Below are 57,039 nucleotides of genomic sequence, written 5' to 3' on the forward strand. Positions count from 1 at the left end.
TCGCGAAGATCATTGGAAAGAGGTCGGGTCATCAGATGCTGGCCTCCACTCCAGCCAGCATCTTGAATCACAAAACCGACAAATCGGGAATCCCCTTCGATTCCATCAAGTCGTGAACCGCTCTAGGATACCGAAAGACAGTTCGTGGTTGGCCTGCCGCAACGACCTCGGAAAAGCCTCAGGTGCCTGGCAAGGCGGCCACCATCGTCGCTCCGTCCCAACCTTCACCCGCCATGATGACGCAACTCTGACCTTGCGTGTCGGTGGCAAGGATCGTCCAGGTGCCCTGTTCGGAAACGAAGACCTCAAGAATGACACTCGGATTGACCAGGCCGCGCGCTGTTTCGCTTTCGCGGAACTTCTCGCCGAGCGCCTTGATTATGTCAGTCCGAGCTGCGCATTGGCTGGCCGCTTCGGCTTGAACTGCCGAGACCAGGATCGCAATCGCCGCACCGAACATTGTCGACACAAGATGTCGTGCCATCTGACACCTCCTCGCGCCAGACGAGAACCCCGGCTGCCACCGGCGCTGTTTGGTTGGCCTGCACTCGGCAGGAATACAATCTAAGGCGGATGGTCCCCTCTTGGTTCCATCCCTCGGCGATTGGCGAATGCCCATTCCGCAAAAAGGAAGGCCCGGCGCTGGAGCCGGGCCTTTCATTGTCGGTCCTTCGAGACTCGGTTAGTTCATCGTCGGAATGACGAACTCGGCGCCGTCCTTGATGCCGGACGGCCAACGCGAGGTCACTGTCTTGGTCTTGGTGTAGAAGCGGAACGCGTCCGGACCATGCTGATTGAGGTCGCCGAAGGAAGACGCCTTCCAGCCGCCGAAGGTGTAGTAGGCGATCGGCACCGGGATCGGCACGTTGATGCCAACCATGCCGACCTGGACACGGGAAGCGAAGTCACGCGCGGCATCGCCGTCGCGGGTGAAGATGGCGACGCCATTGCCCATTTCGTGGTCATTGGCGAACTTGATGGCGTTCTCATAGGTCGGCGCGCGCACCACCGAAAGCACCGGGCCAAAAATCTCTTCCTTGTAGATCCGCATATCGGCGGTGACGTTGTCGAACAGGCAGCCGCCCATATAGTAGCCGTCCTCGTAGCCCTGCATCTTGAAGCCGCGGCCGTCGACGACCAGCTTGGCGCCTTCCTTGACGCCAATGTCGACATAGCCCTTGACCCGCTCCAGCGCCTGCGCCGTCACCAGCGGGCCGAAATCGGCGGACGAATCCGTCGACGGGCCGACTTTGAGGCTTTCGACCCGCGGGATCAGCTTTTCCATCAGCCGGTTGGCGGTGTCGTTGCCGACCGGAACCGCCACCGAGATCGCCATGCAGCGCTCGCCGGCCGAGCCGTAGCCGGCGCCGATCAGCGCATCGACCGTCTGGTCCATGTCGGCGTCGGGCATGATGATCATGTGGTTCTTGGCGCCGCCGAAGCACTGCACGCGCTTGCCGGCGGCCGTGCCGCGCGAATAGATGTAATGCGCGATCGGCGTCGAACCGACAAAGCCGATGGCCTTGATGTCGGCATCGTCGAGAATGGCGTCGACGACATCCTTGTCGCCATTGACGACGTTGAGGATGCCGGCAGGCAGGCCGGCCTCGATGAACAGTTCGGCGATGCGCATCGGCACGCCCGGGTCACGCTCCGAAGGCTTCAGGATGAACGCGTTGCCGCAAGCGATTGCCGGCGCGATCTTCCACAGCGGGATCATTGCCGGGAAATTGAACGGGGTGATACCGGCGACGACGCCGAGCGGCTGGCGCATCGAATAGACGTCGATGCCGGGGCCGGCGCCGTCGGTGAATTCGCCTTTCATCATGTGCGGAGCGCCGATGCAGACTTCGACCACTTCGAGGCCGCGCTGGATGTCGCCCTTGGCGTCGGCAATGGTCTTGCCATGCTCGCGCGCCAGTATGTCGGCCAGTTCGTCATAGTCGCGAGCGACCAGTTCGAGGAATTTCATCAAAACGCGCACGCGGCGCTGCGGGTTGGTCGCAGCCCATTTGATCTGTGCTTCCTTGGCGTTGAGAACCGCCGCGCGTAGTTCCGCCGGCGAAGCCAGCGCCACCGTGCCGCGCACCGTGCCGTCCATCGGCTGCATGACGTCCTGCTTGCGCCCGCTGGTCCCGGCGACATGCTTGCCGCCGATGAAATGACCGTATTCGATCATGGTTTCTCTCCCTGAGTTTGTGATGCTGCAGTGAACGCCTTTGCGGGGGCGAAAGCAACGCGAGGGAGAACGCAACCGTTGTGCAGGAAATAGACAACGGTGGTCGAGTGTGCATTAATTGCCGCAAATAGCGATGTCACGAATTATCTGCTTAAGGACACCGGTTGAGTTCCTTCGCGCCCCCCTCTGTCCTGCCGGACAACTCCCCCAAGAGGGGGGAGATTGCTTGGTCATCCCCGCTTTCGCCAATCGCAACCGCTGTTACAGGAGAGCGGTCAGCGGAGCTGCCAATCTCCCCCCTCGTGGGGGAGATGTGCGGCAGGACAGAGGGGGGCGCCACAGGACGCAACGTTGACCATCATCATCCGGACCACCCCCATGAACTGGGATGACGTCCGCATCTTCCTCGCCGTGGCCCGCGCCGGGCAGATTCTTGGCGCCGCCAAACGCCTCGAGCTCAACCACGCCACGGTCTCGCGCCGCATCGCGGCACTTGAGGATGCACTGCGGACAAAACTGTTTCGCCGGCTTACCACCGGCAGCGAGCTGACGCCGGCCGGTGAGCGCTTTCTCGACATTGCCGAGCGCATGGAGAGCGACATGATTGCCGCGCGCTCGACCGTGTCGGGCGAAGGCGACGATATTTCCGGCACGGTGCGTATCGGCGCGCCCGACGGGTTCGGCGTCGCATTCCTGGCCACGCGCCTCGGCGCACTGACGGCGCTGCACCGCGAACTGACCATCCAGCTGGTGCCGGTGCCGCGTTCCTTCTCGCTGTCGCGGCGCGAGGCCGACATCGCCATCACTGTCGAACGGCCGAGCGAAGGCAGGCTGGTGGCGGGAAAGCTGGTCGACTACACGCTCGGCCTGTTTGCCTCGCGCGGCTATGTCGAGGCGCATGGCCTGCCGCGGACATCAGCGGACCTTAGCCAGCATACATTGATCGGCTATGTGCCGGACCTCATCGTCAGCCCATCGCTCGACTATGCGGCCGAGTTCAGCCCGGACTGGCGCACAAACTTCGCCATTTCCTCAGCCCTTGGCCAGGCGGAAGCAGTGCGTTCAGGCGCCGGCATCGGCATCCTGCACACCTTCGTCGCCCGCTCGATGCCCGAGCTGATCCCCGTCGACATCGTGGCGCCGATCCGCCGCGCCTACTGGCTGGTCTATCACGAATCGGTCAGGCCCCTGCGCCGCGTGCAGATCGTCGCCAACTTCATCACCAAGGCGGTGGAACGCGAACGCGGGCTGTTCGTGTAAGTGCCGCCTTTCCCCTGCCATAAAATCCCCTTCCCTTGCCCCGGAATCAATGCGTGTGGCATCAGGTGCAGGATTTTGCCGCTGATACGGTGGAGCGCCGGGGTGACACATTTTTCGGAAAGCTGACGCGGATAACAATGCGAGCCGTTCTTGCCATCCTGCTGCTGGCCTGGCTTTCGGCCTGCGCCAATCCATGGACCCAAGTTCCGGAAGCCGAATTACCAAAGCCGGTCCGCACCGCGATGGCCCGCCCCTCGCCTTTCGTCTTCGGCAATTATTGCGGCCCCGGCACCCGCACCGGCGACCTCTCGGCCCGTCCGGTCAACCGGCTCGACAGTGCCTGCCAGATCCACGACGCCTGCTACATCGCACGCCGCAACCATTGCGACTGCGACAGCGCTCTCGTCGCCTCGGCGAAGGCGATCCGCGACGACAGGACGGCGCCGAAAAAGATGCGCGGCGAGGCCGAGCTTTTGATCGCCACTTTTGCGCTTCCCGTCTGCAAGGTCTTTCCGCAAGGCCTCCTGCCACCGCGCGATCCGGCTGAGCTGAAGACGATGAACAGGGCGACGGGATGAACCGCGCCTTCCGCCTGGCCCTTGCCGGGCTGGCGCTCGCAGCCCTTGCCGCCTGCGCCGGTCCGCTCAGACACAGCTGCGATTTCTTCCCCGACGCGACGGATTGCAAACGGCCGTCGTTGTCAGCCGCCACGCCCGGGCCGCGGACTGCGGCCGCCGCGTTTTTCGGCGACGCCGGCACCAGCGATTACGAAAGGCAGTTTCTGGCGCTGCTCGCCTACAACCAAATCGGCGCCATGGACAGGACGAACGGCACCGGTCCGTTCGGCCACGACCGCCACGCCATCGCCAACAGCAATTTCCAGGCCACCTACCGGACGCTGGAACAGCTGGCAAAACCGGTTAGCGCGGAACAGATGCCGGCGGTGAGCGGCAAGTCCGGCGAAGGCCATTTCGACGGCCGGTGGCGGGTGTCGCGGCAGACACTCTATATCGACGCCGCCGCTCGCCCCTCCGCGCCAAAGACGTTCAGCTTTTCCGGCCTGCAGGCGCGCTCGGTCGAAATCGTGCTGTGCCAGTCGGGCCAGCAGCCGGTCGACCTGTCGGGCGCCTGCGACGGCACGCTGGCGATCCGCGCCGGTGGCAGCTCGCGCACCATCACCGCCGGCGCGCCATTTCGCTTTCACCTGTCGCGAGAAGAAGCCGCCACCGCTAGCCTGTTTCCCGGTGACAGTCTGAATCGCTGCGATCTCAAGCTCAGCTCCAACCTGGCCCCGGCGGGAACGCAGCTCACCATCCTGCGCGAAGAGGTCGCGTATCCGGCGATCGCAGCACTCGACAGCCGCTACGAGCGCTGTCCGGTGCCCGATCCATCCGGGCTGGAAGAGCTTGACCGCGTCTTCTACGCCGGCCGCTGGCTTTCGCAGACCTGCTCGCTGCCGCTCGGCCAACCACGCCTGCTGCGCAAATCGCGCGACGGCTTCAACGCCAAGGTCGAAGCGCTGCTCGGTGCGTCGCTGCCCGACAGCGCCTTCGACAAGGCCGATCCCGAACTGCCGCTCGACTTCTCGCACGCGCCGAAACTCAAGCTGATCTACCTGTCGTCGCTGGAGTTCAAGGCCGACTTTTCCGGCCGCATCCTCGAACGGCTGATCCGCCATCACGCCGCCCTCGGCACCAAGGTGCGCATCATGGTCACCGACGTGCTGGAGCGCGACAAGGACGACACCCTGCTGCACCGGCTGGCCGCCGACTACCCCAATGTCGAACTGCAGGAATACCGCTGGCGGGCCGACCAGGGCGCGCCGATCGACGAGCAGCTGTCTCAGCTGCACAAGACCCATCACGTCAAGATGCTGGCGACGCTTGGCGACGATCCCGCCCGCTCGCGCGTCATCATCGGCGGCCGCAACATCCATGACGGCTTCCTGTTCCACAAGCCGATCGACCTGTCGCGCTATCCGAACCTGGAGCAATACGGCAAGACCGACGGCTTCTCGCTGAACTACTATTCGAACTGGAGCGATTTCGACATCGAGTTCGCCGACCCGGCCACGGTCGAGATGTTGGCCGCGCATCTCTCGACATTGTGGCTGCGCGACGCCGACACCAACATCATCAGGCCCTTCTCCATTCCGGTGCGCTCCGACGGCCGGCGCCCGCCAGGCACGGTGCGCCATTTCATCTCCGTGCCCTATGAGGACAACCATGCGCTGGAGACCTATTTCGTCGAACTGATCGACACCGCAGAGCATCATATCGAGATCGTCAATCCCTATCTCAATCTGACGCCGAAGCTCAGCCTTGCCATCGAGCGGGCGCTGGCGCGCGGCGTCAGGATCGACATAGTCGGCCGCATCGACCTCAAGGGCGACATTGGCGGCAGGTTGCTGACCGCCCTCAACAAGCTGTTCGTCGAGAAATATGGCGACCGCATCAACATCCGCGAATTCAAGGCGCCCGATGTCGTGCTGCATTCCAAGATCATGATGATCGACGAAAGGCTGGTGACGATCTCGTCGGTCAACCTCAACAACCGCAGCTTCTTCCACGACCTGGAGAACGGCATGATGGTGCTCGACCCCGCCTTCTACGCCAGGATGCAGCCGGTCTATGACGACTATGTCGCCCATTCGAACCCGGTCTCGACCAAGGTGACGATACCGTGGGCCTATCGGTGGCTTTCTCGAAGGGCTGGGTGAAGGAGGCGTTCTAGCTTCCTACCTCAAATACCGCTCCGGTCCCAGCTCCCGCACATCGATATCCGGCACTTTGCTGGAGATGATATCGGACAGCACCTTGGCCGAGCCGCAGGCCATGGTCCAGCCAAGCGTGCCGTGCCCGGTGTTGAGATAGAGGTTGGAGAACTCGGTGCGGCCGATCAGCGGCGGCCCGTCCGGCGTCATCGGCCGCAAGCCGCACCAGAACGACGCCGCCTTGAGGTCGCCGCCGTCAGGGAACAGGTCGCCGACCGAATGTTCGAGCGTGCGCCGGCGCGATTCGTGCAGCCTGAGATCGAAGCCGGAAATCTCCGCCGTGCCGCCGACGCGGATGCGGTCGCCGAGCCGGGTGATCGCCACCTTGTAGGTTTCGTCCATCACCGTCGATTCCGGTGCTGCCGCGGCATCCTTGATCGGCACGGTGATCGAATAGCCCTTGACCGGATAGACCGGGATCGGACGCCTGAGCAGTCGCATGAAGCGCGCCGAATAGCTGCCCAGTGCCAGCACATAGGCGTCGGCCGCGCGCGAGCGCTGGTCGGTGCCGACGCTGACGATGCGATTGCGGTTCTTGGTAAAGCGCCTGATCTGCGTGCCGTATTCGAACGTGACGCCGCGCGCCACGCAGAGCTCGGCCAATCTGTCGGTGAACATCTTGCAGTCGCCGGTTTCGTCGCCGGGCAATCTCAGCCCGCCGACAAACTTTTCCCGCACGCCCGCCAGTGCCGGCTCGGCCCCAATGCAGCCATCGGGATCGAGCAACTCGTAGGGCACGCCGTATTTCTTCAGCACCTCGACGTCGCCACCGGTGCCGTCGAGCTGCTTTTGCGTGCGAAACAGCTGCAGCGTGCCTTTGGTCCGTTCGTCATAGGCGATGCCGGTCGCCTCCCGCAGCGCCTTCAGCGTGTCGCGGCTGTATTCGGCGAGCGGCACCATGCGCGCCTTGTTGATGGCGTAGCGATCCGCCGTGCAGTTGCGCAGCATCTTGAGCAGCCACGTCCACATATGCGGATCGAAGGCCGGGCGCACCACCAGCGGACCATGCTTCATCAGCAGCCATTTGATTGCCTTCAGCGGAATGCCGGGACCGGCCCAGGGCGACGCATAGCCCGGCGAGACCTCGCCGGCATTGGCGAAGCTGGTTTCCAGCGCCGGCCCTTTCTGGCGGTCGAAAACCGTGACCTCGTGGCCGGCCTCGGCAAGATAGTAGGCGGTGGTGACCCCGATCACGCCGCCGCCCAACACGAAGATCTTCATCGCATCACTCTCCACGACGACATCTGTCAGAAGGCCGCCGCCTCCTGTCTGCCGGATTTTGCGGCGTCCGCCAAGGGGGCGCGTCTCGTCCTATCCGCCGACATAGCGGCGATGGAAGCGGGGGCCGAGGCTGGTCAGGATTTCATAACCGATGGTGCCGGCATGGCCGGCTGCGTCATCGACGCTCTGCGAGGGACCCAGCAGTTCGACAAGGTCGCCTTCGCGCAGTCGGCCTGCCGGCAGCGCCGAGATGTCGAGGATGATCGAATCCATCGACACCCGCCCGACAAAGGGCAGCCGCACGCCGTCGAACCAGGCGGCGGACGCGGCGCGCCGGTGCCAGCCGTCGGCATAGCCGAGCGAGATCGTCGCCGCGCGCAAGGGACCGCTGGCCAGAAACGCATGGCCGTAGCCGACGCCGGCCCCCTTATCGATGCTGCGCGTCTGGATGATCTTTGCCTCGAGCCGCACCACCGGCAGCATCGGGTTCGCCTCTCCTGGCGTTGGGTTGATGCCATAGAGCGCGGCGCCCGGGCGGGCGAGATCGAAACGATAGGGCAAGCCCAGAAAGATGCCGGAGGAATTGTCGAGCGACGCCGGCGCCTTGGGCAGCATGGCGCGCAGCCGTTCGAATTCGCTGAGCTGTGCGGCATTGGCTGGATTGCCCGGTTCGTCGGCACGCGCCAGGTGGCTCATGACGAGGGCGACATCGACGCCGGCGAAAGCATCGCCCGCAAGGGCTTCGACCTCTGACGGCGCCATGCCCAGCCGCGACATACCGCTATCGACCTGGATGGCCGCCTTGAGCTTGCGGCCGGCCGTTTGGCCCGCCTCGCTCCACGCCTTCAGTTGCCCGGCGCTGTTGATGACGGGCACAAGATCCGCCGCAACCGCTTCCAGCTCGGAGCCCGGCGGCAGGCCGTTCAGCACATGGATCTCCGGTCGCGACCCAATTGCGTCGCGCAGCGCGACACCCTCGGCGAGATGCGCGACAAAGAAGATATCGCAGCCCTCGGCAACCAATGCCGCCGCGACTTGCGCAGCGCCGAGCCCGTAGCCGTCGGCCTTGACGACGCCGGCGCAGCGCACGCCGCCGAGCTTCGCCTTCAGCCGTCGGTAATTCTCTCTGACAGCGCCGAGATCGATGGTCAGGATCGCGCCGGCCGCCGCTTCGCTGATCGGCTGCGAGCCGGTTTCCGGCTCTGAACGCGATGACTTCCCCAGGGCGCTGCTCATCCCGGCTCCTGACCAGAGCACCAAACAAACCCTATCAGTAAGGACAGATCATGGACGCCGCAACAGCCCAGCCCTTGCGGGGCCTACGCTAAGTGGCGGAACGCCGCCACCACATCCTCATAGACCTTGCGCTTGAACGGCACGATCAGATCGGGCAGGTCCCGCATCGGTCGCCAGGCCCATTCATCGAATTCGGCCGTATGGCCGCCGGGCGGCGGATTGATCTGGATTTCGCTGGCCTCGCCGTGAAAGCGGTAGGCGAACCATTTCTGCGTCTGGCCGCGATAGCGCCCCTTGAAGGCGATCCCGACCAGATCCGCCGGCAGGTCGTAGTTGATCCAGTGCGGCGCTTCGGCCAGCAGCGTGACCGAGCGCATGCCGGTCTCCTCATAGAGCTCGCGCCCGGCCGCCTGCAGCGGCTCCTCGCCCTTGTCGATACCGCCTTGCGGCATCTGCCAGAGCTGCGTGGTGCCGGCAAATTCGCTATCCGGCTCGGCGATGCGATGCCCGACCCAGACCAGCCCGTCGCCATTGAGGATCATCAGACCGACGCAGGGCCGGTAAGGCAGTGTCTCTGGATCGATCTTTTTAGCCATCTGTCAGGTCCAGCCGTTTCGAAAGTTCGCGTCGGTCCGGCAGATAGCGCTAATTCTTTTGCGGGTCGATGGCCACTGCCGAGATCGGCACGATTTCGATGCCGCGCTTTTTCGCCTCCACGATCCAGGAGGTAACAGTGTCGACGGTGAGATCGAAGGCCGAGCCGATGCCGACGGCGGAGCCTTTGGCGCGCGCGGTGGCTTCCAGCGCGTCGAGCTTTTTCAGGATGGCGCCACGGTCCTGCACGGCGTCGATCGCCATATCGCCGGCGACGAACGGCACGCCGTCCTTCAAGGCAAGGTCGGGCGCCAGGCTCCGCGCGGACGAGCCGTCGTCGATATAGGCAAGGCCGCGCTTGCCGAGCTCGGCCATGAACGGTTCCATCGCCGTCGCGTCGGCCGAAAAGCGCGCACCCATATAGTTCATGACGCCGGTATAGTTGGTGGTCCGCGACAGCGCCCAGCGCAAATTCTTCAGATTCTCATCCGGGCTCGCCGCCACCGTCAGCGTGTTGCGGCCGGGATTGACGTTGGGATAGTCGAACGGTTCGAGCGGCACCTGCATGACGACTTCATGCCCGCTCTGCCGCGCCGCCTGCATCCAGCGTCCGATGCTGTTGCCTTGCGGCGCAAAGGCCAGGGTCACTTCCGCCGGCAGCTTGGCGATCGCCGCCTGCGTGCCGGTCTGCGACACGGCAAGCCCTCCAATGACGATCGCCACGCGGGCGCCGCGCGAGCCCGACCATGGCCTGGCATAGACATCGAACGGCCGCCGGCCGTCGGCGCCGCGGACCGGCAGCGGGCCGGTGTCGCTGGCCTCGATCAGGGCCTTGTCGGGGATATGCGCGATCTTCAGATTCTGGCCGATCGTCGACGGGTCATGGATGACGATGGCTGCATTGGGTGGACCATCGCCCTCCTGGGTCTGCACATGGATGATCTGCGGCCCACTGGCCTTGGGCGGCGTTTCCGCCTTTGGCGCCACGGGCGCGGCAGTTGGTGCCGCCGCGGCAGGCTCGGCCGCCGCTGTCACCTTCGGCGTCGAAACCACCGCCTGTTCGGGCTTGCGGAACGGCTTTTCGCGCAGCGCGATCGCGCCGGAGATGCCGACCGCGGCCAGCACGACCAGTGTCGTCGCGACAGCACGGGCGCTCAACCCGCGCGACGCAGGGCGCGGCCGGGCGGTCTGTCCGAGCGGGCGTTCGATGTCCTTGCCGATGTCAGCCAAGCCGCATCCCCGGGCGCACGATCAGCGAATCCTTTTCGCCATGCGCAGATCAACAACAGACGGCGCCCCCTCGGCGCCCTTTTGAGGGCGGCGCTCCAGCCGCTTCCCCGAATCAAACTGCCGGAACCTCGCGGTCCCGGCAGCATTGCATTGCTTCGATCAGGCAGCCAGAGCCGCCGGTCGACTTTACTGGTTGAGCACGGCCTTCTCCGGATTCGGCGGGAACGCCGGATCGGTCTTCTGGCCACGCAGCAGCTGTTCTGCATAGATAAGCTGCAGATCGTCCTTCGGATCCGGCGGCACATAGGCAGCCGAGCCCGAACCGGTATCGCTCTCGTCGGCACCCTTGATGTGGCCCTTGAGGTCCGATTCGCCCCGCGTCAGGTCCTTGCCCTGCAGTTCGGGCGGCAGCGGCTGGTCGACCTTGATGTCGGGCGTGATGCCCTTGCCCTGGATCGACTTGCCGGACGGCGTGTAATAGAGCGCCGTCGTCAGGCGCAGCGCGCCGTTCTCGCCGAGCGGGATGATGGTCTGCACCGAGCCCTTGCCGAAGGACTGCGTGCCAACCACGGTGGCGCGGCGCAGGTCCTGCAGCGCGCCGGCAACGATTTCCGAAGCACTGGCCGAACCGCCATTGACCAGCACGATCAGCGGCTTGGCGCCGATGTCGTCGCCCGCCTTGGCGTCGAAGCGGGTGACATCCTTCGGGTCGCGGCCGCGTGTCGAGACAATCTCGCCACGGTCGAGGAAGGCGTCGGACACGCTCACCGCCTGGTCGAGCAGGCCGCCCGGGTTGAGGCGCAGATCGAGCACATAGCCCTTGAGCTTGTCGTTCGGCACCTGCTTCTTGATGGTGTCGATGGCATTCTCGAGGTCGTCATAGGTCTTTTCGGTGAAGGAGGTGATCTTCATGTAACCGATGTCATTCTCGACCCGGAACTTGACCGCCTTGACCTTGATGATGTCGCGCACGACCGTCAGCTCGATCGGCTTGTCGGCGCCCTGGCGCAGGATGGTGAGCTTGATCGGGGTGTTGACCAGGCCGCGCATCTTTTCGACCGCGTCGTTGAGCGTCAGGCCGCGAACCTCTTGGCCGTCGATCTTGGCGATATAGTCGCCGGCCAGCACACCTGCCTTGGCGGCCGGGGTGTCGTCGATCGGCGTGATCACCTTGACCAGGTCGTTCTCCATGGTGACCTCGATGCCGAGGCCGCCGAACTCACCTTTGGTCTGCACGCGCATGTCCTGCGCCTGCTCCGCATTCATGTAGGACGAGTGCGGGTCGAGCGAGGCCAACATGCCGTTGATGGCGTTTTCCACCAGCGACTTGTCGTCCGGCGGCGTCACATACTGCGCCCGCACGCGCTCGAAGATATCGCCGAAGATCGCCAGTTGCTTGTAGGTTTCGGAGCCTGCAGCGTTCGCCGTCGAGCCGGGCGCGCCATAGACCAGGCTCATCGCTGACGCGCCCATCAGCGCACCTGCAATAAGAAGCGACAGTTTCCGCATCATTTCACGTCCTTCCAGAGAAGCGGTCCGCCCACCATGGGGTCGGATCGACGGGTTTTCCATCCTTGCGGAACTCGACATAGAGTTCCGGCGTGGCATTTTCATTCTTCGAGGCCGAGGTGCTTGCTACCCGGGCCTCTCCCATCGCGCCGACCGGCTCTCCTGCGAGCACCGACTGGCCAGACGCGACGCTGATTCTGCTCATCCCTGCCAGGACGACATGATAGCCGTCTCCCGCATTGAGGATCAAGAGTTGACCATAGGAGCGAAAAGGCCCCGCATAAAGCACATTTCCGTCCGCCGGAGCCGTGACGATGGCTCCCGATTGTGTCGCAACCATGTCGCCAAGCATCACCGCGCCGTTACCGTCATCGGCCCCGAAACGGCGCTTGATCTTGCCGGTGACGGGCAGCGCGACCTGGCCCTGAAGCGCCGAAAACGGCGCCGCCGCGGTGAGACGATTGCCTTCCGGCACCGGCAGTGACGCCAGTTCCGTCGACGCGGTTGTATCGGCGTCGGTCTTGTCTGCGTCAGCCGCCTTCTGCTCGCCAGCTTTCGCAGCATCCGCCGCCTTGCGGCTCTTGTCGGCCTCGAGCGAGGCAATCAGCTCCTTCAGGCTGCCGGCCTTGGCCGCAAGCGCCTGGGATCGCTGCTTTTCCGCCGCCATCGCGGTCCAGGTGTCCGCCTCAAGCTTCTGCTTGGCTTCGAGCAGCATGGTGAGGCGTTTCTTTTCCGCAGTCTGCTCGCCGACCGCCGCCGTCAGCCGGGTCCGCTCGGCCTCGATCGAGGCCGTTACCCGCGACTGTTCCCTAAGGTCGGCCAGCAATTTTTCGGTCTGTTGACGCAGTTCCGGCACCACGGCGCCGAGCAGAATAGCGCTGCGCACCGATGACAGCGCGTCTTCCGGCTTGACCAGGATCGCCGGCGGTGGATTGAGCCCCATGCGCTGCAACGCGCCCAGCACCTCGGCCAGAACGTCGCGCCGCGCTGCCAGCGAGACGCGGATCTTCTGTTCCTCGGCCTTCAGCCCTTCGAGCCTGGCGCCGATATCCTCGATATCCTGGCCGAGCTTCTGCTCGGTCATCGCCGACTGGATCAACGCCGCGGTGATCGAGGCATGGTCCTTCTTGACCGCCGCTATATCCGCGGCAAGCTTGGCCAGCCGTTCGGACGACAAAGTGATCTCGGCCGAAACTTTCTCATATTCAGCGCGGCTCTGGTCCGGGTCCGGCGCCACGTCGAGCGTGTTTTCGGCCCGCGCAAGCCCGAGCGACAGCAAAACCACTGCCGCAGCGATGCCGCAGCGCGCGTGCCGGAAGCCCGTTCCTGATTTCGCGTTTTCAGACATTGAAGCCCGACTCTATGCGTGGCTTCGTTAACGAACCATCAACCATGCTCGCGCGGAAGCGTAGCATAAAACAGCGGCGCATTGGGGCGGAAATCCGTACGGCGGGCGTCAGTCCACCGGTTTACGAACGATGGTACGGATGTCCTGAAAGAATCGTCGCCGCCCGGTAAAGCTGTTCGCCCAACATGACGCGCACCAGTTGGTGCGGCCAGGTCGCCGCGCCGAACGACAGCACCAGATCGGCCTGGTCGCGCAGCGGCTGGTCGTGCCCGTCGGCGCCGCCAATGGCGATGACCAGCGCCTTGCGGCCACCGTCGCGCAGCTGGCCGATGCGGGTGGCAAAATCGTCCGAGGTCAGGTTCTTGCCACGTTCGTCGAGCAGGAACAGCGCCGTGCCCGGCTGTAGCTGCGCCTGCAGTCTCTGGCCTTCCTCGCGGCGGCGCTCATTGGCGTTCTGGGCGCGGCCTTCGGGAATCTCGGCGACACCAGAGAATTCGAGCCCGATCGCCGGGCCACTTTTGGCGAAACGCTCGAAATAGCGGTCGGCCAACTCTCTCTCGGGGCCGGTCTTCATCCGGCCCACGGCATGAACTGATATCTTCATCCCTGCCTCGCCGAGCTTTCAATCCATGTCGCACCCACGACGGTTACGACATGAGACGGAGCTCAGTGCAAGGTCTCTTCCTCGAGATCCGGCGCCTGCCACATCTTTTCAAGATTGTAGAATTCGCGGACTTCGGGGCGGAAGACATGGACGATAATGTCGCCAGAATCGATCAGGACCCAGTCGGCACCGGACAGACCCTCGACGCGCGCCATGCCGAGCCCGGCATCCTTGAGCGCCTTGAGGAGATGGTCGGCAACAGCCGAGACATGACGGTGCGATCGGCCCGACGCGATGACCATATAGTCGCCGAGGCTCGATTTCCGCTGAATGTCGATTGAGACAATGTTTTCGGCCTTGGAGTCTTCCAGACTGGCAAGGACTGTCGTGATGGCGCGGGACACGGCGTCGTTTACGCTGATCCCGGCCGGCGAAGGCACGATGTCGGCCTTCTTCCGCAGTGCTGTTCTCAGTGTATTTCCTTTCGCAGCAAGAACAACCAAATCACCCATGAAATCAGGTGACACCCCATAGATAGGCAGAGTTCCGTTGCAGTTTCAAGACGCAGGCCCTGCAGCGCGAACATGGCGGCCGCGTTGCGGTTCCGTCGAGCTTCAAAAAAATCGGAACCCATGGCGTCCGCGGGGGTTATCGACCCATCCCCCAACCGGATTCTCCTGATGCCTATCGACCCCCAGAACACGCTTCTCACCGTGCAGGCAGGGCTTGCGCAACTCAGCACGCTGATCGTCTCCTATTCCTTCTCCGCCATCGGCGCCATCATCCTGCTGGTCGTCGGCTATATCGTCGCCGGCCTCGCCGAACGCGCAATCTTTACCGGGCTCGGCCATATTCACGGCTTCGACGCGACGCTGCGTCATTTCTTCTCGAAGATCGTGCGCTACGCCATCCTGATCCTCGTCGTTATCATGGTGTTGGGCCAGTTCGGTGTGCAGACGGCCTCGATCATCGCGGCCATCGGCGCCATAGGCCTTGCCATCGGACTGGCGCTGCAAGGCACGCTGCAGAACATTGCCGCCGGCATCATGCTTCTGGCGCTCAGGCCATTCCGCATCGGCGAATATGTCGAGGTCGGCGCAATTGCCGGCACCATCGAGGAGATCGGCCTGTTCGCCACCAAGCTTCGCACGACAGACGGCGTCTACGTCTTGGCGCCCAATTCGACGCTGTGGAACCAACCGGTGCGCAATTTTACCCGCAACGGCATGCGCCGCAGCGACATCACGCTGACCATCGGCTCGTGGAATGACATCGACCTGGCGCAGAAGACCATGCTGGGCGTCGCCGGTGGCGAGCGCCGCGTCAAGCGCGAGCCGGCGCCGATTGCCTTTGTCGCCACTGTCGGCGATGCCAGTGTCGCCATCACCTTGCGCTACTGGACGTCGGCGGCGGATTTTTTCGCCACCCAGACCGATCTCACCAAACGCGTCAAGCAGGCCTTCGACGCCGAGGCCATCTCGGTTCCGGCACCACCGCCGGAAGCCCGGCAGCAGGCTTCCGCTACCAGGCAGTAGGTCGGTGGAATTGCTCCTTTGTTTTCGCAATTTCCAAGGGAAAGCGCTACGCGCTTTTCCCGGGAAAACCGCTTCACACTTTTCCTGTAATTGCTCTAGCGCTGCTCTTCCGGGGCGTAAGCGAGTTCTACCGGCAACGGCGCCTGCGCCGACATCGGCGCGAAACTGCCGGTCTCGGTGGCGGGCACGGCGCGCGTCGTCGCCACCCGCCACAGCACGAACAGGCAGAAGACGGTGGCGATGACGATGGCCACATAGATGAAGGCCTGGGTTCCATAGACAGCCGACAGGGCCGTCACGATGCCCGGCACGATGAAACCCGACAGCGACCAGGCAAACAGCAGCGAACTCGACAACGCCACCATGTCGTCCTTGCCGGCGCGGTCGGCCGCATGCGCGCTGGCCAGCGAATAGATCGATTCCGAGGCGCCGTCCCAAATCACATAGATCACCACGAGAGCCATCAGCGCCCCGCCGTCGAAGCCGATGGCGAGCAGGCCGGCGACGGTGGCGAGTGCCGCGGCACCTGCCAGCACGTAGCGGCGGTCGGTGCGGTCCGAGATCCAGCCGAGCGGGATCTGCAGGATCAGCGTGCCGACCGGCATCGCCGAGAGCAGCAGCGCCACATCGGCCTGGCTGTAGCCCTTGGCCGTGGCATGGATCGGCGCAAAGCCGGCGATCGCCATCGACAGGCCACCGACGGCAAGCATTCCGGCCACGCCCACCGGTGAGATCCGCCAGGCGCGGCCGAGCGCCACGGACGCGGCCCGCGGTGGCGGCGGCTGGGCGAGCCGTGTCATCCCGACCGGCAGGATCGACACCGCAGTGAACGCAATGCCGATCAGCGGCGCCTGCGCCGACGCGATGTCGACCGCCGCCAGCAGGGCATAGCCGACGCCGAGGCCGGCGACATAGGCGACGTAAAACACCGCCATCACCCGGCCTCTGATAGCATTGGCGACGGCGTCGTTGAGCCAGCTCTGGGCGACGATGAACAAGCCGCATATGGCAAAACCATAGAGCGCGCGCGCCGCGATCCACAGCAGCGGGTAGGTTCCGGCGCCGATGGCGGCGTTGGACAGCGCAATCAGCGCCGACAGCACCATGAAGGCGCGGGCGTGCCCTACGCGGCGCACCAGCGGCCCGGTCAGGATGCAGCCGGCAAGCCCGCCCGCCGAAAGCCCGGTGATGATCAGCCCGGCCCAGGTCGGATCGAAATGCTCGACGCCAAGGCGGACCGGGATATAGGCAAACATCAACCCATTGCCGACCGCGATCAGCGCCATCGACATGACGACGCTGGCAATGGCAATCACCGGCGCCGGTGGGGCGCCATGATCGTCAGAGTCGGTCTTGGTATTACTGAGAGTGGCCATATTCCGGAGAGCATCGCCTACCCGCCTGCGAAAGGCCGCTGCAAAAGCGACATGTGCAGGTCTTCCCTTCTCCCACAAGGGGAGAAAGGGAAGTCTGCGCCCTACCCCTTCGCAGCGCTGCGAATGGCGCTTGACGACAGTGACGAGCGCGGGCCGTGGATGAAGGTCCAGGCCGGCGCCTTCATGCGGGCGAGCCTGGGCGCATCACCCTCGTCGACGCGGGCGTAGTCGAAGGTCTTGGCGACCACCGACGACAGGAAAGACAGCGTCGCGCCCGGGCGATCGATGACGGCGATCGGGAAGGTCATGACGATCTGGCGCCAGCGCTGCCAGCGGTGGAAATCGCGAAGTGAGTCAGCGCCCATGATCCAGACGAAATCGACGCCCGGATTGCGCGCCTTGACCAGCGCCAGCGTGTCGGCGGTGAAGCGGATATGGTGCGCCGCCTCGAAGGCGATGACCTTGATCTTCGGGTTCTTGGCGATCTGCTCCGACTGAAGCAGCCGGTCGCTCAGCGGCGCCAGCTCACGCGTGCTCTTCAGCGGATTGCCTGGCGTCACCATCCACCACAGCTGGTCAAGCGCCAGCCGCCGCAGTGCGATTTCGGCCACCAGCGCATGGCCGGCATGCGGCGGGTTGAACGAACCGCCGAACAGGCCGACGGCGAGGCCTTTTTCGGCATGCGGCATGCGGAGGTAGCGGGAAGGGATGGCGGGCTGAGGGGACGACAGCATGGTGCTAGGCACCCCCCTCTGCCCTGCCGGGCATCTCCCCCTCAAGGGGGGAGATCAGCGGTTTCGGCGATGGCGACCATTTTCCAACGGCGACGATTGGCGAAATCACAGATGACGGCCAATCTCCCCCCTTGAGGGGGGTGAGGCGTGGTCCGCGAAGCGGACGGAAAGCCAATTGCTTGACTTTCCGAACGGCGAACGCCCGGAGCGACAGCGAAGGGCCGCAGCCGGTAGGACAGAGGGGGGTGCCTGGGCGCAACGGTTCACGCTCTAACGACGAACTGCGTCAAGGCCTCACCTGTCCCGACCCGCGCACGCGGTATTTGAACGAGGTCAGCTGCTCGACGCCGACCGGCCCGCGCGCATGCATCTTGCCGGTGGCGATGCCAATCTCTGCGCCCATGCCGAACTCGCCGCCATCGGCGAACTGCGTCGAGGCATTGTGCAAAAGGATTGCGGAATCGATCTCGTTGAAGAAGCGCTCCACCGCCTTTGCGTCCTCGGCGATGATCGCCTCGGTATGGTGCGAGGAAAACGTCTCGATATGGTCGATGGCGCCGGCAACCCCGTCGACCAGTTTTACCGCGATGATGGCGTCGAGATATTCGGTCACCCAGTCGGCGTCGGTCGCCGGCTGGGCATCGAAGAACAACTTCATCACCTCGAGATCGGCATGGATTTCGCAGCCGGCAGCGCGCAGCGCGTCGAGGATCGGTACCAGATGCGTTGACGCCACGGCACGGTCGACGAGCAAAGTCTCGGCAGCGCCGCAGACGCCGGTGCGGCGCATCTTGGCGTTGACCGCGATCCTCACCGCCATATCGAGGTCGGCCGAGCGGTCGATGTAGAGATGGCAGATGCCTTCGAGATGGGCAAAGACCGGCACCCGCGCCTCGCTCTGCACGCGCCCGACCAGGCTTTTGCCGCCGCGCGGAATGATGACGTCGAGGTTGCCGGAAAGCCCCTTCAGCATCTCGCCAACGGCGGCGCGGTCGGTGGTCGGCACCAGCTGGATGGCGTCTTCCGGCAGGCCGGCGGCCTTCAGGCCCTCCACCAGGCAGGCATGAATGGCGGCGGATGAATTGAGCGAGTCCGAGCCGCCGCGCAGGATCACCGGATTGCCGGCCTTGAGGCAGAGCGCGCCGGCATCCGCCGTCACATTCGGCCGGCTCTCATAGATGACGCCGACGACGCCGAGCGGCGTGCGCACGCGTTCGATCTGCAAACCGTTCGGCCTGTCCCATTCGGCGATCACGTCGCCCACCGGATCCCTAAGTTCGGCGGTTTCCCTGATGCCGTCAGCCATGGCGCGGATGCGCGCCGGATCGAGCTTCAGCCGGTCCATGAAGGAGGAGGACAAGCCCGATTCGTGGCCATTCGAAACATCGATGGCGTTGGCGTCGAGAATGTCCTGCTCCCGCGAAATGATCGCGTCGGCCATGGCGACAAGCGCGGCGTTCTTTGCGGCGGTGGTGGCGATGGCCAACGGTCGGGCGGCAGCGCGGGCACGGCGGCCGATATCGGCCATCAGCGCGATAGTGTCATCCCCGGATTTTTCATGCAGCTTCAGCATGGCTCATCCTCCGCTCACGTCGCTTCCGGCCCATAGCGGATCGGCAGCCCGTATCTGGTCACCCGCGCCGCTCACCACAAGGTCGTCGCGGTGGATCATCGCCGAGCGCGCCTCGTAGCCGAGCACGGTCTCGATCTCGGCGGTCTTCAGGCCTGCGATCCTTACGGCATCTGCGGCATCGTAGGCAACCAGCCCGCGCGCGATCTCGCGTCCCTCAGGCGACAGGATAGCCACCGTGTCGCCGCGCGAGAAATTGCCGCTGACCAGCTTCACCCCGGCCGGCAGCAGCGACTTGCCGGACAGCAGCGCACCGATGGCGCCGGCATCGACGGTGAGCCGCCCGGCCGGTTCGAGCTGTCCGGCGATCCAGGTCTTGTAGCCTTTCACCGGATTGGTGCTCGGCCGGAAGAAGGTGGCGCGCTCGCCGCGTTCGATCGCCATCAGCGGCGACAGCCTGGTGCCCGAGGTGATGATCATCGCCGTGCCGGCGGCGGTGGCGATCTTGCCGGCGTCGAGTTTTGTCCGCATGCCGCCGCGCGACAGTTCGGACGCGGCCGCCCCCGCCATCGCCTCGATATCGGGCGTGATGCGGTCGACGACCGGAATGAATTTGGCTTGCGGATCGCGGGCGGGCGGTGCCGTGTAGAGGCCGTCAATGTCGGAGAGCAGCACCAGCAGGTCGGCGCCCATCATCGTCGCCACCCGCGCCGCCAGCCGATCATTGTCGCCATAGCGGATTTCGGAGGTCGCCACCGTGTCGTTCTCGTTGATGACCGGCACCGCCTTCATCTTGAGCAGCGTCGAGATCGTGGCGCGGGCATTGAGATAGCGGCGGCGCTCCTCGGTGTCGCCGAGGGTGAGCAGGATCTGGCCGGATTTCAGCGCGCCCTTGCCAAGCGCATCCGACCACGCGCCGGCCAGCGCGATCTGCCCGACGGCCGCAGCCGCCTGGCTTTCTTCCAGCTTCAGCGCCCTCTTGCCTAGCCCCAGAATGGTGCGGCCGAGCGCAATGGCGCCGGACGACACGACCAGGATCTCTGCTCCACCATTGGCCAGCACCGCAATGTCGTCGGCCAGCGAGGCCAGCCAGTCGCGCTTCAGGCCGCTGGTCCGGTCGACCAGCAAGGCCGAACCGATCTTGACCGTGATGCGCCGGTATTTTTTCAGCGATTGTGCCGTCATCGCCATTGATTCCAGCGGGTCTCAACGGGAGCCGTAGCCCTGTCGCGCGCCTCGCCAACCACCGCCATCAGCGCACGCAGCACCGCCTCGACGCCTTCGCCGGTGACCGCCGACAACAGCATTGGCGTACGGCCGGCGGCGCGTTTCAGCGACGCGGCCTTCTTCTTGCGCTCATCGGCATCGAGGATGTCGACCTGGCTGAGCGCCACGATCTCGACCTTCTCGGTCAGTCCATTGCCATAGGCATCGAGTTCGGCGCGCACGGTCTTGTAGGCCTTGCCCGGGTTTTCCTCCTGCGCCGAAACCAGGTGCAGCAAAACCCGCGTGCGCTCGACATGGCCGAGGAAGCGGTCGCCGATGCCGACACCCTCATGCGCGCCTTCGATGAGGCCCGGAATATCGGCAATGACGAATTCGCGCGCGTCGATGCGAGCGACGCCGAGGCCGGGATGCAGCGTGGTGAAGGGGTAGTCGGCGATCTTCGGCTTGGCCGCGGTCACCGCCGCCAGGAAAGTCGACTTGCCGGCATTGGGCAGCCCGACCAGGCCGGCATCGGCAATCAGCTTGAGCCGCAGCCAGACGTTCATCTCTTCGCCAGGCAGGCCCGGATTGGCGCGGCGCGGCGCCTGGTTGGTCGAGGTCTTGAAATGCTGGTTGCCGAAACCGCCATTGCCGCCCTTGGCCAGCAAGAAGCGCTGGCCGACCACGGTCAGGTCGCAGATCAGCGTCTCATTGTCCTCGGCAAACACCTGGGTTCCGGCCGGAACCTTCAGCGTCACATCGGCGCCCTTGGCGCCGGTCATGTTGCGGCCCATGCCGTGGACGCCGGTCTTGGCCTTGAAATGCTGCTGGTAGCGATAGTCGATCAGCGTGTTCAGACCGTTGACAGCTTCCAGCCAGACATCGCCGCCGCGGCCGCCATCTCCGCCATCCGGGCCGCCGAACTCGATGAATTTTTCGCGCCGGAACGACACCGAACCGGCGCCGCCGTCGCCAGAGCGGATATAGACCTTGGCCTGATCGAGAAATTTCATTGGATTACGCAGTTTCTACTGTTGGCCTTGCGGCTTTGCTCTAACTTTGCGCCTTGCTCTAAACCAAGGCGCGGCGAAGGGCGAGGCCGATTTGCGACTAAAGCGCCGGATGCCCTTTTGCCGGGGAAGCGGTAGCAGTGTTCGCGGGACGGAGCGTGGGGGGCGTGGGAATGAAAATTGTTACCTATAATATCCAGTACGGCATCGGTCTCGATGGCCGCTACGATCTCGGCCGTATCACCGATGCGGTGCGCGGCGCCGACGTGATCGCGCTGCAGGAAGTCACCCGCAACAATCCGAGGAACGGCAACCGCGACATGGTGGCCGAGATCGGTGAAGCGCTGCCCGAGTATTTTGCCGCTTATGGCAGCAATTTCGAGGTCAATGTCGGCTCGCGCCTGGAGGCCGGCCGCGCCATCACCACCACCTTCCAGCTCGGCAACATGGTGCTGTCGAAGACGCCCATCCAACTGTCGCGCAATCTGCTCTTGCCGCGCAGCCGCAGCCTGGAGGCGATGAACTTCCAGCGTGGCGCGCTCGAGGCGCTGATCGAGACCCCGCTCGGCTTCGTCCGCTTCTATTCCACCCATCTCGACCATCGCAGTCCGGTTGAACGCGCCAGCCAGATCCGTTTTCTGCGCCAGCGGCTGCTAAACTATGCCCTGGAGGGCGGCGGTCTCTCCGGCATTCCCGAAATCGGCCTGCCGGACCTGCCCTACCCGGAAGCCTTCATCGTCATGGGCGACTTCAACATGCTGCCCGGCTCCTCCGAATATGTCGAACTCGTCGGCCGCCCGGACCATGAGTTCGGCATGCCGCTGACCGCCGATCTTGCCGTCGATGTCGCCCAGCGCCTCGATACGCCCGATCTCGTCACCTGGGTCGATCCGAACCGGCCCGAGGACACAAGCCGCCACAAACGCATCGACTACATCTTCACCTCGGCCTCGCTCGCCGGATCGCTGAAGCGCCTGTGGGTCGACCAGAAAGCCGTCGGGTCGGATCACCTGCCGGTCTGGGTCGAGATGGGCTGAGCGTCGCTCACGCCAATCGCTTATGTAGGCTGCCCCCTCATCCGGCCGCTACGCGGCCACCTTCTCCCCGAGGGGAGAAGAGACTTAGCGTCCGCGCCAGCAGGCTCCTCTCCCCTCGGGGAGAGGTCGGATTGCCCCGAATTGCTCTTCGCAATTCGGCTGGCAATCCGGGTGAGGGGGGCCCTTGTTCAGGCGCGCATTTTCAGAGCGCTCATTAAAAATGCACCCAGTTTCGCAGGCTTATCCACGTCTTCCTATCCAACCTATAGCGCTCGACCGGCACCTGGCCGGCGACGATCGAGTTCAACATGCCCTGGCCGGCATACTGGAAGCCGCATTTGTGGATGACCCGGCGCGAGGCCGGATTGATGACCCTGGTTGAGGCCTGCAGCACCTGCGTCGACGTCCGCTGGAAGGCCAGGTCGACCAGCGCGTGCGCGGCCTCCGTCGCATAGCCGCGCTTCCAGTAAGGCTCGCCGATCCAGTAGCCGAGTTCCAGCCCGCGATCGGTCATGTTGAGGCCGGCGCAGCCGACGAAAATGTCGGTACCTGCGAGCGTCAGCGCGTAGGCAATGCCGGCCCGGCGCGACCTCGTCATGGCCAGGAAGGCGCGCGCCTCGGCCTCGCCATAGGGGTGCGGCATGCGGGCCAGCATTTCGGCGACATGGCGGTTGTCGGCAAGCTCGACCAGTTGCGCGATATCGGCTTCGCAGGGAGCGCGCATCACCAGCCGTTCGGTGGCCAGCACCGGGCAGTCTATCGCGTAACTTTCGTCTTCGGTGTCTTCCGCTTCGGCAACCATTTGACGTCCTCCAGGCAAGAAAAAAGGGGAGATGGAAAACCCATCTCCCCTGATCCTTTTCCTGGCTCCATTCACTGGTTTGGCCAGACACCGGTTCCCGAGATGGGCGCCGGTTTTATAGTGCGGAACCGGCTACTCCGCGGCTTTGGTAATCGGGTTGACCGATACGTAGGTTCGGCCGTTGGCTTTTTTGTTGAAGGTGACTGCGCCGGTCTCAAGCGCAAAAAGGGTATGGTCCGTGCCCATGCCGACATTGACGCCGGGATGCCAGGTGGTGCCGCGTTGACGGATGATGATGTTGCCCGGGATGACGGCTTCGCCGCCAAACTTCTTCACGCCCAGACGCTTGGAATGCGAGTCGCGACCGTTGCGCGACGAGCCGCCAGCTTTCTTGTGTGCCATCTAACTAACTCCGATGCGCCCTGGGGGCGCTTGAATGGTCTTATGAACGCGTTCGCGTTCCGTTTCAAGTCCGATCCGGCGACCTTGTCGCCGGTCCGTTTTTACTTCTTCGCCAGTTCCTTGGCCTGCTCGCGCCAGTCCTTGATCTGGTCGGCGCTGAAGGGCATGTGCTCGTCGATCTTGGCGACATCCTTGTCGGTCAGCTTGGCCAGCTGCGCGAAGGTGATGATGCCCTGCTCGGCCAGATCCTTGGCAGCGACCGGGCCGATGCCCTTGATCACGGTCAGATCGTCCGGCTCGCCCTTCGGCGCCTTGAACAGCGGCGCAGCGACGGCGGTCTCGGCCTTGGCTTCTGCCTTCGGGGCAGTCTCAGCCTTGGCTTCCTTCTTGGCCTTGGCCTCCTTCGGCGCGGCCTCGGCCTTCGCCTCGGGCGCTACGTCAGCCTTGGCTTCCACCTTGGCGGCGGCCTTCTTGGAAGGCTTGGCGCCATCCAGCAGGATCTCGGCGATCCGCACGGTGGTCAGAAGCTGACGGTGGCCGATCTTGCGGCGCGAATTCTGCCGGCGACGCTTCTTGAAAGCGATGACGGTGCGGTTCTTGCCCTGCTCGACGACTTCCGCCGTGACCAGAGCGCCATCGACGAACGGTGCGCCGAAGGTGACATTTTCGCCTTCGCCATGGGCGAGGACGCTGCCGATTTCGACGATATCGCCGACATTGGCTTCGAGCTTTTCGATCTTCAGGAGATCGTTGGCGGCAACGCGATACTGCTTACCGCCCGTTTTAATGACTGCGAACATTTTTTGCCTTTCGCTGTTCGGTCGGCCTTGATGAACCGCGTCACGCGGTTCGGCCGTCTTTTTGTCAGTCTGCGGGTTCGAAAAACAAGCGGCGTGGAAGAACCCTCCACGCCGATTGCGCGCTTCCCCTAACCGAAGGTTTGGTGCGAGTCAAGGCAAACGGGCGGAATCCTTGGCCATGCGGCCTCCTTGCCGCGCCCGATCCCTCCGGTCGAGACCGGTTGGCCCCACCTGCCGACGTGGCCGCAACGCAGCCCTCCCGGCAAAGCCCGCACAGGAAGCTGAATTCCCGATGGATTTGGCCTTGTAACCTGCCCGCCCAGCCGTTATCTAGTGCGCCGCGCCGGCAACGGCCGACCATGACCGCGGAGAGGTGGCAGAGTGGTCGAATGCACCGCACTCGAAATGCGGCATGGGTGCAAGCCCATCGGGGGTTCGAATCCCTCCCTCTCCGCCATCTTGAGCCTTCGGCCGTGAGGCTTTCTCTCTATCTTTCTCGATCTTGGATTTATGTGTCTGAAATGGATGGGCCACACTGCCGGCACTGCGCGAACCTATTTCTCTCTTGCCTTGAACGAATACGGCGGAAGATCCCGCCGCACTAAATTCACTTTCGTGCAGTTTTGTGTGGCGCTAAAGTTGCCGGGTAAAGTGAGGTCGACTTGATCACAGAAGTGCTGCGATGGGTTCTATATCATTCATCGCTGATGTGGCATGGTTGCGCTGATAGCCTTCGGGAACGACGCCGACTCTAGCCGTGGCTCGACCTATAATCTCTGTAAGCTGCCCAGCAAGAATTTTCGCAAGATCCTTGGGGATAGTCGCGCCTTTCGCCTCGATTACCCGCATGATTTGCAGCAGCGTCTCGTATGGATGATGGGAAAGTTGCGCGTCTCGCATTAGGCGTCCGACAATGTCGATCGCTTCTTTCATGTCTCTGAACAGTTCAGCGCCCGCTCGGCTGGTTGCCATAGCGCGGGCAGCAAGAAACTTTGCTTTTCGGTCTTCAAGCTGTTTCCGGTTGAATTTGTCACCTCTTTTCTTGTCGTAAGCATCTGCAGCCGTATACCCCATTACTAGGTATTCTTCAGCCTTCAGCCAGCTTCCTTGGGCACTCATTGCCATGTGCCATTGAAGCCAAAATAGAGGAAGCTCTCTGAAATAAGATACCTTCGATATATTGTCGAAGAAACGATTGATCTCGCCGTCATCGCTAACAACGGAGGCAAGTATAGAATAACGCATCAGTTGAGTGAATATGTGGTTATCGAATTCACTTCTTCTATATTTGCCTCTTATGTAATTAAGTATGTATATCGTCGTGTCCACAATTTCTTTGTCATCTATCACACTTGACGCAAGGTTTCTTGCCCCGATTGATGGTATCGTCTTTACGAAATATCCGTCTACGCGAACAAGCTTCAGGCCATCCGTATCAGTAGATATTCTCTTTATGGTAGCTGAGCAGTCTTTTTCGAACGCTTCACTAAGAAAAGACGTTGGTGCGTCAAATCCTATTCCTGCGAAATTAGAGCGGTGATCATCATGCGCTTGTCGTTAAGATCAATCCCGCTAAGTTTGTTGTATTCCGCTAGATAGGCGTTCCGCACGTATTTCGACTTGAGTAGGCGCAGCAGAACGCTTGGGAAGACACCTCCGCAATCTCGCTCGATAAACCTTCGGCGATCACTTAAGGTCAACGCGCTAAATTCTCGCCAGCCGGCGATTTGATCAATGAGAGCGATCAAGCTATCGACTTCAGAGCCTTTTACCTTCCCCAGGCGAATATCAGAGGCTGATGGGATCGTGCGTATCACCCTCAACTTTTCTGATTCTGCCTCTGTTGCGATGCTTCTTGCTGATAATATCATGCCACCCTCGCTCGCTGAAATTTGGCGAACAAGGGCCGTTAATCTATCCTCGCGCAGGGCAAAGCACCCCTCTACCACTAGCACTGCATCAGGATACGATGCGAAGATGGACGATACCTCATTAAGCAGATCCGAATAGAAATGTTTGAGTTGGAAGACGGGTCGACCACGAGCGATTTGGATCTGTGCTCCAAGTATGGCCAAGCTTTTTCCCTCGCAGATGTCGCCGTGAACAAATGCGATGTTCCCGCGTGTATTCAAATGCTCGACGATCTTGGCTGCTTCATCTCGAAGAACGTGGTAGTCAGACGTTCCTACATCCCAATCGCGTTTGATTTGCGACCTCTCGACCTTTCCCCAAATGAATAAGTCCTCGATAGCGGCAACAGGCGGGACAGATGTTGTCGTCTCGGGTAGGACAAAGCGCTCGAAAGACGCAAGGGGAGGTTCTTTAGGGGCGTCCTGTTTAAGTATCTGCAAGATCTGATCGGCAAACGCCTCCCGACCTGTGTAGAGGACTTCGCCAAATTCTTCTTGGGTCGCGCGCTCATCTGGATCCGGAGAGGCGGTCGGTCGGTTGATGAAGAACGCCTTGTTCTGTAAGCCAGTCGCGTTGAAAAAAACTTGCGATAGATGAAAATCAGCTGCACTAAAACCTAAAAAAACTACGATTTCGGCGCGCTCAATTTCGGAACGAAGGCGTTCCATCCAATTGCTGACACCAGTAAGATTTCGATAGGAATCCGCGTCCAGAATGCAGCTTCGCTCGAAGTTTTCGTTGGTCCAAGCTTCGGCGAATCCATGAAGATGAACAACGGGAACTCCTGACGTCGGACTGCTGGGATCAGCCAGATTATTGAGGGGTGAATGTTTTTTTCGTATATTCTGAAGCCCAATTTCAATACCATTGTCATAGTTTGTCGTATAAATTGATGTCCAAGGAAATTCCATTATAGATTCGATCGAAGATGAAATCCTACTTATATGAAATCTATTTTTCAGCATATCCATTAGGCTAAACACGCCGAAATCTAATTTGAATCGTTTGGCCGCATTTTTTATATCTCGAATCCGGACTGTTTTCCTTTTTCCTTGAGTTCGGAATTTATCATACTGAGCAGATGAAACGTTACGCCAAGTGCTGGGTCGTCCTCGAAATTCAAGCAGTCCGCTGTGAAGCCAGCACCGCAGAAGAGAACGGCGTTCCCATTTCGGCTGTCTTGAAGCTTTTGCTGCAAATTTTTCACGTGATCCTCGTCCCTTTTTAGCACCCTGCGCAATATCAACTCTCTGTTGCGACGATTCGTCAATCGGATCAAAGCTATCATTGCTCTCGGCCGCGGGTATCTACACCGTTCACGGTCATATGAGGCCGACGGTTCCCGTGAGCTACTCCGAGGTGCGAGTTTCCGCTGAGTTGAGACTTTGCTCGAACGCCCGAGGAAATTTCTTCCCGCCATGGGAAAATTCCGGCTCAGTGGTCATGTCGATCGGCACTTGCTAGGCAACGAGGCCTTGCCTGATTTGCTCTACTTCTTCGATCGGGACCGGATGCCCGGTGAGGAAGCCCTGCATCAAATGCACCCCCAGGCGCTGCAGCAGCATGTACTGCTCTTCCGTTTCAACGCCCTCGGCGAGCACGACATGGCCGAGATTGCGAAGCAGTCCGACCATGTCCCGCAACAGGCTCAAGCCACGAGACGTCTGGCAATCGTGGAGGAAGCTGCGATCGATTTTGACTACGTCGAATCTAAACCGACGGAGCCATGTAAGGCCGGCAAATCCCGTTCCGAAGTCGTCCAGCCAGATCTGAACGCCCAATTTTCGCAGCCGTTCCACGTTTCTTACCGCTTGCGCCTCCAGAAAGATGTCACTGCCTTCGGTGATTTCGATGGCCAGTTTCTGTGGCGCAAGGCCGTGCCGGGCAAGGACTTCGGTGATCCGGAGTGAAAAGTTGGGAACCTTGAGCTGAAGAACAGATACGTTCACGGTCACGACCGAGCCCAATCCGTATTCCGCCATGTCACCACAGGCTCGATCGATCAGCCACATACCCAGTTCCACGATCGCTCCGGTCTGCTCGGCAACGGGAATGAATACGGACGGACTGATCATGGTGCCGTCGAAGTCGCATAGCCGCATCAGAGTCTCGTGGCCCAGCACGCGTCCGGACGTCAGGTCGAATATTGGCTGGTAAGCGACAGAAACGAGCTGATCGGAAATTGCCAGCGTCAGCAGTTCTGAAAGATTTTCGCCGGAGCGATCCTGGCCGGTGGCGTGCGGGTCGTAAATTGTGAACGTAGCCCGACCGGCAAACTTGGACGCATAGAGTGCGCGGTCCGCTTCCTGCAGCAGGATTCTGAGTTCTATGCTCTGATCGGCGCGCGTCAACGAGGCTCCGGCACTGATCGTGACAATGTTGAGCTTGTCGCCCCGATCAGGGTGGTAGATGTCCAAGTCCTCCACGGCGCGACAAAATTGCTGCGTTATTTCATGAAGGTGAGCCCGTCCGGTGACCTTGCAGAGAATGACGAATTCTTCTCCGCCATAGCGTGCCGCGACGGCGTTGTTCGAAGCCGCCATCTCGGAAAGGACGTGGGCGAGTTTGATCAGACAATCGTCGCCGGCCTGATGGCCAAGTCCGTCATTGAACCTTTTGAAATAGTCGACGTCGATCAGAATGAGGCCTATCTCGTCGTCGTCCGCAGCCCAGTCTTCGCGCAGCTCCGAGAATTCCCGAATGATCGCCCTCCGGTTTTTCATTCCCGTGAGCGGATCCGTATCCGCTATTTCGGTTAGTTTCTGCCCCTTCCTGATAGCAGCCTGCTCCTGAATCTGTGCCCGAAGTGCGTGCAGGAACGTCTGGTAGCGCTCCAGGCTCAGTCGCCAGGAAAGATAAAGCGACAACACCAGGCAGTTCACGAAATAGGCCGACAGCACGACCCGGCCTGCGATGTCGGCCTGAAGGGAGAACATCGCGGCGTACACAAAGCTTGCGGCGACCGTCGCGGAGGCTATGGCCGAAAGCCAAAACCGGAAGTTGAAGAACAAATTCGCACCCAGGATAAATACGGTGCCAAAAACCATGAAATGGGAGAGGGCATCCTGATGCTCTGTTCCAAGAGCGGAGACGAGCCATCCAAGGGCACCGGATACAATCGCCAGCGCTGCTACGAGGTGCAAGGTGGGAAGGGCGAAGCCCCGTCGGGCGACAAATTCGACAAGCGCCAGGGAAGTGATCCCTAGCGTAACGCGGGTCAACATAAGCCGATCGGCGATATCCGGAAAAAGAAACCAATCGAACAGGCCATAGGCCACATAGCTGACTACAGCAGCCGCAATACCCCATCGCACGAGACTGCGATTTTCATCGGCATCCTTCTGCAGGAACAGGGCCAGGAGTTCCGGATCGGCCGAATGCCACCGCGGGCGTGCAATCGCAACCGCCACCTTCTGGGCAACGTCCTCGCTCAGTTGCATTGCACCGCTCCTCCGCGATCTGCAGTAGCGAATGCAATAGCCGAGGTCGCCTGCCGTCGGAGAATGAAGGCACCACTGTCCGCAGGAAAAGTCGGATGTCGCTAACCGACGGTAAACAGGCGGTTCGGATTTAGCCGGTTCAGGAGGGCGGATGACTGCTCAATTGGCTAAAGTTTTATTAAAATTTTATTAAAATAGTTCGCATCATGCAGCGACACACCTATGCTGTTTGCCGTGGACCGGGCGGGGTAAACCGGAGAAACGGCATGCCTATCGACCCAAAATTGCAGCTCGACGAATACAGCCTCGTCACCACCAGACTGATGAAAAAACATGCCGCTACCTCTGAAGAGACGGCCGACTCCGACGAGTTGAGGGACAGCACGGCCCAGCTCGCCCTGATACTGGATCTTGCTCATCAAGCCTTCATGCGGCACAGACCTGCCGCCCCCATCGTCCATCGCCTGGCGGGCAGACTCCATAGGCTCCGCCGGCAGGTTGCTCCCGCGGTCTGGCAGAAACTCGTTCCCTTGGCTCAGCAGCATCGTGTCGCGGAATATTTGATCCAGGACCCGTTCACGCGTTGGTCGGTCGAGAAACCACGCGGGTATTCAGGCGATGCTGGCCTGCTGGATATTTACTACAAGCATCCCACTGCCGACGATATCGTGGCTTCGTCGACCTTACTTGGTCGGCAAATTTACGCGTACACCAGTGAAGCTGCCAGTTCGGTGGCGGGGCGCGAGCGGCGGGATATTCTGGCCAGGACCGTGGACGAGACGGCCAGCAGTGTGGCAAAGGCGGAGGTGCTGGCGATTGCCTGCGGCCACCTCAGGGAAGCCGAACGCTCCGACGCGTTGGCCAAGCGCAAATTGCAACGTTGGGTCGGCCTGGACCAGGACCCTGTCAGCGTTGCCACGGTGAACCACGACTTTGCCGGCACGGCAGTCGAGGCACTCCACGGCTCTGTACGCGGCATTCTTCGCCGCGCCTACGCTCTTGGCACATTCGATCTCGTCTACGCATCGGGGCTATACGATTACCTGCCGCGTGCCATCGGCGTCCGCCTGCTGCAACGAGCCATGGAACTCGTCAAGCCTGGAGGCGAATTCCTGTTTGCCAATTTCAGCGACGAGATCACGACGGATGGTTACATGGAGACCTTCATGGATTGGCCACTCATCCTGCGTTCGGCTGACGATATGTCGGACATCATCAATGCCGCCCTCGGCGGGAGCTCTTTCGAAGCGAAAGTATATTATGGCTCGAACCGAAATATCGTTTACGGCAAAATCAGGAAAGGCGACCTCTAAGAGCCTAAGGCCGTTCCGATTGCCTTTTGGTGCGCCGGTGCATTCGGCAACGACCGTTGTCATCGCAGGCGATTGGCACAGGACTTTCCCACATCGCACCGGCGGGCATGATTTGCACCAAGGCAGCGCAATCCGGGCAGGCAACGCAGCTGGCCCTGATCTGTTCAGGTCTCGAAATAGCGGGGCCGGTCGAGATCGGCGATGAGCCCCGGTCCGGTCGGCGCCCACCCCAGCGCATTGCGGGTCTGCTCGCTGGAAGCCGACAAGTCCCTGCCGATGAAATGGCCGAGGAAGCCGAAATGCCCGGCCGCCTCCTCAGGGCTCTTGACGACGACCGGCAGGTTGAGGCGGCGGCCGATGATTTCGGCAATCTCCTTGCTCGCCACGCCCTGTTCGGCAACCGCGTGATAGCTGACGCCGCCGATCCCCTTCTCCAGCGCCAGCCTGTAAAGCGTGGCGGCGTCGGACCGGTGCACCGCGGCCCAGCGGTTCGTGCCGTCGCCAATATAGGCCGAGACGCCCTTTTGCCGCGCAATGGCAATCAGCATCGGCACGAAACCGTGGTCGCCGTCGCCGTGGACGGTCGGCGCAAGCCGCACCGTCGATGCGCGCACGCCGCGCACGGCAAGCGCCATGGCCGTTGCTTCAGAAGCACGCGGGAAGGAGGCCGATGGCGGCGCGGGTTTGTCATCTTCCGTTGCCGGCTTTCCTTGCGCAAACCCGGCGAGTCCGGACGTGACAAGCAGCGGCCGCTTCGAACCTTCCAGCACTGCGCCGAGCGTTTCGATGGCGCGCTGGTCCGCCGCGCAACTGGCGGCGAATTTCGAAAAGTCGTGGTTGAAGCCCGTATGGATGACGCCGTCCGCCTGGGCAGCGCCGCTGCGCAGGCTGTCCAGATCCTCGATATCGCCGCGATGCGCCTCGGCGCCCGCGGCGACGATCGACTTCGCACCCGCTTCCGAGCGCGCGAGACCGAGCACCTGATGGCCCGCCCCAAGCAATTCCCGCACAACGGCCGAACCGACAAAACCGGTGGCGCCGGTCACGAACACACGCATGATGATTTCTCCTTGGTTCTCGTCGAAGGCCGCATAAGCAGCCCTGTTGCCGAAGGAGATAAGCGGTTGAGATCATACGATCTATGCTGTAAAGTCCGAGATATCTTCGCAATCGTCCGAGAATGCTCATGGATCCGCTATCCGACGTGCTGTCGCTGCTGAAGCCGCGCAATTACCTGTCGGCCGGGCTGGAAGCCGGTGGCGACTGGGCGATCCAGTTTCCCGACCAGCAGGCCGCCATCAAATGCGGCGCCGTGGTATACGGCCGGTGCTGGCTGTCGGTCGAAGGCGTCACCGACGCGGTGCGGCTGGACGCCGGCGACTGCTTCCTGCTGCCGCGCGGCCGGCCTTTCCGGCTTGCCAGCGATCTCGGCCTGCCGACGGTCGATGCGAGCACGATCTTCTCGCCGGCGCGCACCGGCGGCATCACCACCCATAATGGCGGCGGCGATTTCCTGCTGGTCAGCAGCCGCTTCGCGCTGTCCGGCGACCATGCCGGCATCCTGTTGCGGATGCTGCCGCCCATCGTTCACATCCGCGCGGAGAGCGACCATTCGGCGCTGCGCTGGCCGGTGGAGCGGATGATGCAGGAGTTGCGCCAGCGGCAGCCGGGCGGCTTTCTCATCGTCGAGCATCTCGCCCACATGATCCTGATCGAGGCCTTGCGCCTGCATATGGGGGCTCGGGACAGCGTCGGTTGGCTGTTCGCGCTGACCGACAGGCAGATCGGCGCGGCGATCGCCGCCATGCATGAGGACCCGGCGCATGGCTGGACGCTGCAGAAGCTGGCCGAGCGCGCCGGCATGTCGCGCTCGACCTTTGCGCTCAGGTTCAAGGAAACGGTCGGCGCCTCACCCCTGGACTATCTGACACGGTGGCGCATGATGCTGGCCGGCGACAGGCTGATGCATTCCGGCGATCCGGTGTCCGTCATTGCGCTGGCGCTCGGCTACGAATCCGAAAGCGCCTTCAGCACCGCGTTCAAGCGCGTCATGGGCTGTTCGCCGCGCCAGTACAGCCGCCGGGACCTGGTCTCTGTTGAGCAAGGTGATAGGGAAGCCGCCTGAGAAGGCCTCACCAAAGGCCCTTCGTGGCCTTCAGATTGCTTTCGATGTGCTCGCCATAGAAGACGCCCAGATCGTCCTTGTAGCCCTGCTTGAATTTCCTGGTGGCCATGTTCTTCTTGGTTTTCGTCGCGCCCTGATTATAGGCGATGGCGACATAGACGCTTTCATCATGCGTCAGGCTTTTCTTGCCGGCTCCGTAGACCGCCTTTGTCTGCGCCGTGAGTTCCGACATGCCGCGGCTGAGCGTGCCTTTCCAGGTCGCCCATTTCTCATTGATGAAGTAATCCTTGTCCCCGTCGAAGAACTGGATGTCGTACTGGAACATGCCGAAGCCGTGGCAGAATTTGTCTGCCTTCTTCACGGCTACCTTGTAGCCCGAATTGATCGCGGCAATGCGCACCAGAGCGGCGCGCGCCACCTTGAACATCTCCTTGCCCCTGGCATGGCTTTCGAGGTCGGCCCGGTCCTTCGGCCAGGCGGACGCGCGCTTGGGGAAATCGATCGTGTCGCCGACGCAGACGGCCAGCACCTCTTCCGGCGTTGCCGTCTTGTACATCTTCGCCCAGATGTAGAAGGTTTCCTGGATACCGATCGAGATCAGCAAATTCTTGGTGATCGGCGTGCCGGCGACCGCGGCGTCGATGTCCGCACCGAAATTCTTGTTCATCCAGATCATCGCATCCTGCATGGCGGTGGTCATGGCTGTCTCCCCAAATGAGTGGCGTTAAACGGTGACGCTGAAGTCGACGATGGCCTGCGAGGCAAAGCTGCCGGTGTAGACGGGGACGGAGAAATCCTCTTTCTGGCTGACACCGTTGACCGGCACCAGCCGCGTCCCCACGGCGAGGATCTCATAGGTTTTCCCTGATGTGACCGTGCGCCCGCCATAGCTCGGGAACCGCATCGCGTCGGCCATGAACGCCTCCCGCACCGTTTCCCAGAAAGTCCGTTCAACGAGGGTGCCGGCCAGCGCGGGCGTCGCCGGCGCCTTGGCGTCATCGGCCAGTTCGCGCACGGCGATCTGCACCGGCCCGACCGCCGTGTTGCGTGTCACCCGGATCGAGATCCAGGCCTGATCCTTGTTGAGCACCGGCCGCTCCGGCTCGGCCTGTATCGGGCTGCGGATGCCAAGCCGCTGCAGCAAGGTGTTCACGCCGGCGCTCCCACCGGCGATAATAAGCGCCGACAGGACTGTCGATATTTTGGGGCTCCAGCTTGTAGCCTGCGTGCCGCTGGGCGTGACCTGTGCGATCAGCAGGGCGAAGACATCGTAGTTGAAGCCAAGGACGACGGTCAGGCCCACGGCCACCATCACCAGTGTCTTCACGGCGCGATTGTTGAACAGCATCCGGTACAGCCGCCACTGGAAGATGGTGGCGAGCGCGCTTTCCACCACCAGCACGATCACGGCGAGCGCGGCAAGTTCGGTGCCCAACTGGCCGACATTCGGGACGGCAACAGCGGCGTCTTCCGCGAAGGCCGGTCCCGTGACGACGGCGAAAGCAAGTGCGAAACAAAAGATGCGAAGCACAGTCAGGCCCCCAACAATTGACGTCCCCCCGGCGATCCGATGCCGGATCGCTGCCTACAGGCTGTAGCGCGAGCGGAAATCGGCGAAGGACATCGCCAGATGGTTCTCGTCCACCTTGCCGGTGACCCCGTCGACGCTGCCCGACTGGCTGAATTGCCAGATGGCATAGCTGGTGAAGCCCGACGGTATTGGCGGCGGGCTCGAGCTGTAGCGGGCGAGCCAGAGCGGGCAGTTGCCGAAGCCGGTCGGATTGCCCAGCGCCTGCCAGATGTTGGCGCGGGTGTAGATGAACGGCCAGCGGCCATTATGGGCAGACCGCACCGCAGCGACCCAGTCCTTCGCCTTCTGGACATAGGCAGCCCGCGCCGCAGGCGATTCGGGAATGACTTCGATGTCGAGCGAGGGAATGAGATCGCCGCTGCGGAACGAGACCGTGTTGAGAAAGGCCTGCGCCTGGTCGGCGCCCGAAGCTGTGTTGCGCAGGAAGTGATATCCCCCTACCAGCAATCCCGCTGCCTTGGCATCGGCGATATTGCGGACCGCGAATGCGTCCTTGCTGGTCTTCTCGGATATCTTGATGATCGCGAACTTGACCCCGGCATTGCGAACCCGCGCCCATTTGATTGCGCTGGCTCCGCCGCCGCCGGCCTCGTTCTGAAAGTGCGAAACGTCGATCCCCTCGCGCGTCGGCATGCCCTGCTCCCATAGCCAGACGGGCGCCGAAAAATTCGGCGCGCCCCGTTCGTCTTCATGCAAGCTGTAAGAAACGCCCCTAAGCCCAGCGAACACAGATGCGGAATGGAGAACTCTTGCCTTCGCTGAGTTCAGGCATATTAGCCCTATCTAAGGCCGCCTCTGTGAACCCCTTCACACAGAGCTGACTTGGAGGAAGCTGACGATCCGAACGGCTTCGGGCTTTGCGTCCTTTGTACAAACGGACGGCCAATGGCCGCCCGTTTCGTTACCAGCGACAGGATCAATATCCGTCGACGTCGATGACGGCCTGGGCGAAAGCCTGTGGCGCTTCCTGTGGCAGATTGTGGCCGATGCCGCCCTCGATCGTCCGATGCGCGTATTTGCCCGAAAATTTGTTGCGATAGGCGGTCGGATTGAGATGCGGCGCGCCATTGGCGTCGCCCTCCAGCGTGATTGTCGGCACGCCGATGACCGGACCGCCGGCAAGTCGGTTTTCCAGATCGTCATATTGCGGATCGCTCGCCGCCAATCCGCCGCGCCAGCGATAATTGTGAATGACGATGGCGACATGGTCCGGATTGTCGAAGGCCGCGGCGCTGCGGTCGAAAGTCGCGTCGTCAAAGTTCCACTTCGGCGACGCCGTCTGCCAGATCAGCTTCGCGAAATCATGCCGGTATTTGTCGTAGCCGGCCGCACCGCGCTCGGTGGCGAAATAGAACTGGTACCACCAGTCGTGTTCGGCGCTTGGCGGCAGCGGCACCTTGCCGGTCTTGATGTTGCTGACGAGATAGCCGCTCACCGAGACCAGCGCCTTTGCGCGCTCCGGCCACAGCGCCGAGATGATGCAGGCGCAGCGCGCACCCCAGTCGAAACCGGCAAGGATCGCCTTGGGGATACCGAGCGCATCCATCAGCGCGACGATGTCCTGGGCGACCACCGATTGCTGGCCGTTCCGCATCGTCTCGGCGGACAGGAAGCGCGTCGTGCCATAGCCGCGAAGATAGGGCACGATCACCCGGTAGCCCGCGGACGCCAGCAGCGGCGCGACATCGACAAAGGCGTGGATATCGTAAGGCCAGCCATGCAGGAGAATGACCGGCGGGCCATCGGCCGGACCGGCTTCGGCATAGCCGATGTCGAGAACGCCGGCCTTGATCTGCTTCAGTGCTGCGAAGGAGGTGTTCGTCCCTGGTTTGACCGTCGACAGGGTCGCCGCCTTTGCCGTGCCGGCCAGCGCGCCGGTTGAGCCGGCCAGGCCGGCCGCAGCGAGGGTTAAGGCGGCCGCACCAAAGAAGCGGCGACGGTCGTGGTTGATTTCGTCGGTCATGGGTTTCTCCTACTGATTTGACACCTGCTGGAAAGGATGGCCCCGGTGTATCTCCCATGTGTCCCCATCGGCCGAAATTGAAAGCGGATGTAGCAAGGCGGCACCCGGACACACTGAGATACATTTCCGGCCGATCAGCACACATTCGGGATACGTCGCTTGCCTCTTATGCGGATGTCGCTGGCCTCCGGGCCATTGCGGCGCAACGCTATCCTCCCGCAAGGAAATTGTCCCCATGACTACCACGATCGAAAAAGTCCTCTACACCGGCAAGACCCACACCACGGGCGGCCGCGACGGCGCATCCCGCAGCTCGGACAGCCATCTCGACATCAAGCTTTCACCGCCCGGCACCGGTGCCGGCACCAATCCGGAGCAGCTGTTCGCCGCCGGCTGGTCGGCCTGCTTCATCGGCGCCATGGGCCTTGCGGCGCGCAAGATGAACGTCGCTTTGCCGTCCGATGTCGCCGTCGATGCCGAAGTCGACCTGGCCACATCCGAGGGCGGCTATCTGCTTCAGGCCCGTCTCAATGTCAGCCTTCCCGGTGTGGATCGGAAAGCTGCTCGCGCCGTGGTCGACGCAGCGCATCAGACCTGCCCCTACTCCAAGGCGACGCGTGGTAACATCGGCGTCACGATCGAGCTGGTGTAGGCGGCTGGAAGAGCTACATAACCGCCGGCAGCGCATTTCGTTTCGCGATGCGTTGACCGGCGGCGCCAGGTGCGCTTTCCCCGGAGGGAAAATGTACTGGTGGGAAGCATCCACGATGGATCATGTCGATCACATCCTGATCGTCGATGACGATCGCGAAATCCGCGAGCTGGTCTCCGGCTATCTCAAAAAGAATGGCTTGCGCGCCACCGCCGTGCCGGACGGCCGGCAGATGCGCGCCTTCCTTGATACCGATTCAGTCGATCTCATCATCCTCGACGTGATGATGCCCGGCGACGACGGCCTCGTTCTGTGCCGGCAGCTGCGCGCCGGCAAGCACAAGGCAACACCGATCCTGATGCTGACCGCCCGCAACGAGGAAACCGATCGGATCATCGGCCTGGAGCTGGGCGCGGACGACTATCTGGTAAAACCTTTCGCCGCGCGCGAGCTTCTGGCCCGTATCAACGCCGTGCTTCGGCGAACCCGCATGCTGCCGCCCAACCTCCAGGTGACGGAGACCGGGCGCCTGCTGAAATTCGGCGCATGGCACCTCGATACCGTCGCGCGTCATCTTCTCGACGAGGATGGCACCGCGATTGCGCTCAGCGGCGCCGAATACCGGCTGCTGTGCGTCTTCGTCGACCATCCACAGCGTGTCTTGAACCGCGACCAGTTGCTCAACCTGACGCAAGGGCGCGAAGCGGAGATCTTCGACCGCTCCATCGACCTGCTGGTCAGCCGCCTGCGCCAGCGCCTGCGCGACGACGCGCGCGAACCCGCCTACATCAAGACGGTGTGCAGCGAAGGCTACGTGCTGTCCATGCCGGTCGAACTCAGCGAGCCGGGTTGAGCCCGATGGCGACGTTGCAGCACTTCCGGCCCTGGCCGCGCACATTACGCTCCCGGCTGTTCCTGATCCTGCTGGCCGGCCTGATCGTGGCGCAGGGTCTGTCCTTTGTGCTCTTGATCGCCGAGCGCTTCGCGTCGGCGCAGACGATCATGTCCGATACGCTGGACAGGGACGTGAAGGCAGCGATCGCCATCCTCGACCGCGTTCCCGCGGCGGAACGGGCGCAATGGCTGCCGCTGCTGGACCGGAACACCTATCGCTATGTTTTGGGGCCAGGATTGCCGGGGGTGCCCGAGCTGACCGGCCCCGGCCCCTTGATCGCCACGACCATACGCGCAGCAGCCGGCCCGCGTCTCCCCGTGAAGGTCGAAGCCATTCCCGGCGACGGAAACCGGCTTCAGGCGCATTTGACACTGAGCGATGGCTCATCGCTAACCATCGATGTCCACCCCTCGCTGATGCCGCTGGCGCGCTGGCTGCCCTATGTGCTGGTGGCACAGCTGCTTTTGCTTGTGCTGTGCAGCTGGTTCGCCGTCCGGCTGGTTATCCGTCCGCTGGTTAATCTGGCCAACGCCGCCGACAAGCTCGATCCGGGCAAGCCGACGCCCCGTTTGAGCGAATCCGGACCTCTGGAAGTCGCGCATGCCGCAACCGCCTTCAATTCGATGCGCGAGCGCATTGCCGAGCATCTCGAAGAACGGATGCAGATCCTGGCCGCGATCTCCCATGATCTGCAGACGCCGATCACCCGCATGAAGCTGCGCGCCGAGCTGTCGGACGAGACGCCGGGGAAAGAGAAACTGATGCACGATTTGGCCGAGATCGAGAACCTCGTGCATGAGGGCGTCGCCTATGCCCGCAGCGCCCGCGGCAGCCTTGAAAAGCCATCGCGGATCGACCTCGGCTCCTTCGTCGAAAGCTTGGTCTATGACTACCAGGACACCGGCAAAGCCGTCTCCGCCGGCGCGGAAATCGATGCCGCCGTGGTGACGCGCCCGCAGGCGCTGCGGCGCATCCTCACCAACCTCGTCGACAATGCGCTGAAATTCGCCGGCAGCGCGGAAGTCTCGGCGGAAAAGGGGCCAAGCGATCACGTCGTCATAAAGGTGCTCGATCGAGGCCCCGGCATTCCTGACGACCAGCTCGAGGCCGTCCTGCAGCCGTTCTTCCGCCTCGAACAATCGCGAAACCGCGGCAGCGGCGGCGCCGGATTAGGCCTGGCAATCGCCTATCAATTGTCGCTCGCCATCGAGGGCAGGCTCGAACTGAAAAGCAGGCCAGGCGGCGGCCTGATCGCCGAAATACACCTGCCGCATCAGATGCAAGTGGGTCGCAACCCGTAATCACAAAGCTGGCTGGAATGGCTAGGCTGGCTTCGCTATCTCAAGCCCGGTACGCCGAATCAGTGCGTGGGATCACGTTCAGTTTGCAGCCAACGTCTCCACTGGCGGTAGCCACAGTAAAACTGTCGGCGCAGCACTTTTCCTGCAAGAGACGCAGCCCGCTGACGAGCATGTCCTGACCGCCGGGCGGCATGTCGATACGATTGCCGGCCGCGACCCGAGACTGGTTGCGGGATCCTGCCTGAGCCGGAGCATATCTAGCCCAGTAGCCTCAGACGTTCGATGAAGCGCCCCTTGCCGGAATGACGCTCCCGAATGGCTTGCAGCCGGAGGCGAAATGCCTCGACAGTATCGTGTCTTTCGGCAAGCGTCTGCAGATCGAAAAGCAAGGCCGCCGCTTTGTGATAGCCGGCGGGATTGCTGCGGATGATTTCCTTTTCGATATCCTCCCAGATACTTTCACCCCTGCGGTGAACGGCATCGAGCCGGAGCTGTCGGGCTTTCTCGGCGGCTTCGTCGCTTAGCCGCTGTTGCGCCGCGGCCAATTCCGCCTTGGCATGCTCACGAGCCAGACGAATTGCAGCGGCACGATCCTGCAGGGTTGCGACAGTGCGTCGAGCCACCTCAGGCGCGCCATCGGGATGCATCGCCGCACCTTGCTCGGCAGCCGCTCGGACGAGATCGCGATCCACGCCGAAGAATTCGACGAACGCGTCCAGTGCGTCGGTCAGCGGCCCGATTCCCGGCATCGGCTCCGCTTCATCGGGTTTAACCGCGTCGATTTCGACGGCCATCAGCCAAAGCAGGTAGACAAGCCGAAGGTCGCCGGCCAGCAGGTCAACCCGCAGTGGCGCCAAGGCCGCCAGCCAACTGGAGTCATCCTCGTCCCCGTAGTCATGTTCCAGCTCTTCGCGCGCGATGCTCAAAATGACGTTCTCGCCGGTCATTGCGAGCGCGACGTCTTCGGCAGATCCGAGGATATCGCGTATGCGATCCTGATCGACCAGCCGGGCCGGCAGCTTGATCATCAGACGACGGGAGCCCCAGTTCGCCAGATAGAGGTGAAGATCGAACCAGCGCTCCATGAGCTTGTCCGGATCGCCCTTGAAATCACCCCACTCGTAGTAATTTGTGAAGCTGGTGGCGGTGATCCGCGCTCGTGACGACAGATCGCGCAGCGCCCGGCGATCCGCATTGCTGAGCGGCCGGTCGATCGCCTGAAACTCGTAATATTGATACTCGCTCATCGCTAGACAGGATGCAGGAGCTCGTCGGTTTCAAGGATCAGCAATGCCTTGGCGAGCGTTACATTCGTATAGAGCCGCCACCATTTGCCCGTATGCCGCATCCAGTAGATATCGAACCGGTCCGATCCGATGCGATCGAGTTTTGCAAAGGGTGCGTCGAACTCTTCACCGCGATTGTGCGACATGCCTGACCTGTAGCGCTGGATGAACCTGTAGCCACTCGCCCTCCAGGCACCGTGTAGATCGACCGTGTAATTCCACTCGTTGGGCCGGATTTCTGAGAGGAACCTTGGCTTCAAGACGTTCTGGATGAATGTCTCACAGGCCATGATGATTGCCTGCTTTTCTCGCGCTTCGACCGCCACGGGCCTTGTGCTCAGATCGATCCCTTGCTTGCTCCATGGCATGCGCTTGATCCACTCCCGTCTTGTTGATTTATATTCCCATCTTGTCCAGTGATTGCAAAGGCCAGCAAGCATGAAACCGGAACAGCGGGCAAGGAAGTGGATCGAGAAGAAGGCCAAGAAAGGCGTGCGAAGCCACCCGGTGGGCACCATCGCCTTCTATGGTCCTGATGACAGCCGCGCCACCAAGGTGGCCGTCGCCATCCTCCCGGACAAGCAGTCCGACGCGAGCGAACTGCGTCGCTGGTTCACCGACACGGGCGATCTGCGCAAGGACGACACGATCTTTGTCGAAATCGCTGCGTTCCTGTGGGAGCAGGAAGTCCATTCAGTTGTCATGGTCGACAGAATCCTCGGTTGCCCGCATGAGGAAGGGATCGACTACCCGGAAGGCGGTGTCTGCCCGCAATGCCCCTATTGGGTGGGGCGGGATCGCTGGTCGGGCAAGTTGAAAGCGTACTGATGCCCGATCAAAGCTTTAGTCCGGCAAAAGCGTCTCAGCCTTGAGCCTCTGACAAATGCGTCGCGATTGCCGGCCTGCCGCGTTCGTCTGCGCATTAAGTTGTATTTTCACCGGCTTCGATTGAACGCTAGGCTGGGCTGCCGATTGCCGCATGGGGTCGGTGTTGCCGTTCCTATGCGCGCAGAGGCCCGCTTGAGCATTTTCGACAGATTTTCCCTGGCAGGGCGCGTGGCGCTGATCACCGGAGGTGGGCGCGGGCTTGGCTTCGAGATCGCGCGCGCCTTTGCCGAGGCCGGGGGCCATGTCGTTGTAACGGGACGCAACGCCGCAGCACTGGACGCCGCCGTCGCCGCCATTGTCAAAGGCGGTGGCAGCGCGCAGGCGGCGATCTTCGACATAGCGGACATTCAAGCAGGTCGCGCCGCGATCGCTGATATCCACAACGCCCGCGGCCACCTCGATATCCTCGTCAACAATGTCGGCGCCCGCGACAGGAGGCCGCTGGCCGCTTTCAACGACGACGCCATCCTCAATCTTATCCGGACGGATCTGTTGTCGGCGATCTCGCTATCGCGCGATGCGGCAGAGATCATGAAAGCTCAGGGACATGGCCGCCTGATCGCGGTGACCTCGATCGTCGGCGAGATGGCGCGGCCCGGCGATGCCATCTATCCCGTTGCCAAGCAGGGACTGACCGGGCTGATGCGCAGCATGGCTGTCGAGTACGGCGCATACGGGGTGACGAGCAATGCCATCGCGCCAGGAATGTTCGCTACCGAGACCAATGCCGCACTGGCGGAAAATCCTGACATGGTCGCCTTCGCCCGCCAGCGGGTTCCGCTGCAGCGCTGGGGGCGGCCGGATGAAATCGCCGGCGCCGCCCTTTTCCTTGCCAGCGATGCAGCCTCCTTCGTCAACGGACATGTCTTGACTGTCGATGGCGGCATGTCCGTGCAGATGTGACGGCTGCCCCGGCAGGTCTTCAGGCCGCCCCACCCGACTGGTGAGCGGCAATCGCGCTCAGGAAAACTTTGCCGAACTCTTTGAGCTTGGCCGCACCGACGCCGTTAACCTCGGCGAAATCGTCGAGGTCTTGCGGGCGGCGCTCGGCCATGTCGATCAGCGTGCGGTCGGAAAACACCACATAGGCCGGCACCTGGCGCTCCTTGGCCAGACGCAGCCGCAGCGTCTTGAGCGCCGCCAACAGCGACGCATCGACATTTTCGCCCTGCGGAGTCTGGCCGGCACGAGCCGCGCGGCGCGCGGCGCGCGTGCGCGTCTCGACGCGATACTGGAACGCGACTTCGCCACGCCCGAGTGCGTGGCCCTTGTCGCCAATGGCCAGGCCGCCATGGCCGGCCAGGTCCGGCACCAGGAAACCGCTCGCGACCAGTTGCCGGATCAGCGATAGCCAAAAATCCTTCTTGTGCGCGGCACCGCTGCCGAATCCGGCAAGCCGGTGATGGCCCCTGGCTGTCACCTTTTCGGTCTCGTGACCGATCAGGATGTCGATGACATGGCCGGCGCCGAAGCGCTCGCCGCTCTGCGCCACCGCCGCCAAGATAATGCCGGCCTCTGCGGTGCCGTCGGCGCGCGGCGCCTGCTCCAGGCAATTGTCGCAATTGCCGCAAGGGGTGGCCTCTTCGCCGAAATAGCCTAGCAGAACCTCGCGGCGGCACTCGGCCGTCTCGCAATAGCCGATCAGCGTGTCGAGCCGGCCATGCGAGCGGCGCTTGTGCTCGACGGCGGCGTCCTCGTCATCGATGAACATGCGGCGCATGCGGATGTCGCCGAGACCGTACAGCATATGCGCCTCCGCCGCCCGGCCGTCGCGGCCGGCGCGGCCGATTTCCTGGTAGTAGGCTTCGAGGCTGCCCGGCAGGTCGGTGTGGAAGACATAGGCGACGTCGGGCTTGTCGATGCCCATGCCGAAGGCGATGGTCGCCACCATGACGACGCCCGACAGCGTCATGAAAGCGTTCTGGTTGGCGTCACGCGCTTCCTTGCTCATGCCGGCGTGATAGGCGAGTGCGGTGACGCCGTTCCTTTCGAGAAACGCCGCCATCTCTTCGGTCTTCTTGCGCGACAGGCAGTAGACAATGCCGCTGCGCCCCTGATGGCGCTCGATGAAATTGAGCAGCTGCCGCTTGCTGTCCTGCTTGGGCTCGATGGCAAGCTTGATGTTGGGCCGGTCGAAGCCAAGCACCTGCGTTTCCACACGCCCGCCAAACAGCCGCGTCTCGATGTCCGCGCGGGTCGTCTCATCCGCCGTCGCCGTCACCGCAATGATCGGCACATCGGGAAAGATGCCGCGCAGCTGCGACAGATCTTCATATTCGCGCCGGAACGCGGGACCCCATTGCGAAATGCAATGCGCCTCGTCGATGGCGATCAGGCTGACATCGAGCCTGGCCAGCGCATCCAGCATGCGCTCGGTCATCAGCCGTTCTGGAGCGAGGTAGAGCAGACGCGTCTGGCCCGACGCGACGCGACGCCACGCCGCGACATTGGCGTCACGGTCGATCGAGGAGTTGATCGTGTCGGCGGCGACGCCGGCAAGGCGCAGTGCGGCGACCTGGTCCTGCATCAGCGCCACCAGCGGTGACACGACGATGGTCAGCCCGCCCTTTACCAGCGCCGGAACCTGATAGCAGAGCGACTTGCCCGCACCCGTCGGCATGACGGCCAGCACATGGCGGCCGGCAAGCAGCGCCTCCATCACCGACGCTTGGCCAGGGCGAAAATCGTCAAAGCCGAACACGTCCTTGAGGACACGCCGTTTGGGATCGTGCGTCGTCGATATCTGCATCACGGATGTTTCGATCGGCCGCCCGAAGCAGCGGCATGGGGCAACGATTAGCGCAGCCCCCGTCCGACCACAACAAGCAGCAGCAACATCCCACCGATGATCGACCTGGCTGGCGCTGTTAAACCTATCTTCACCATGTTGCGACACCGTCTAAACCCTGCGGCAATGTTTCGAGTACCGCTGCGCCATGAGCGCACAGGCAACAAACCCGCGCCTTCCAGGAGGCGCGGGTTTTCCGTTTCTGGAACGGGTTGAAAAAGGGCTCAGGCCAGGAAATCGGCACGGTGCGGGGTAAAACTGTCGACCAGGCGCCCGGCCTCCAGTGCCTTGACGCCGTGCACCAGATTGGACGGCACGATGAAGCTGCCGCCGGTCTCGATGATCTCGGTGCGGCCGTCTATGGTCACCTCGAAGCGACCTTCGGCGACATAGCTTGCCTGGACATGCGGGTGCGAATGCAGTGCACCAACGCCGCCCTTGTCGAAACCGAACTCGACCATCATCAGCTCGTCTGTATGCAAAAGAACGCGGCGTCTGTTGCCGTCCGGTGTCGGTGTCCAGGCGCTCTCGCCTGGATGGGCGAAAATCTTGGCTTCCGTCATGACCGTCTCCTCATCGCGCCAGCCAGCCGCCGTCGACCGGAACCACCGCGCCATGCATATAGTCCGACGCCGGCGCCAGCAGGAACACGGCGGCGTCGCCAATGTCTTCCGGCCCGCCCCAGCGGCCGGCCGGGATACGCGCCAGTATGGCGGCGCTGCGGTCGGGATCGGCCCGCAACGCCTCGGTGTTGTTGGTTTCGATATAACCGGGCGCAATGGCGTTGACGTTGATGCCCTTTGCCGCCCATTCGCACGCGAGCAGCCTTGTGACGCCGAGAGCGCCATGCTTCGACGCGGTGTAGGAGGCGACGCGGATGCCGCCCTGGAAACTCAGCACCGAGGCGATGTTGACGATCTTGCCGCGCCGGCGCGGCTCTGCCAGAACGTGTCTGGCGAAGCTCTGGCTGAGGAAGAACAGCGTCTTCAGATTGACGTCGATGACGTCGTCCCAGTCGGCCTCGGAGAAGTCGACCGCGTCGGCGCGCCGGATGATGCCGGCATTGTTGACCAGCCCATCGATTGGCCCTGTCTGTTCCCAGACCTGGTCGAGCATGGCCTTGGCGGCGGCATGATCGGCGAGATCGCACCGTACGGCCTTGAACTGCCCGCCGGCCTCGCTGACCTTTTGTTGCGTGTCGTCCATCGCCGAGCGGCCGACGCCGACCACAATGCCGCCGGCGCGCGCGATCGAGACGGCGATGCCCTGGCCGATGCCGGTATTGGCGCCGGTGACCAGGATGCGTTTGCCGGCCAGGTTGAAAGCGGAAGGGCCGCTCAACGCAGTTCGCCCAGCGGCACCGGGTCGACATCGGTATAGTCGACATTGTCGCCGGCCATCGCCCAGATGAAGGCGTAGTTGGAGGTGCCGGCGCCCGAATGGATCGACCAGCCCGGCGACAGCACCGCCTCTTCATTGGCCATCACCAGATGACGGGTTTCGTCCGGCTCGCCCATGAAATGGAAGACGCGCGCCGTTTCGGCCAAGTCGAAATAGAGATAGGCCTCCATGCGTCGGTCATGCACATGGCAAGGGATGGTGTTCCACACCGAGCCCGCCGCCAGTTGGGTCATGCCGACCACCAGCTGGCAGGTCTTGACGCCATCGGCATGGATGAACTGGAAGATCGAGCGTTCGTTGCAGGTCTCCTTGCTGCCGAGATCGAGACGCTTGGCATCGCCGATGCGGATCAGCCGGGTCGGATACGTATGATGCGCGGGTGCGCTGAGCAGATAGAACTTGGCCGGGACATCTTTGTTCGCAGACGTGAACGACACATCGGTGCTGCCCATGCCGAGATAGAGCATGTCGCGCGCCTGCAATGGATGAGTCTCGCCATTTGCCGTCACCGAGCCCGTGCCGCCAATGTTGACGATGATCAGCTCGCGGCGGTCGAGAAAATTCTTGGTCCCCGTCGGCTTGATCGCTTCCAGCGGCAGCGGTTCCGCCACCGGCACGGCGCCGCCGACGATCATGCGGTCATAATGGGTGTAGGTCAGACTGACGCGTCCTGGCTGGAACAGGTCGTCAATATGGAAATTGTGCCGCAGTTCGTCGGTGCCCATGGAGGCCGCGGCGACGGGGTCGATGGCGAAACGCGAGGTAAAATCGGTATGCGGGTGACTTTGAGTCATTGCTGCTCCAGCTGAAATGGTTATTCGGTTTCCGAGGCCCTGACCGAGTCGGCATAAAACACCTGGCGGGCGTGCAGGCGCTCGCGATAGCGCTGCTGGCTGGCGGTGAGATGGGCGCGCATCGCCTCGCGCGCGGCTTCGGCGTCGCCTGACGTGATCGCATTCAGGATCACCAGATGCTCGCGCTGCAGACCGCGCTGATAGCTGTCGGACTGCACCAGTTCGGTCGACCAGGGCGAGGTGACGTCGCAGGGAATGGCGCGGCGTCCCAGCACGTCGAGCATCTCGACATAGAACGGGTTGTTGGTGGCGCTGGCGATGGCCCGGTGGAAGGCGAGATCGGCCGGACCGGTCGGCTCGCTGTTGAGCAGTAGCCGTTCGAACTCGAAGAAGGCTTCCTGGATCGCCGCTTCCTGCGCCGCGTTGCGGCGGATGGCGGCGAGCCCGGCCGATTCGATCTCGACCGCCAAGCGCACTTCGAGCACGTTGAGCGCGATCGAATCCTTGCTGCCCATGTCGGCGGCGAGCGCACCGAACATCGTCGAGATGTGTTCGGTGACGAACACGCCGGCGCCCTGGCGCGCCTCGACCAGGCCGTCGGCGGCGAGCTTGGCCAACGCTTCGCGGATGACGGTGCGGCTGACGCCGAAGGTCTCGGTCAACTGGCCCTCGGTCGGCAATTTGTGGCCAGGCAGGATGTCGCCCGCCTGCAGCTGCTTGCGGATCGCCGCGACAACGGTCTCCGACAGTTTGGGCTTTCTCTCGACTCTCAGATCAACAGCGCTATCCGATGCCATGATCACCTCCTGGTGGAAAACCCTTAGTGGAACAGGCCCCTTAGTGGAAAAGACTTGGCAGCCACAATGATATTTCCGGTATGTAAGTGACCAGCATCAACACCGCGAAGGCCGCGCCGTAGAATGGCCAAATGGAGCGCATTGCCGTCCAGATCGGGATGCGGCCGATGGCGCAGCTGACGAACAGCACAGCACCGACCGGCGGCGTGCACAGGCCAATGCCGAGATTAAGGATCAGGATGACGCCGAAATGCACGGGATCGACGCCATAGGCCATGACCACCGGCAGGAAGATCGGCGTGGTGATGATGATCAGCGGCGACATGTCCATGAACGTACCGAGGATGAGCAGCACGACGTTGATCAAAAGCAGGATGACCAGCTTGTTGTCCGACACCGATTGCAGGAAGGCGACGAGCGCTGCCGGCACCTTGAGATAGGCGAGCAGCCAGCCGAATGCGGCCGCGCAACCGATGATCATCAACACCATCGCCGTCGTACGCACGGCCGCCGTGGTTGCGGCAACGAAGTCGTTCCAGCTCATCGAACGATAGATGATCAGCGTCACCAGGAAGGCATAGACGATGGCGATGCAGGAGCTTTCGGTGGCGGTGAAGATGCCGGAGCGCACGCCGCCGAAGATGATCGCGATCAGAACCAGGCCGGGTATAGCGGCGACGAGCAGCTGCAGCGCCCTGCCGAAGCCTGCGAAGGGTTCGGTCGGATAGCCGCGGCAGCTGGCGACCCAATAGGCGGTGATCATCAGCGACAGCGCCAGCAGCAGGCCTGGAATGACGCCGGCGGTGAACAGGTCGGCGATCGAGATGCGGCCGCCCGCCGAGATCGAATAGATGATCATGTTGTGCGACGGCGGGATGAGCAGCGCGATGATGGCGCCGACCGAAGTGATGTTGACGGCATAGTCGATGCCGTAGCCGCGCGCTTTCATCTGCGGGATCATCAGTCCGCCGACCGCGGACGCGTCGGCCACGGCCGAGCCGGAAATGCCGCCGAACATGGTGGAGGCCGCGATGTTGACCTGGCCGAGGCCGCCGCGCAGATGCCCGACCAGCGAGCCGGCCAGCGCCACCAGGCGGGCGGCAATGCCGCCGCGCACCATCAGGTCGCCGGCAAAGATGAAGAACGGAATGGCCATCAGCGAAAACACGCTGACGCCGGAATTCAGTCGTTGGAAGACGACCACCGGCGGCAAGCCGAGCACGATGATTGTTGCGAAGCTGGCGACGCCGAGGCAGAACGCGATCGGCGTGCCGATGATCAGCAGGAAAACGAAGACGCCGAACAGAACCATCAGTGCCATTAAAGACCCTCCTCGCCCGTGGCGTACTGGTCGGCATCGACAGGCAGGCCGGCAAATCGCCCGGCCAGCCGCTCGAGCGAAAACAGACAGACAAGTGCGCCGCCCAGGATGACCGGCAGGAAGCTGACGCCACCGGGCAGCATGAGCGACGGCATCACCGTGTTCCAGGTCAGCCTTGTCAGCTGAATGCCGTAAATGATCATGCCGGCGCCGAAAGCCAGCACGACGATGTCCGAGATGCTGCGCAACACCGCCTTGGCCGAAGGCGGCAGAAAATAGAGCAGTACGTCGAAGCCGAGATGGGTGCGCTCACGCACGCCGACCGCAGCCCCCAGAAAAATGAACCAGCCCATCAAAAGGACCGAGAAAGCCTCGGTCCAGCTCGGCGAACGGTTGAGAACATAGCGCGAGAACACCTGCCAGAAGATAATGACCGTCATCAGCGTAAGACCCGCGCCGCTGACCCACAGTGCCAGCCGGGCGAGGCCCGCCAGCATGCGCTCGACGCTCAGCCAGAAGGTGTTCAGCTGCCTGGGAGGTGGCGCGGATTGAGCCGCGCCACCCGATGTCTCGTCCGTTCTGGTCATTTCGTGGCCTGGATGCGGGCGGCGAGGTCCTTGAGTTCCGGCGTCGACAGATACTTGTCATAGACCGGCTTCATGGCGTCGATCAGCGGCTGCTTGTCGATCTCGCTGACCTTGACACTGGCCTTCTCGACGATGTCGCGCGACTTCTTCTCCTGCGCGTCCCAAAGCTCACGCATCTTGACGACGCTGTCCTTGGCCGCCTGGCGCACGATCGCCTGGTCTTCCGGCGTCAGCTTGTCCCAGCTCGCCTTCGACATCACCAGCACTTCCGGCACGATCTGGTGCTGGTCCATCGTGTAGTGCTTGGCGACTTCATAATGCTTGGCGGATTCGAAGCTCGGCCAGTTGTTCTCGGCGCCGTCGATGACGCCGGTCTGCAAGGCCGAGTAGACCTCACCATAGGCCATTGGCGTCGCATTGGCGCCGAGCGCATTGACCATGTCGACGAACACGTCGGATTGGATGACGCGGAACTTCATGCCCTTCATGTCGGCCATCGAGGTGATGTCCTTCTTGGTGTTGTAGAAGGAGCGGGCGCCGGAATCGTAGAAGGCAAGGCCGACGAGATTGTGCGGCTCGAAAGCCTTCAGGATCTCGTCGCCGATCGGCCCGTCCATGACATGGCGCATATGTTCGACGGAGCGGAACATGTATGGCAGCGACGGCACAGCGGTCTCCGGCACGATGCCGTTGAACGGTCCCATCGAAACGCGGTTCAAATCGATGACGCCGGTCTGCGTCTGTTCGATCGTGTCCTTTTCCTCGCCGAGCTGCGCCGAGTGATAGACCTCGACGGAGTAGCGGCCCGCGGTACGCTCCTTGATCAGCTCACCCATATATTTGACCGCCTCGACGGTCGGGTAGCCATCGGGGTGGGTGTCCGACGAGCGCAGGACCGTTTGCGCGGCAGCCGATCCAATCATCAAAGTGCCGATGGCGAATGTCGCCGCCATCAATTTCGAAAAATGCAACATGACTGTCTTCCTCCCTTTTAAAAATCAGGGCGCCCGGCTCAGAGCCGGTACGCCTTCTTGGCAAGCGTGTAGGCAAGCTCCCGCGCCAGTTCACGCGCCTCGTCTTCGCGTAGCCGGTGCTCGGCGACGAGGCGGGCGAGAAAGGCACAGTCGACCCGCCGCGCCACATCGTGGCGGGCCGGTATCGATGGAAAGGCGCGGGTGTCGTCATTGAAGCCGACGGTGTTGTAGAAGCCGGCGGTCTCGGTGGTCATCTCGCGGAAGCGGCGCATGCCTTCCGGGCTGTCGTGGAACCACCAGGCCGGCCCGAGCTTCAGCGCCGGATAGACGCCGGCAAGCGGCGCCAGTTCGCGCGCGTAGCTGGTCTCGTCGAGCGTGAACAGGATGACGGTCAGGTCGCGCTCCAGCCCGACACAGTCGAGCAAGGGTTTGAGCGCCGCCGCATAGTCGGTGCGGGTCGGGATATCGAAGCCCTTGTCGCGGCCGAACTTCTGGAAAATTTCAGGCGAATGGTTGCGCCATGAGCCGGGATGGATCTGCATCACCAGACCGTCATCGCGGCTCATCTTGGCCATTTCGGTCAGCATCTGGGCGCGAAACAGTTTGCGCTCACGCTCGTCGTCGGAGCCGCGGCGGATGCGGTTGAACAGCTCTTCTGCCGCCGCGTCGGAAAGATTGGCGGTCTCGGCCGTCGGATGGCCGTGGTCGGACGAGGTTGCTCCGAAGCTTTTGAAGAAAGCGCGGCGCTGGCGGTGCGCGTCGAGATAGCCGGCCCATGTGCCGGTGTCGCAGCCGCTGATCTCGCCGAGACGATCGAGATTGGCCAAGAATCCTTCGAAGTCGGGATCGACGACGGCATCCGGCCGATAGGCGGTGACCACACGGCCCTGCCAGCCGCTGTCGCGGATCGTCTTGTGCCACTGGAGATCGTCGAGCGCGCCCTCGGTCGTCGCGATGACCTCGATGTTGAAGCGCTCGAACAGCGCCCGTGGGCGATAATCGTCGCGCTGCAACAGCGTCGCGATGGTGTCGTAGTGGCGGTCGGCGGTTGTGGCGTTGAGCGGCTCGTCGATGCCGAACAGATGCTCGAGCACATGGTCGAGCCACAGCCGCGTCGGCGTGCCGCGGAAGAGGTAATAGTGCTCGGCAAAGCGCCGCCAGATCGCTCTGGGGTCGGTCTCGACCGGCGAGCCGTCCAGGGTCGACACGCCGAGATCCTCCAGCCGGACGCCCTGGCTGAACAGCATGCGGAAAATGTAGTGGTCGGGCACGACCAGCAATTGCGCCGGATCAGGAAACGGCTCGTTGAGCGCATACCAGCGCGGATCGGTGTGACCGTGCGGGCTGACGATGGGCAAATCCTTGACCCCGGCATAGAGATCGCGCGCGATCGAAAGCGCGCCCCCTTCGGCGGCAAAAAGCAGATCCGGATCGGTCAATCCTGCCACGTCGTTCCTCCCAAGGGCGATATCGGTAGAATTGGAAAGAAGTAATGTCAACATACAAAAATTGGATTGTTGTATGATGACTTTTAGCCGACACCGGGTCATTGTGCGGCGGAAGAGCGGATGTTACGCCGCTAGCCTCCGGACCGAAGCCGAGCCCAACAAGCCAAGCCCGACAAAGCCAAATCATGACAAGCAGACGCCTTTCGAACGACACGGTGCAATCCTTGCCAGCCTCGGTTGCGGTCCCGGCCTATGACCGCGTCGCGATCGCTCCAGGCATCGTCCATCTCGGCGTCGGTGCCTTCCACCGCGCCCATCAGGCAGCCTATGTCGATGACTGCCTGGCGGCCGGCGAGACCGGCTGGGGCATCATCGGCGTCTCCTTGCGCAGCCCAGACACGCGCGATGCGCTGACGCCACAGGATGGGCTCTACACGCTGGCCGTGCGCGGCAGCGATGGTGAAGCGCTTCACATCATTGGCTCTATCCAGTCGATGCTGGTGGCGCCAGAAGACCCCGGCGCGGTGCTGGCCGCTCTGACCGATCCGCGCACCCGCATCGTCACCCTGACCATCACAGAAAAGGCCTATCTCAGGGCCGCCGACGGCAGCCTCGACGCGGCCCATCCCGATATCGTCCACGATCTCGCCAATCCCGGCTCGCCGAAGACCGCGCATGGATACCTGGCCGAGTCGCTGGCGCGACGCCGCGCCGCCGGCACGCCGCCCTTCACCGTGCTCTGCTGCGACAACCTGCCGGCCAACGGCGCCACGCTGCACCGGCTGCTGATCGGTTTTGCCAAATTGCGCGACGCCCACCCTGCCGCTTCAGGCGATGCCCCACTCGCCGGACATATCGCCGACGAGGTGGCTTTTCCCTCGAGCATGGTCGACCGCATCGTCCCGGCGACCACCGATGCCGACCGGGCGCGCATCGCGGTCGAGCTCGGCGTCGAGGACGCCTGGCCGGTGATGACCGAACCGTTCCGGCAATGGGTGATCGAAGACACGTTCCCGGCCGGCCGCCCGGCCTGGGAAAAGTTCGGCGTCACCATGGTCGAGGATGTCAGGCCCTTCGAGGACATGAAGCTTCGGCTGCTCAACGGCGCCCATTCGGGTATCGCCTATCTCGGCCTGCTCAGCGGCCACGCCACCGTCGACCGCTCCTTCGCGGACCCTGCGATCCGTGAATTCGTCGACCGGCTCTGGGCCGAGGCAATTCCGACCTTGCCTGGGGATGCCGGGCTCGACACGTCAGCCTATACGGCCGAACTTGCGGAGCGTTTCTCCAACACCGCACTCGCCCACCGCACCGCGCAAATCGCCAATGACGGCAGCCAGAAACTGCCGCAACGCATTGTCGCTTCCGCCATCGAGCGCATCCAGGCCGGCCTGGTCCCGGAGCATCTGACGCTGGTGATCGCCGCCTGGATCGCGGCCTGCGAGGCACGCGGCAAGGACTTGCCGGAAGCCCACTTCACCGATCCGCTCGACGCCGCGCTGGCCGCGCTCGGCGAGCAGCCGATGCTGGAACGGGTGGCGGCTGTGTTCGATCTCGCCGGCTTCGCCAGCGGCAGGCCCGAGCGCCAGACGCTGATCGAACTGGTCGCCGCCCATCGTGTCCATATCCGGCAAGGCGGCATCGCGCTTGCGCTCTCAGCACTCGGCATACCGAAAAAGACCAAGTTAAGCTGACGCCGGTTCCGGCCGCTTCAGGTCTACTGTCCTGCCGGATCATCCAGCACTTGCCGCGACGAATACGGCATGCCTTTTGAGTTCCAGAACAGCCGCACAGCCTTGCCGACCAGGTTTTCAGCGGGAACGAAGCCGACACTGAGCCGGCTGTCGGAGGAATTGTCCCTGTTGTCGCCCAGCACGAAATAGTGGCCTTCGGGCACCTCGAACACGCGCGTATTGTCGGTTACTGAATTGTCCGTAAGACTGATAACGGAATAGGAGACGCCATTGGGGAGGGTTTCCCGTTGCAGTCTGGCGCCTTGGGGAGAGTCCTCGGAGGTGTACGGACCAGCATCCTCGAGCTTGATCGCCACACCGTTGATGCGGAGGCCCCCGTCGACCATCTGGATTTTTTCGCCCGGTAGGCCAACGACCCGCTTGACGTAGTCAATGCTGGGATCGGGCGGGAACCTGAACACCACAATGTCCCCGCGCTTGGGTTCGGCGCCGAGTATCCGACCGTCGAAGGTCGCCAGTCCGAAAGGCTCGCTATAGCGGCTGTAGCCATAGGCGAACTTGGAGGCAAAGAGATAATCGCCGTCCACCAGCGTCGGCACCATGCTGCCGGACGGCATGGAAAAGGACTGGAACAGGAATGTTCGAGTGACGAGCGCAGCCACCACCGAGGCGTAAAACACCAGCACGAACACCGAAACCCCGCGCGCGTACCATTTGTCCGGCTTGAACCGGCCTGCGAAAGGGAGAACGATCGCTATCCATACGATCATCAGGCCGTAGCCTGAGTAGATGCCTACCGCCGAAAGATCCATGCCCGGTATCACCGGAAACCCGGTGTAGCAGACCGCGATGCTGGCGGCGGTGATGACCAGTAGGCTGATCAAGGCCAGCCTACCGGCGCCGATCCACAGGAAGCCGGCGAACGGCCCGCCAAAGGCCGCTATCAGCGCTGTCGTCCACAGGGATCGCGAGGCCGTTTCCGGTGGCGCTGCTTGTTCCGTCATCGGCTACCCCTCAATGCTAGGTAGCCGGACTGTCACCCAAACAGAAAACCTCGGCAAGTCCCGACCCGACTGTACCGCCACAGCCAAATCGCGGTTCCGTCGGAGCCATCGCCTATTACCAACTCGTCTTGCTTTGCTTGACGACCGGTATGCCGTTGCCTGACCTGAAGCTGGCCACCCTCCTGTTCGTGCTGGTCATGCTAGCTCTGCCAGCGCTGAAATCCCGCCACGGCCCTGCGCCCGTGCGCGAAACGATCCGGGGATGACGGCCGCAACAAAAAAGCCGGGCTGAACCCGGCTTTATCTTCAAGTCGTTCTGCGGCTTACGCCGCCATCAGCGCGCTTTCGAGCGTGGTGAGCTGGGCGAGGAACTGCTCGGCCTTGCTGCGGGACTGGTCGTCCTTGGCATCGGCGGCATCTTCCTTGGCGTCCTGGATGCGGCGGGCGAGGTCGGCGCGGTCGATGTCGCCGACGGCAACCGCCGATTCGGCCAGCAGCGTGCAGCCGGCTGGAACGATATCGGCAAAGCCGCCGAACACCACGTACCGCTCTTCCTTGCCACCGGCGGTCTTCACCGTAACGACGCCCGGCTTGATCGTGGTCATGACCGGCGCGTGATGCGCCATCACGGTCATCTCACCTTCGGCGCCCGGAATAACGACGGATTCGACCTGCTCGGAAACCAGGAGGCGTTCCGGCGAGACCAGTTCGAATTGGAAAGCTTCAGCCATGTCAATTTAGTGAGTAGGGAATAGTGAGTAGGGAGTGGGGGAGGACAACGGTCCTGATCACCCGGCTGCTATTCACTACTGACTACTGACTACTCCCTATTGCCTTGATTACGCTGCTTCAGCCGCGAGACGCTGTGCCTTCTCGACCGCTTCGTCGATGCCGCCGACCATGTAGAAGGCGGCTTCCGGCAGGTGATCGTAGTCGCCGTTGCAGAGGCCCTTGAAGCCCTTGATGGTGTCGGCGAGGTCGACCAGCTTGCCCGGCGAACCCGTGAACACTTCGGCGACGAAGAACGGCTGCGACAGGAAGCGCTCGATCTTGCGGGCGCGGGCCACGGTCTGCTTGTCCTCTTCCGACAGCTCGTCCATGCCCAGGATGGCGATGATGTCCTGCAGCGACTTGTAGCGCTGAAGGATCGACTGCACCTGGCGGGCGACCTGATAATGCTCTTCGCCGACAACCATCGGGTCGAGCATGCGCGAGGTCGAATCGAGCGGATCGACCGCCGGATAGATGCCCTTTTCCGAGATCGCGCGGTTGAGCACGGTCGTCGCGTCCAGGTGGGCGAACGAGGTCGCCGGCGCCGGGTCGGTCAAATCGTCGGCGGGCACGTAGATCGCCTGCACCGACGTGATCGAACCCTTGGTCGTCGTCGTGATGCGTTCCTGCAGCGCGCCCATGTCGGTGGCGAGCGTCGGCTGATAGCCCACGGCCGAAGGAATACGGCCGAGCAGCGCCGACACTTCCGAACCCGCCTGCGTGAACCGGAAGATGTTGTCGACGAAGAACAGCACGTCCTGGCCCTGGTCGCGGAAATATTCAGCGACGGTCAGACCGGTCAGGCCGACGCGAGCGCGTGCGCCCGGCGGTTCGTTCATCTGGCCATAGACCAGTGCGGCCTTGGAGCCTTCGCCGCCGCCCTTCTTGTTGACGCCGGACTCGATGAATTCGTGATAGAGATCGTTGCCTTCGCGGGTGCGCTCGCCAACGCCGGCGAACACCGAGAAGCCGCCGTGAGCCTTGGCGACGTTGTTGATCAGTTCCTGGATCAGCACGGTCTTGCCGACGCCGGCGCCGCCGAACAGGCCGATCTTGCCGCCGCGGGCATAGGGCGCCAGAAGGTCGAGAACCTTGATGCCGGTGATCAGGATCTGCGCTTCCGTCGACTGTTCGACATAGGACGGAGCCGGCTGGTGGATGGCGCGCATTTCGATGCCGTCGACCGGGCCTTCCTCGTCGACCGGCTCGCCGATGACGTTGATGATGCGGCCGAGCATGCCCGGGCCGACCGGCACGGTGATCGGTGCGCCGGTGTCATAGACGTCCTGGCCGCGCACCAGACCTTCGGTCGAGTCCATGGCGATGCAGCGCACGGTGTTTTCACCGAGGTGCTGGGCAACTTCGAGCACCAGGCGATTGCCGACATTGGTGGTCTCGATGGCGTTCAGAATGGCCGGCAGGTGATCGCCGAACTGGACGTCGACGACGGCGCCGATGACCTGGCGGACCTTGCCGACAACGCCGGTCTTGTTGACGACGGCGGCCGTCGTCTTCGGTGCCGCAGCCTTGGCCGGGGCCGCTGCCTTGGCGGGCGCAGCCGCCTTGGCCGGAGCGGCCTTCGCCGCTGCTGCTGGAGCCTTTGCCGCCGCCTTGGGGGCTGCCGCCTTCGGGGTCGCTGCTTTCGCCATCGTCTTTACCCTTTTCGTCC

53 protein-coding genes, 1 tRNA gene and 1 pseudogene are annotated in these 57,039 nt (G+C 62.7%); 15 read left to right on the forward strand and 40 right to left on the reverse strand.

Annotated elements, in window-relative coordinates:
* Positions 1-178 precede the first annotated feature (178 nt).
* Entirely contained in the window at positions 179-484 is a 306-nt protein-coding gene (locus H0241_RS30265) for a hypothetical protein (RefSeq protein ID WP_181061432.1), read from the reverse strand.
* 198 nt (positions 485-682) lie between these two features.
* A complete protein-coding gene (locus tag H0241_RS30270; protein WP_181061433.1) occupies positions 683-2,179 on the reverse strand; it encodes a CoA-acylating methylmalonate-semialdehyde dehydrogenase in 1,497 nt (498 codons plus the stop codon).
* A 378-nt stretch (positions 2,180-2,557) separates the two neighbouring features.
* Here H0241_RS30270 and H0241_RS30275 point away from each other — a divergent pair, with 378 nt between their 5' ends.
* From H0241_RS30275 to H0241_RS30285, 3 genes are all read left to right on the forward strand, one after another.
* Positions 2,558-3,439: a LysR family transcriptional regulator gene (locus H0241_RS30275; RefSeq protein ID WP_181061502.1), complete on the forward strand. Its 882-nt coding sequence runs from the start codon at positions 2,558-2,560 to the stop codon at positions 3,437-3,439.
* A gap of 137 nt (positions 3,440-3,576) precedes the next feature.
* The gene (locus H0241_RS30280) at positions 3,577-4,017 is read left to right on the forward strand and encodes a hypothetical protein (protein WP_181061434.1); all 441 of its coding nucleotides are present in this window, start codon (positions 3,577-3,579) and stop codon (positions 4,015-4,017) included.
* Positions 4,014-6,158, forward strand: a complete 2,145-nt coding sequence (locus H0241_RS30285) for a phospholipase D-like domain-containing protein (RefSeq protein WP_235984562.1) — start codon at positions 4,014-4,016, stop codon at positions 6,156-6,158. Before H0241_RS30280 ends, H0241_RS30285 begins: the two co-directional genes overlap by 4 nt.
* An 18-nt stretch (positions 6,159-6,176) precedes the next feature.
* Here the strand turns inward: H0241_RS30285 and H0241_RS30290 are convergent, their stop codons facing one another.
* The 8 genes from H0241_RS30290 to rsfS all read right to left on the reverse strand — a co-directional run bounded on the left by H0241_RS30290 (position 6,177) and on the right by rsfS (position 14,394).
* A complete protein-coding gene (locus tag H0241_RS30290) occupies positions 6,177-7,433 on the reverse strand; it encodes a D-amino acid dehydrogenase (RefSeq protein ID WP_181061435.1) in 1,257 nt (418 codons plus the stop codon).
* A gap of 90 nt (positions 7,434-7,523) precedes the next feature.
* Positions 7,524-8,669 (reverse strand): alanine racemase, encoded by a 1,146-nt coding sequence (gene alr, locus H0241_RS30295; protein WP_181061436.1) that lies wholly within the window; start codon positions 8,667-8,669, stop codon positions 7,524-7,526.
* Between the two features lie 83 nt (positions 8,670-8,752).
* Positions 8,753-9,265 carry an RNA pyrophosphohydrolase gene (locus tag H0241_RS30300; protein WP_181061437.1) on the reverse strand — a complete coding sequence of 171 codons (513 nt, stop codon included), beginning with the start codon at positions 9,263-9,265 and terminating at the stop codon, positions 8,753-8,755.
* A gap of 49 nt (positions 9,266-9,314) precedes the next feature.
* A complete protein-coding gene (locus H0241_RS30305) occupies positions 9,315-10,493 on the reverse strand; it encodes a divergent polysaccharide deacetylase family protein (RefSeq protein ID WP_181061438.1) in 1,179 nt (392 codons plus the stop codon).
* A 186-nt stretch (positions 10,494-10,679) separates the two neighbouring features.
* Positions 10,680-12,005, reverse strand: coding sequence for a S41 family peptidase (locus H0241_RS30310; RefSeq protein WP_181061439.1), 1,326 nt, complete (start codon positions 12,003-12,005; stop codon positions 10,680-10,682).
* Position 12,006: 1 nt separating this feature from the next.
* Positions 12,007-13,350, reverse strand: coding sequence for a murein hydrolase activator EnvC family protein (locus H0241_RS30315; RefSeq protein ID WP_181061440.1), 1,344 nt, complete (start codon positions 13,348-13,350; stop codon positions 12,007-12,009).
* Between the two features lie 121 nt (positions 13,351-13,471).
* Positions 13,472-13,954 (reverse strand): 23S rRNA (pseudouridine(1915)-N(3))-methyltransferase RlmH, encoded by a 483-nt coding sequence (gene rlmH / locus H0241_RS30320; RefSeq protein ID WP_181061441.1) that lies wholly within the window; start codon positions 13,952-13,954, stop codon positions 13,472-13,474.
* 62 nt (positions 13,955-14,016) lie between these two features.
* The gene (gene rsfS / locus H0241_RS30325; RefSeq protein ID WP_181061503.1) at positions 14,017-14,394 is read right to left on the reverse strand and encodes a ribosome silencing factor; all 378 of its coding nucleotides are present in this window, start codon (positions 14,392-14,394) and stop codon (positions 14,017-14,019) included.
* Between the two features lie 240 nt (positions 14,395-14,634).
* Between rsfS and H0241_RS30330 the strand changes: the two genes are divergently transcribed.
* The gene (locus H0241_RS30330) at positions 14,635-15,489 is read left to right on the forward strand and encodes a mechanosensitive ion channel family protein (protein ID WP_181061442.1); all 855 of its coding nucleotides are present in this window, start codon (positions 14,635-14,637) and stop codon (positions 15,487-15,489) included.
* A gap of 95 nt (positions 15,490-15,584) precedes the next feature.
* Here H0241_RS30330 and H0241_RS30335 read toward each other — a convergent pair whose 3' ends face one another.
* From H0241_RS30335 to obgE, 5 genes are all read right to left on the reverse strand, one after another.
* Positions 15,585-16,865: an MFS transporter gene (locus H0241_RS30335; RefSeq protein WP_181061443.1), complete on the reverse strand. Its 1,281-nt coding sequence runs from the start codon at positions 16,863-16,865 to the stop codon at positions 15,585-15,587.
* Positions 16,866-16,966: 101 nt separating this feature from the next.
* Positions 16,967-17,599, reverse strand: a complete 633-nt coding sequence (locus H0241_RS30340; protein ID WP_181061504.1) for a nicotinate-nucleotide adenylyltransferase — start codon at positions 17,597-17,599, stop codon at positions 16,967-16,969.
* Between the two features lie 286 nt (positions 17,600-17,885).
* Positions 17,886-19,172, reverse strand: coding sequence for a glutamate-5-semialdehyde dehydrogenase (locus H0241_RS30345; RefSeq protein ID WP_181061444.1), 1,287 nt, complete (start codon positions 19,170-19,172; stop codon positions 17,886-17,888).
* A gap of 3 nt (positions 19,173-19,175) precedes the next feature.
* Complete coding sequence (proB, locus tag H0241_RS30350; protein WP_181061445.1) at positions 19,176-20,354, reverse strand: glutamate 5-kinase; 1,179 nt, start codon at positions 20,352-20,354, stop codon at positions 19,176-19,178.
* Complete coding sequence (gene obgE, locus H0241_RS30355; protein WP_181061446.1) at positions 20,351-21,388, reverse strand: GTPase ObgE; 1,038 nt, start codon at positions 21,386-21,388, stop codon at positions 20,351-20,353. The genes proB and obgE overlap by 4 nt, the downstream gene beginning before the upstream one ends.
* 170 nt (positions 21,389-21,558) lie before the next feature.
* Between obgE and H0241_RS30360 the strand changes: the two genes are divergently transcribed.
* A complete protein-coding gene (locus H0241_RS30360) occupies positions 21,559-22,422 on the forward strand; it encodes an endonuclease/exonuclease/phosphatase family protein (RefSeq protein ID WP_181061447.1) in 864 nt (287 codons plus the stop codon).
* Between the two features lie 214 nt (positions 22,423-22,636).
* Here H0241_RS30360 and H0241_RS30365 read toward each other — a convergent pair whose 3' ends face one another.
* The 3 genes from H0241_RS30365 to H0241_RS30375 all read right to left on the reverse strand — a co-directional run bounded on the left by H0241_RS30365 (position 22,637) and on the right by H0241_RS30375 (position 24,426).
* Positions 22,637-23,224, reverse strand: a complete 588-nt coding sequence (locus tag H0241_RS30365; protein WP_181061448.1) for a GNAT family N-acetyltransferase — start codon at positions 23,222-23,224, stop codon at positions 22,637-22,639.
* A 132-nt stretch (positions 23,225-23,356) separates the two neighbouring features.
* Positions 23,357-23,626, reverse strand: coding sequence for a 50S ribosomal protein L27 (gene rpmA / locus H0241_RS30370; RefSeq protein ID WP_015315190.1), 270 nt, complete (start codon positions 23,624-23,626; stop codon positions 23,357-23,359).
* A gap of 101 nt (positions 23,627-23,727) precedes the next feature.
* Complete coding sequence (locus H0241_RS30375; protein ID WP_181061449.1) at positions 23,728-24,426, reverse strand: 50S ribosomal protein L21; 699 nt, start codon at positions 24,424-24,426, stop codon at positions 23,728-23,730.
* 367 nt (positions 24,427-24,793) lie between these two features.
* Here H0241_RS30375 and H0241_RS30380 point away from each other — a divergent pair.
* Positions 24,794-24,883, forward strand: a tRNA-Ser gene (locus H0241_RS30380).
* Positions 24,884-25,092: 209 nt separating this feature from the next.
* Here H0241_RS30380 and H0241_RS35875 read toward each other — a convergent pair.
* The 3 genes from H0241_RS35875 to H0241_RS30390 all read right to left on the reverse strand — a co-directional run bounded on the left by H0241_RS35875 (position 25,093) and on the right by H0241_RS30390 (position 29,777).
* On the reverse strand, positions 25,093-25,776 hold the full coding sequence (locus tag H0241_RS35875; RefSeq protein WP_235984563.1) for a hypothetical protein: 684 nt from the start codon (positions 25,774-25,776) through the stop codon (positions 25,093-25,095).
* Positions 25,777-25,940: 164 nt separating this feature from the next.
* Positions 25,941-27,248, reverse strand: a complete 1,308-nt coding sequence (locus H0241_RS35880; protein WP_235984564.1) for an SIR2 family protein — start codon at positions 27,246-27,248, stop codon at positions 25,941-25,943.
* A gap of 549 nt (positions 27,249-27,797) precedes the next feature.
* On the reverse strand, positions 27,798-29,777 hold the full coding sequence (locus H0241_RS30390) for a putative bifunctional diguanylate cyclase/phosphodiesterase (protein ID WP_181061450.1): 1,980 nt from the start codon (positions 29,775-29,777) through the stop codon (positions 27,798-27,800).
* Positions 29,778-30,043: 266 nt separating this feature from the next.
* On the opposite strand from H0241_RS30390, the gene H0241_RS30395 reads away from it, so the two are divergent.
* Complete coding sequence (locus tag H0241_RS30395) at positions 30,044-31,090, forward strand: class I SAM-dependent methyltransferase (protein ID WP_181061451.1); 1,047 nt, start codon at positions 30,044-30,046, stop codon at positions 31,088-31,090.
* Between the two features lie 164 nt (positions 31,091-31,254).
* Here H0241_RS30395 and H0241_RS30400 read toward each other — a convergent pair whose 3' ends face one another.
* A complete protein-coding gene (locus tag H0241_RS30400) occupies positions 31,255-32,148 on the reverse strand; it encodes an SDR family oxidoreductase (RefSeq protein WP_181061452.1) in 894 nt (297 codons plus the stop codon).
* A gap of 128 nt (positions 32,149-32,276) precedes the next feature.
* On the opposite strand from H0241_RS30400, the gene H0241_RS30405 reads away from it, so the two are divergent.
* Positions 32,277-33,215: an AraC family transcriptional regulator gene (locus tag H0241_RS30405; RefSeq protein WP_181061453.1), complete on the forward strand. Its 939-nt coding sequence runs from the start codon at positions 32,277-32,279 to the stop codon at positions 33,213-33,215.
* A gap of 7 nt (positions 33,216-33,222) precedes the next feature.
* Here H0241_RS30405 and H0241_RS30410 read toward each other — a convergent pair whose 3' ends face one another.
* From H0241_RS30410 to H0241_RS30425, 4 genes are all read right to left on the reverse strand, one after another.
* Positions 33,223-33,915, reverse strand: coding sequence for an SH3 domain-containing protein (locus tag H0241_RS30410; protein ID WP_181061454.1), 693 nt, complete (start codon positions 33,913-33,915; stop codon positions 33,223-33,225).
* A 24-nt stretch (positions 33,916-33,939) separates the two neighbouring features.
* Complete coding sequence (locus H0241_RS30415; RefSeq protein ID WP_181061455.1) at positions 33,940-34,746, reverse strand: hypothetical protein; 807 nt, start codon at positions 34,744-34,746, stop codon at positions 33,940-33,942.
* A 54-nt stretch (positions 34,747-34,800) separates the two neighbouring features.
* Entirely contained in the window at positions 34,801-35,439 is a 639-nt protein-coding gene (locus H0241_RS30420) for a glycoside hydrolase family 25 protein (protein ID WP_181061456.1), read from the reverse strand.
* Between the two features lie 283 nt (positions 35,440-35,722).
* A complete protein-coding gene (locus H0241_RS30425) occupies positions 35,723-36,769 on the reverse strand; it encodes an alpha/beta fold hydrolase (RefSeq protein ID WP_181061457.1) in 1,047 nt (348 codons plus the stop codon).
* A gap of 235 nt (positions 36,770-37,004) precedes the next feature.
* On the opposite strand from H0241_RS30425, the gene H0241_RS30430 reads away from it, so the two are divergent.
* From H0241_RS30430 to H0241_RS30440, 3 genes are all read left to right on the forward strand, one after another.
* On the forward strand, positions 37,005-37,421 hold the full coding sequence (locus tag H0241_RS30430) for an organic hydroperoxide resistance protein (RefSeq protein WP_181061458.1): 417 nt from the start codon (positions 37,005-37,007) through the stop codon (positions 37,419-37,421).
* A 115-nt stretch (positions 37,422-37,536) separates the two neighbouring features.
* Positions 37,537-38,274: a response regulator gene (locus tag H0241_RS30435; protein WP_181061459.1), complete on the forward strand. Its 738-nt coding sequence runs from the start codon at positions 37,537-37,539 to the stop codon at positions 38,272-38,274.
* Positions 38,271-39,617 carry an ATP-binding protein gene (locus tag H0241_RS30440; RefSeq protein ID WP_407941788.1) on the forward strand — a complete coding sequence of 449 codons (1,347 nt, stop codon included), beginning with the start codon at positions 38,271-38,273 and terminating at the stop codon, positions 39,615-39,617. Before H0241_RS30435 ends, H0241_RS30440 begins: the two co-directional genes overlap by 4 nt.
* A 257-nt stretch (positions 39,618-39,874) precedes the next feature.
* On the opposite strand, the gene H0241_RS30445 is transcribed toward H0241_RS30440, so the two are convergent.
* Both H0241_RS30445 and H0241_RS30450 read right to left on the reverse strand, forming a co-directional pair.
* The gene (locus H0241_RS30445) at positions 39,875-40,864 is read right to left on the reverse strand and encodes a hypothetical protein (protein ID WP_181061461.1); all 990 of its coding nucleotides are present in this window, start codon (positions 40,862-40,864) and stop codon (positions 39,875-39,877) included.
* A gap of 2 nt (positions 40,865-40,866) precedes the next feature.
* Positions 40,867-41,229, reverse strand: a complete 363-nt coding sequence (locus H0241_RS30450) for a DUF3024 domain-containing protein (protein ID WP_328824903.1) — start codon at positions 41,227-41,229, stop codon at positions 40,867-40,869.
* Between the two features lie 112 nt (positions 41,230-41,341).
* On the opposite strand from H0241_RS30450, the gene H0241_RS30455 reads away from it, so the two are divergent.
* Both H0241_RS30455 and H0241_RS30460 read left to right on the forward strand, forming a co-directional pair.
* The gene (locus tag H0241_RS30455; protein ID WP_181061463.1) at positions 41,342-41,731 is read left to right on the forward strand and encodes a hypothetical protein; all 390 of its coding nucleotides are present in this window, start codon (positions 41,342-41,344) and stop codon (positions 41,729-41,731) included.
* A gap of 192 nt (positions 41,732-41,923) precedes the next feature.
* The gene (locus H0241_RS30460; RefSeq protein ID WP_181061464.1) at positions 41,924-42,694 is read left to right on the forward strand and encodes an SDR family oxidoreductase; all 771 of its coding nucleotides are present in this window, start codon (positions 41,924-41,926) and stop codon (positions 42,692-42,694) included.
* A gap of 19 nt (positions 42,695-42,713) precedes the next feature.
* On the opposite strand, the gene recQ is transcribed toward H0241_RS30460, so the two are convergent.
* From recQ to uxaC, 9 genes are all read right to left on the reverse strand, one after another.
* The gene (gene recQ, locus H0241_RS30465; protein WP_181061505.1) at positions 42,714-44,540 is read right to left on the reverse strand and encodes a DNA helicase RecQ; all 1,827 of its coding nucleotides are present in this window, start codon (positions 44,538-44,540) and stop codon (positions 42,714-42,716) included.
* 263 nt (positions 44,541-44,803) lie between these two features.
* Entirely contained in the window at positions 44,804-45,142 is a 339-nt protein-coding gene (locus H0241_RS30470) for a cupin domain-containing protein (protein ID WP_181061465.1), read from the reverse strand.
* A 10-nt stretch (positions 45,143-45,152) separates the two neighbouring features.
* Positions 45,153-45,920 (reverse strand): 2-dehydro-3-deoxy-D-gluconate 5-dehydrogenase KduD, encoded by a 768-nt coding sequence (gene kduD / locus H0241_RS30475; protein ID WP_181061466.1) that lies wholly within the window; start codon positions 45,918-45,920, stop codon positions 45,153-45,155.
* A complete protein-coding gene (kduI, locus tag H0241_RS30480; protein ID WP_181061467.1) occupies positions 45,917-46,774 on the reverse strand; it encodes a 5-dehydro-4-deoxy-D-glucuronate isomerase in 858 nt (285 codons plus the stop codon). The genes kduD and kduI overlap by 4 nt, the downstream gene beginning before the upstream one ends.
* Positions 46,775-46,794: 20 nt before the next feature.
* The gene (locus H0241_RS30485; RefSeq protein ID WP_181061468.1) at positions 46,795-47,571 is read right to left on the reverse strand and encodes a FadR/GntR family transcriptional regulator; all 777 of its coding nucleotides are present in this window, start codon (positions 47,569-47,571) and stop codon (positions 46,795-46,797) included.
* Between the two features lie 40 nt (positions 47,572-47,611).
* On the reverse strand, positions 47,612-48,892 hold the full coding sequence (locus H0241_RS30490) for a TRAP transporter large permease (RefSeq protein ID WP_181061469.1): 1,281 nt from the start codon (positions 48,890-48,892) through the stop codon (positions 47,612-47,614).
* A complete protein-coding gene (locus H0241_RS30495; RefSeq protein ID WP_235984567.1) occupies positions 48,892-49,389 on the reverse strand; it encodes a TRAP transporter small permease in 498 nt (165 codons plus the stop codon). The genes H0241_RS30490 and H0241_RS30495 overlap by 1 nt, the downstream gene beginning before the upstream one ends.
* A gap of 86 nt (positions 49,390-49,475) precedes the next feature.
* Positions 49,476-50,453: a TRAP transporter substrate-binding protein gene (locus H0241_RS30500; protein WP_181061470.1), complete on the reverse strand. Its 978-nt coding sequence runs from the start codon at positions 50,451-50,453 to the stop codon at positions 49,476-49,478.
* A 38-nt stretch (positions 50,454-50,491) separates the two neighbouring features.
* Positions 50,492-51,901 carry a glucuronate isomerase gene (gene uxaC, locus H0241_RS30505; RefSeq protein WP_181061471.1) on the reverse strand — a complete coding sequence of 470 codons (1,410 nt, stop codon included), beginning with the start codon at positions 51,899-51,901 and terminating at the stop codon, positions 50,492-50,494.
* 185 nt (positions 51,902-52,086) lie between these two features.
* Here uxaC and H0241_RS30510 point away from each other — a divergent pair, with 185 nt between their 5' ends.
* Positions 52,087-53,595: a mannitol dehydrogenase family protein gene (locus tag H0241_RS30510; RefSeq protein WP_181061472.1), complete on the forward strand. Its 1,509-nt coding sequence runs from the start codon at positions 52,087-52,089 to the stop codon at positions 53,593-53,595.
* 23 nt (positions 53,596-53,618) lie between these two features.
* Here H0241_RS30510 and lepB read toward each other — a convergent pair whose 3' ends face one another.
* Positions 53,619-54,407, reverse strand: coding sequence for a signal peptidase I (gene lepB / locus H0241_RS30515; RefSeq protein ID WP_235984569.1), 789 nt, complete (start codon positions 54,405-54,407; stop codon positions 53,619-53,621).
* 290 nt (positions 54,408-54,697) lie between these two features.
* On the opposite strand from lepB, the pseudogene H0241_RS35885 reads away from it, so the two are divergent.
* Positions 54,698-54,865: pseudogene (locus H0241_RS35885) on the forward strand (ABC transporter permease); the annotation flags it as partial.
* A gap of 57 nt (positions 54,866-54,922) precedes the next feature.
* On the opposite strand, the gene H0241_RS30520 reads toward H0241_RS35885, so the two are convergent.
* Both H0241_RS30520 and atpD read right to left on the reverse strand, forming a co-directional pair.
* A complete protein-coding gene (locus tag H0241_RS30520) occupies positions 54,923-55,330 on the reverse strand; it encodes a F0F1 ATP synthase subunit epsilon (protein ID WP_181061474.1) in 408 nt (135 codons plus the stop codon).
* Positions 55,331-55,438: 108 nt separating this feature from the next.
* Positions 55,439-57,019, reverse strand: a complete 1,581-nt coding sequence (atpD, locus tag H0241_RS30525; RefSeq protein ID WP_181061475.1) for a F0F1 ATP synthase subunit beta — start codon at positions 57,017-57,019, stop codon at positions 55,439-55,441.
* Positions 57,020-57,039: the final 20 nt, after the last annotated feature.

Origin of the sequence: Mesorhizobium neociceri, assembly GCF_013520985.1 — a bacterium.
Taxonomy (GTDB): Bacteria; Pseudomonadota; Alphaproteobacteria; order Rhizobiales; family Rhizobiaceae; genus Mesorhizobium; species Mesorhizobium neociceri.

Bases quoted from the DNA above. Each gene is read 5' to 3' on its own strand.
- H0241_RS30265 (WP_181061432.1), bottom strand. From the start codon at position 484: ATGGCACGACATCTTGTGTCGACAATGTTCGGTGCGGCGATTGCGATC.
- H0241_RS30270 (WP_181061433.1), bottom strand. From the start codon at position 2,179: ATGATCGAATACGGTCATTTCATCGGCGGCAAGCATGTCGCCGGGACC.
- H0241_RS30275 (WP_181061502.1), top strand. From the start codon at position 2,558: ATGAACTGGGATGACGTCCGCATCTTCCTCGCCGTGGCCCGCGCCGGG.
- H0241_RS30280 (WP_181061434.1), top strand. From the start codon at position 3,577: ATGCGAGCCGTTCTTGCCATCCTGCTGCTGGCCTGGCTTTCGGCCTGC.
- H0241_RS30285 (WP_235984562.1), top strand. From the start codon at position 4,014: ATGAACCGCGCCTTCCGCCTGGCCCTTGCCGGGCTGGCGCTCGCAGCC.
- H0241_RS30290 (WP_181061435.1), bottom strand. From the start codon at position 7,433: ATGAAGATCTTCGTGTTGGGCGGCGGCGTGATCGGGGTCACCACCGCC.
- alr (WP_181061436.1), bottom strand. From the start codon at position 8,669: ATGAGCAGCGCCCTGGGGAAGTCATCGCGTTCAGAGCCGGAAACCGGC.
- H0241_RS30300 (WP_181061437.1), bottom strand. From the start codon at position 9,265: ATGGCTAAAAAGATCGATCCAGAGACACTGCCTTACCGGCCCTGCGTC.
- H0241_RS30310 (WP_181061439.1), bottom strand. From the start codon at position 12,005: ATGATGCGGAAACTGTCGCTTCTTATTGCAGGTGCGCTGATGGGCGCG.
- H0241_RS30315 (WP_181061440.1), bottom strand. From the start codon at position 13,350: ATGTCTGAAAACGCGAAATCAGGAACGGGCTTCCGGCACGCGCGCTGC.
- rlmH (WP_181061441.1), bottom strand. From the start codon at position 13,954: ATGAAGATATCAGTTCATGCCGTGGGCCGGATGAAGACCGGCCCCGAG.
- H0241_RS30330 (WP_181061442.1), top strand. From the start codon at position 14,635: ATGCCTATCGACCCCCAGAACACGCTTCTCACCGTGCAGGCAGGGCTT.
- H0241_RS30335 (WP_181061443.1), bottom strand. From the start codon at position 16,865: ATGGCCACTCTCAGTAATACCAAGACCGACTCTGACGATCATGGCGCC.
- H0241_RS30340 (WP_181061504.1), bottom strand. From the start codon at position 17,599: ATGCTGTCGTCCCCTCAGCCCGCCATCCCTTCCCGCTACCTCCGCATG.
- H0241_RS30345 (WP_181061444.1), bottom strand. From the start codon at position 19,172: ATGCTGAAGCTGCATGAAAAATCCGGGGATGACACTATCGCGCTGATG.
- proB (WP_181061445.1), bottom strand. From the start codon at position 20,354: ATGACGGCACAATCGCTGAAAAAATACCGGCGCATCACGGTCAAGATC.
- obgE (WP_181061446.1), bottom strand. From the start codon at position 21,388: ATGAAATTTCTCGATCAGGCCAAGGTCTATATCCGCTCTGGCGACGGC.
- H0241_RS30360 (WP_181061447.1), top strand. From the start codon at position 21,559: ATGAAAATTGTTACCTATAATATCCAGTACGGCATCGGTCTCGATGGC.
- H0241_RS30365 (WP_181061448.1), bottom strand. From the start codon at position 23,224: ATGGTTGCCGAAGCGGAAGACACCGAAGACGAAAGTTACGCGATAGAC.
- rpmA (WP_015315190.1), bottom strand. From the start codon at position 23,626: ATGGCACACAAGAAAGCTGGCGGCTCGTCGCGCAACGGTCGCGACTCG.
- H0241_RS30375 (WP_181061449.1), bottom strand. From the start codon at position 24,426: ATGTTCGCAGTCATTAAAACGGGCGGTAAGCAGTATCGCGTTGCCGCC.
- H0241_RS35880 (WP_235984564.1), bottom strand. From the start codon at position 27,248: ATGGAATTTCCTTGGACATCAATTTATACGACAAACTATGACAATGGT.
- H0241_RS30390 (WP_181061450.1), bottom strand. From the start codon at position 29,777: ATGCAACTGAGCGAGGACGTTGCCCAGAAGGTGGCGGTTGCGATTGCA.
- H0241_RS30395 (WP_181061451.1), top strand. From the start codon at position 30,044: ATGCCTATCGACCCAAAATTGCAGCTCGACGAATACAGCCTCGTCACC.
- H0241_RS30400 (WP_181061452.1), bottom strand. From the start codon at position 32,148: ATGCGTGTGTTCGTGACCGGCGCCACCGGTTTTGTCGGTTCGGCCGTT.
- H0241_RS30405 (WP_181061453.1), top strand. From the start codon at position 32,277: ATGGATCCGCTATCCGACGTGCTGTCGCTGCTGAAGCCGCGCAATTAC.
- H0241_RS30410 (WP_181061454.1), bottom strand. From the start codon at position 33,915: ATGACCACCGCCATGCAGGATGCGATGATCTGGATGAACAAGAATTTC.
- H0241_RS30420 (WP_181061456.1), bottom strand. From the start codon at position 35,439: ATGCCGACGCGCGAGGGGATCGACGTTTCGCACTTTCAGAACGAGGCC.
- H0241_RS30425 (WP_181061457.1), bottom strand. From the start codon at position 36,769: ATGACCGACGAAATCAACCACGACCGTCGCCGCTTCTTTGGTGCGGCC.
- H0241_RS30430 (WP_181061458.1), top strand. From the start codon at position 37,005: ATGACTACCACGATCGAAAAAGTCCTCTACACCGGCAAGACCCACACC.
- H0241_RS30435 (WP_181061459.1), top strand. From the start codon at position 37,537: ATGGATCATGTCGATCACATCCTGATCGTCGATGACGATCGCGAAATC.
- H0241_RS30445 (WP_181061461.1), bottom strand. From the start codon at position 40,864: ATGAGCGAGTATCAATATTACGAGTTTCAGGCGATCGACCGGCCGCTC.
- H0241_RS30455 (WP_181061463.1), top strand. From the start codon at position 41,342: ATGAAACCGGAACAGCGGGCAAGGAAGTGGATCGAGAAGAAGGCCAAG.
- recQ (WP_181061505.1), bottom strand. From the start codon at position 44,540: ATGCAGATATCGACGACGCACGATCCCAAACGGCGTGTCCTCAAGGAC.
- H0241_RS30470 (WP_181061465.1), bottom strand. From the start codon at position 45,142: ATGACGGAAGCCAAGATTTTCGCCCATCCAGGCGAGAGCGCCTGGACA.
- kduI (WP_181061467.1), bottom strand. From the start codon at position 46,774: ATGACTCAAAGTCACCCGCATACCGATTTTACCTCGCGTTTCGCCATC.
- H0241_RS30485 (WP_181061468.1), bottom strand. From the start codon at position 47,571: ATGGCATCGGATAGCGCTGTTGATCTGAGAGTCGAGAGAAAGCCCAAA.
- H0241_RS30490 (WP_181061469.1), bottom strand. From the start codon at position 48,892: ATGGCACTGATGGTTCTGTTCGGCGTCTTCGTTTTCCTGCTGATCATC.
- H0241_RS30495 (WP_235984567.1), bottom strand. From the start codon at position 49,389: ATGCTGGCGGGCCTCGCCCGGCTGGCACTGTGGGTCAGCGGCGCGGGT.
- H0241_RS30500 (WP_181061470.1), bottom strand. From the start codon at position 50,453: ATGTTGCATTTTTCGAAATTGATGGCGGCGACATTCGCCATCGGCACT.
- H0241_RS30510 (WP_181061472.1), top strand. From the start codon at position 52,087: ATGACAAGCAGACGCCTTTCGAACGACACGGTGCAATCCTTGCCAGCC.
- lepB (WP_235984569.1), bottom strand. From the start codon at position 54,407: ATGGATCTTTCGGCGGTAGGCATCTACTCAGGCTACGGCCTGATGATC.
- H0241_RS30520 (WP_181061474.1), bottom strand. From the start codon at position 55,330: ATGGCTGAAGCTTTCCAATTCGAACTGGTCTCGCCGGAACGCCTCCTG.
- atpD (WP_181061475.1), bottom strand. From the start codon at position 57,019: ATGGCGAAAGCAGCGACCCCGAAGGCGGCAGCCCCCAAGGCGGCGGCA.